This is a genomic window from Pseudomonas sp. GW823-FHT02E01, from assembly GCF_058797535.1.
Map to the genome: position 1 here is coordinate 56,410 of NZ_JBXAJS010000011.1, position 56,255 is coordinate 112,664.

Genomic DNA, 56,255 nt, shown 5'->3' on the forward strand with positions numbered 1-56,255 from the left:
TTTCCAGACGCTGCTGGAACCACTGGCGCTGCTCGGAATCGGTGATGTGCGTGAATTCAGCGCCGATGGTGCGGCAATATGTCTGCTGCAACGCTTCGTGAATTTCGCGTAGGCTCGCTTCCTCTTTGCCGATGAACAGGTCGCCGGCACGGAAGGTCGTATCAAGATCGGCATTGGTCAAGCCGTAATGATTGATCGACAGGTCTGCAGGTGCAGGACGCTGCCACAGCCCCAGCGGGTCAAGCTGGGCTGCCTGGTGGCCACGCATACGGTAGGCCTGGATCAATCGCAGCACTTCAACTTGCTTCTTCTCGTGCTCACTGCTCACGCTGCCGGCGGAAACCGGTTGGGCGCGGCGCTGGTTCTTTGCCAGCAAGACGAAATGATCGCGAATTGTGGAGTGCGAAACATCGGTGGCAGAGTTGCCGTCAGCAGGCAACTTCTGGAAGTAGGTGCGCCACTCTTCTGGCACAGCGTTAGGGTCGTGCAGGTAGAGCTCGTAAAGCTCTTCCACATAGGCAGCGTTACTACCGGATAGGTAGGCGCTGTTCCACATGCGCTGCATCACGCTTTCTTGCATGCTTGGTCACCCTCGGTTAGGGGAACACCATCGATGTCGACACCGAGCAAACTTGCAGAAGTCCGAATGCAGCGACCAAAACAAGCCACTAGGATCACACTGATAGTCCGGGTACCAGCCCGGATGCCCCTGCTTGTCTCATTTCTTCAAAATAAGAGCCGCAGCCTTTTAAGCTGCTGCTCAGGTTAAAACTACGGCGCCGGTTGAAGCCTGCGCCGTAGCATCTACGGGTACAGCGGGTACAGCAGCTGAATCACACGCCGCTTGAGAGCAACATGTTACGGATGTGACCGATGGCCTTAGTCGGGTTCAGGCCTTTCGGACATACGTTGACGCAGTTCATGATCCCGCGGCAGCGGAATACGCTGAACGGGTCATCCAGCGAAGCCAGGCGCTCGGACGTCTTGGTGTCACGGCTGTCTGCCAGGAAGCGGTACGCTTGCAGCAGGGCAGCTGGACCCAGGAACTTGTCCGGGTTCCACCAGAAGGACGGGCAGGAAGTCGAGCAGCAAGCGCACAGGATGCACTCGTACAGACCGTCCAGCTTTTCACGTTCTTCAGGGGACTGCAGGCGCTCGATGGCCGGAGCCGGCGTGTCGTTCTGCAGGTATGGCTTAACCTTTTCGTATTGCTTGTAGAAGATGCTCATATCGACGACCAGGTCACGGATAACCGGCAAACCTGGCAGAGGACGAACGATCAACTTGTTACCTTTTACGACAGCAGACAGCGGCGTGACGCACGCCAGGCCGTTTTTGCCGTTGATGTTCATGCCGTCGGAACCGCAAACACCTTCACGGCAAGAGCGACGATAGGAGAAACCCTCGTCCTGCTCTTTGATCAGGGCCAGCACGTCCAGCACCATCAGGTCTTTACCACCGGTATCAACCTGGAATTCCTGCATGAACGGCGCGGCGTCCTGATCAGGGTTGTAACGATAAACGCTGACTTGCAACATGGCGGCCACCCTTAATAAGTCCGAATCTTAGGTTCAAAAGTCGGAACAGTCTTCGGCGAGAAGTTCACGGCACGCTTGGTCACGCGCTTGTCACCCGGGAAGTAAAGGGTGTGGCACAGCCAGTTTTCGTCGTCACGATCTTCGAAGTCTTCACGGGCGTGAGCACCACGGGACTCTTTACGTACTTCTGCAGCGATGGCGGTGGCTTCGGCCACTTCCAGCAGGTTCTGCAGTTCCAGAGCTTCGATACGTGCAGTGTTGAACGCCTGCGACTTATCGTTGATCTTCACGTTGGCGATGCGCTTGCGCAGGTCAGCCAGCTGGGCAATACCCTTCTGCATGTATTCGCCGGTACGGAATACACCGAAGTAGTTCTGCATGCAGTTTTGCAGCTCGCGACGCAGGGTTGCCACGTCTTCGCCTTCGGTACGCTCGTTCAGGGCGGACAGGCGCGCCAGGGCAGCCTGGATGTCGGCGTCGGTGGCCTCGTCGTATTCGATACCGTCGGTCAGCGCCTTTTCCAGGTGCAGGCCGGCAGCACGGCCGAATACCACCAGGTCGAGCAGCGAGTTGCCGCCCAGACGGTTGGCACCGTGAACCGATACGCAAGCCACTTCACCTACAGCGAACAGACCAGGAATGATCTCGTCCACGCCTTCGGCGTTCTGGGTGATTGCCTGACCATGAATGTTGGTGGCAACGCCGCCCATCATATAGTGGCAGGTCGGAACAACCGGAACCGGAGCAACAACCGGGTCAACGTGCGCAAAAGTCTTCGACAGTTCGCAGATGCCTGGCAGACGGCTGTGCAACACTTCTTCGCCCAGGTGGTCGAGCTTGAGCATCACGTGGTCGCCGTTCGGACCGCAACCGTTGCCGGCGATGATCTCTTTAACCATCGAACGGGCAACAACGTCACGACCGGCAAGGTCTTTGGCGTTCGGAGCATAACGCTCCATGAAACGCTCGCCGTGCTTGTTGATCAGGTATCCACCTTCACCACGGCAACCTTCTGTAACCAGTACACCAGCGCCGGCGATACCGGTCGGGTGGAACTGCCACATTTCGATGTCTTGTACCGGTACGCCAGCACGCAGCGCCATGCCAACGCCGTCACCGGTGTTGATCAGGGCGTTGGTGGTCGAAGCGTAGATACGACCTGCACCGCCGGTGGCCAGTACGGTGGCCTTGGCGCGGATGTAGGTGGTTTCGCCGGTTTCGATGCAGATGGCGATCACGCCGACGAACTCGCCTTCGCCGTTCTTCACCAGATCGACAGCGTAGTACTCGTTCAGGAACACGGTACCGGCTTTCAGGTTGCCCTGATAAAGGGTGTGCAGCAGAGCGTGACCGGTACGGTCGGACGCAGCGCAAGTACGCGCAGCCTGGCCGCCTTTACCGTAGTCCTTGGACTGACCGCCGAATGGACGCTGGTAGATACGACCTTGCTCGGTACGCGAGAATGGCATACCCATGTGGTCCAGCTCGTAAACGGCAGCCGGGCCTTCCTGACACATGTATTCGATAGCGTCCTGGTCACCGATGTAGTCGGAACCCTTGACGGTATCGTACATGTGCCAGCGCCAGTCATCGTTCGGGTCAGCGGACGCGATCGCGCAGGTGATGCCGCCCTGGGCGGATACAGTGTGCGAACGGGTCGGGAAAACCTTGGTGATCACGGCAGTCTTGTGACCGCCCTGTGCCAGTTGCAGCGCTGCGCGCATGCCGGCACCGCCACCACCAATAATGATGGCGTCGAAAGAAATCGTTGGAATGTTAGCCATGACTCAGATACCCCAGAGAATCTGCACGCCCCAGACGAAGTAAGCGAACATCGCAACGCCGCAGACTGCCTGGAAAAGGAAACGTATAGCGGTCGCGGACTTGCCGAACGCCATTGGCGTCAGGTAGTCGGTCGCGATGGTCCACATGCCGACCCAGGCGTGAGCGCCGAGGGCAACAAGGGCCAGGAGGCTGAAAATACGCATTCCGTTATGGGCGAACAGTTCATGCCACTGGGCGTACTCGAGGCCAGGGTTGGCCACGATGTATCCGATCAGGAAGATGAAGTAAGCCGCGAGAACGACCGCAGACACACGTTGCGCCATCCAGTCATAGAGGCCCGAACGCGACAGGTTCGTGACGTTAGTTACCATATCCAAACTCCTGCCAGAACGATTACCACCACGGAAACGGCGATAACGATTTTCGAGCCCAGCTTGCCGCCTTCCAGCGTCTCACCGATGCCCATGTCCATCATCAAATGGCGCACACCGGCTACCAGGTGATAAAGCAGAGCGGACAGGATGCCCCATGTCACTAGCTTGGCTAGCGGACTGGTCAGACACGCTTTCACCTGACCGAAGCCTTCCTCGGAGCTCAGCGACTTGTCCAATGCGTAAAGCATGATGGCAAGGCACACGAAGAGGATGACACCGGAGATTCGGTGAAGGATGGACGTGTAAGCAGTGACTGGGAGTTTGATGGTCCTTAGGTCTAGGTTTACAGGTCGTTGGCTTTTCACGGCTTTTTTTTCACACTGAAGAGCCCCTAACAATCAGGGCAAAGTTGTTGGGGAGTGCACTGGTCAGGTAACCACCACCCAGGGATGCGACCCCCAATGAAAGCAAGCCCAAAAGCCCTTGGCGGTCGGTGGCCGAGTATAGACAGTTAGGCTACTAATGACAACGCAAACACCTAACCCAAACAGCTGATTGCGCAACTGACATAAAAGGCGTAAATGGCAGCCAATTTCGAGAAAAAAGTCCGGTTAAAGCCTTCTGGAGCAAGACTTTAGGCAAATTGACATTCGAATTTATCTCACTATAGTGGTGCGGGCCCTGCGTGGGGGGTCTGTCTGATGATTTCAAGCATAAATAGGAGGCCACATGGCTGACAAAAAAGCGCAGTTGATCATCGAGGGCGCAGCCCCCGTCGAGCTGCCCATTTTAACCGGCACCGTTGGTCCCGATGTTATCGATGTTCGGGGCCTGACGGCCACGGGCCGTTTCACCTTTGACCCTGGCTTCATGTCGACCGCCTCGTGCGAGTCGAAGATCACCTATATCGACGGCGACAACGGCATTCTGCTGCACCGCGGCTACCCGATCGAACAGCTGGCTGAAAAGTCGGACTATCTGGAAACCTGCTATCTGCTGCTCAACGGCGAACTGCCGACCGCAGAACAGAAGGCCCAGTTCGTCAGCACCGTGAAGAACCACACCATGGTTCACGAGCAGCTGAAGACCTTCTTCAACGGCTTCCGTCGCGACGCCCACCCGATGGCCGTCATGTGCGGCGTAGTCGGCGCCCTCTCGGCGTTCTACCACGACTCCCTGGACATCAATAACCCGCAGCATCGCGAAATCTCCGCGATCCGCCTGGTTGCCAAGATGCCGACCCTGGCCGCGATGGTTTACAAGTACTCCATGGGCCAACCCATGATGTACCCGCGCAACGACCTGTCGTACGCGGAAAACTTCCTGCACATGATGTTCAACACCCCGTGCGAGATCAAACCGATCAGCCCGGTACTCGCCAAGGCCATGGACCGGATCTTCATCCTCCATGCCGACCACGAGCAGAACGCCTCGACGTCCACGGTGCGCCTGGCGGGTTCTTCGGGCGCCAACCCGTTCGCCTGTATCGCCGCCGGTATCGCTGCACTGTGGGGCCCTGCCCACGGCGGTGCGAACGAAGCCGTACTGACCATGCTCGATGAAATCGGCGATGTTTCGAACATCGACAAGTTCATCGCCAAGGCCAAGGACAAGAACGATCCGTTCAAACTGATGGGCTTCGGTCACCGCGTTTACAAAAACCGCGACCCGCGCGCCACGGTCATGAAGCAGACCTGCGACGAAGTATTGAAGGAACTGGGCATCCAGAACGATCCGCAACTCGAACTGGCCATGCGCCTGGAAGAGATCGCCCTGACCGACCCGTACTTCATCGAACGCTCGCTGTACCCGAACGTCGACTTCTACTCGGGGATCATCCTCAAGGCGATCGGCATTCCAACCAGCATGTTCACCGTGATCTTCGCCCTGGCGCGGACCGTCGGCTGGATCTCCCACTGGAAAGAGATGCTCTCCAGCCCGTACAAGATCGGCCGTCCGCGCCAGTTGTACACCGGCTACGAGTCGCGTGACATCACCAAGCTGGAAGACCGCAAGTAAGATCTGTCTTGCTGTAGCGTGTTGAGTTGTACCGGGAACGGCCTCTGCTTTTTATATAAAGAGCAGGAGGCCGTTTTTGTTTGTGCGCTTTTTTTGATGGTGTACATATCCGTTTCTGCGGTTACGGCCACTATTGGTTCCGCCCTTACGGCGGGTCACTTGGAAAAGCGCCAAGTAACCAAGCGCTTTTGCCCCTGACATTCGGTGCCTCGCCCAGGCTCGGCATTCCCTCGCTCCGGTCCTGCTCCGTGGGCCCGCCGCCATCGGCCATCCATGGCCGGGGGCGGCTAACCCGGCATCCATGCCGGGTTGCCCACTGCGCAGAACCTGCACTCGGCCTCACGGGGGGCGTACACCGCAACAGCGGTAGGAGCGAGCTTGCTCGCGATGGACGTCAACAATAACGCGTGCTGCCTGATTGATCGTGTTGTCCAGACGTTTTTCGCGAGCAAGCTCGCTCCTACAGGGCCGAGCGTTAGCTCGCCTGCAGCTCTTGATCTTGATCCACCCGCCCCCTCGGGAGGCTGAGCGGAGGTGTTTATCCGGGGATTGGCGCGCAGCGCCGTTCGACGCAGTCGAACTCATTGCATGTAGGTCGAAGCGAAGCCGACCGGAGGGCAATGCCCCCGGATGAATACCGCAGCGAAGGAACCCCGAGCCTAAGCGAGGGGCCGTACTGAAGGAATGGATATGTACACCCTCAAAAAACACTCCAACTGACACAAAGTCTTCGCGAGCAGGCTCGCTCCTACAGTAAAACGGGCAAATCCAAAAAAACGGGTCGATTACCGCCCATAAAAAAATGCCCCGATCTCTCGACCGGGGCATTTCCATTCAACACAACTTAAACAGTCAAACCCAAACGCTTAGTGCGAAACAGCACCACTTGCACCCAGGCCAGTCTGCGAACGAACAAACTGCGGGAAGAACAACGCCCGCTCATTGTCAGCCGCAGTGGACTTGTCGGTAACCGAGAAGAACCAGATCCCGACAAAGGCAATCATCATCGAGAACAGCGCCGGGTACTCATACGGGAAGATAGCTTTCTCGTGATGCAGGATCTGCACCCAGATGGTCGGACCAAGCACCATCAGGCCCACGGCACTGACCAGCCCCATCCAGCCACCGATCATCGCACCGCGAGTGGTCAGCTTTTTCCAGTACATGGAAAGCAACAGCACCGGGAAGTTACAGCTCGCTGCGATGGAGAACGCCAGGCCCACCATGAACGCGATGTTCTGGCTTTCGAACAGAATACCCAGACCGATCGCCAACACCGCCAGCGCGATGGTGGTGATTTTCGAGACGCGAATCTCGTCCTTCTCGTTGGCCTTGCCCTTCTTGATCACGCTGGCATACAGGTCGTGGGACACCGCCGAAGCACCGGCCAGGGTCAGGCCGGCAACCACTGCCAGAATGGTCGCAAACGCTACTGCCGAGATGAAGCCCAGGAAGATACTGCCGCCAACCGCGTTGGCCAGGTGCACCGCCGCCATGTTGTTACCGCCCAGCAAGGCGCCAGCAGCGTCTTTGAAAGCCGGGTTGGTGCTGACCAGCAGGATCGCGCCGAAGCCGATGATGAAGGTCAGGATGTAGAAGTAGCCAATGAAACCGGTTGCGTACAACACGCTCTTGCGAGCTTCCTTTGCGTCACTCACGGTGAAGAAGCGCATCAGGATGTGTGGCAGGCCAGCGGTACCGAACATCAGCGCCAGACCGAGGGAGAACGCCGAGATCGGATCTTTCACCAGGCCGCCAGGGCTCATGATCGCATCAGCTTTCGGGTGGACCTTGATCGCCTCGGAGAACAGCATGTTGAAGTCGAAGTTGACGTGCTTCATCACCATCAGCGCCATGAAGGAAGCGCCGGACAGCAGCAGGACAGCCTTGATGATTTGCACCCAGGTGGTCGCCAGCATGCCGCCGAACAACACGTAAAGGCACATCAGAATACCGACCAGGATCACCGCAACGTGGTAATCGAGACCGAACAGCAGTTGAATCAGCTTGCCGGCACCGACCATTTGCGCGATCAGGTAGAACGCCACCACCACCAGCGAACCGCAAGCGGACAGCGAGCGGATCTGGGTTTGCCCCAGGCGATAGGACGCCACGTCGGCAAAGGTGTATTTGCCCAGGTTACGCAGACGCTCGGCGATCAGGAACAGAATGATCGGCCAGCCCACCAGGAAGCCGATCGAGTAGATCAGGCCGTCGTAGCCAGAGGTGAACACCAGCGCGGAAATACCCAGGAAGGACGCAGCCGACATGTAGTCACCGGCAATCGCCAGGCCGTTCTGGAAACCGGTGATCTTGCCGCCAGCGGCGTAGTAGTCGGCTGCCGAATTATTACGCTTGGAAGCCCAGTAGGTGATGCACAGGGTGGCACCGACGAAGGCGACAAACATCACGATCGCGGACACGTTAAGCGGCTGCTTCTGCACGGCACCGGTCAGGGCGTCAGCCGCCCAGGCGCCAGGTGCGAAAGCTGCGATGCTCAAAAGAGCCATTAGACGGCGGATCATTGCTGAGCCTCCTTGAGAATCGCATTGTTCAGGTCGTCGAACTCGCCGTTGGCGCGTCGTACGTAGATACCGGTCAGGATGAAAGCCGAAATGATCAGCCCGATACCGATCGGTATGCCCCAGGTAATCGAGGACTCAGGGCTGATTTTCGCCCCCAGCACCTGCGGCCCGTAGGCAATCAGAAGGATGAATCCGGAGTAAAGCCCTAGCATGATCGCCGAAAGAATCCAGGCGAATCGTTCCCTCTTGCTAACCAGCTCCTTGAAGCGCGGGCTGTTTTGAATCGAGAGGTAAATGCTGTCGTTCATTGTTTTTATCCTCGCAGCACAGATTTAGTTGGAACGGTATCCACTCTATGCGGCTGCGGGGCAGGTTCCAGACGACCTTAGTCTTAGAACCCCATGACGTATTCGCCAATTGCAGGAGCGAGCTGGCTCGCGATGAATTTGAAGGCGCCGCACTTTTTCAGACAGCACGCGTTAACGTTCACGCCCATCGTGAGCAAGCTCACTCCTACAGAAAAGCAAAGGGCCGCTTGGCATAAGTTTGCCAAGCGACCCTGGAAGATGCTGACCAGACGCGTCAGCTCAAATTATTTGGTCCAGTCAGCCACACGCTCAGGGTGTTTGGCGATCCAATCCTTCGCCGCGGCTTCAGGTTTGGCACCATCCTGAATCGCCAACATCACCTGGCCGATTTCATCCTTGGATTCCCACTGGAAGTTCTTCAGGAACTTGGCCACTTCCGGCGCCTTGGCTTCCAGGCCCTTGCTGCCGATGCTGTTCACGGTTTCAGCCGCGCCGTACACGCCTTTCGGGTCTTCGAGGAAGCGCAGTTTCCACTTGGCGAACATCCAGTGCGGTACCCAGCCGGTGACCGCGATGGATTCGTTTTTCTTCTCGGCACGGGTCAGCTCGGCGATCATGCCGGCGCCGGAACTGGCCTTGAGTTGATAACCGGTCAGGTCGTAGTCCTTGATCGCCTGATCGGTCTTGAGCATCACGCCTGAACCGGCGTCGATGCCGACGATGCGGTTCTTGAAGGTGTCGTCGGTCTTGAGGTCGTCAATGGACTTGGCCTTGACGTACTCCGGCACGATCAGGCCGATTTTCGCGTCCTTGAAGTTCGGGCCGTAGTCGACGACCTGATCCTTGTTCTTCGTCCAGTACTCACCGTGGGTCACCGGCAGCCAGGCCGACAGCATGGCGTCGAGTTTGCCGGTGGCCACGCCCTGCCACATGATCCCGGTAGCGACGGCTTGCAGCTTCACGTCATAACCGAGTTTCTGCCTGATCACTTCAGCCGCCACGTTGGTCGTGGCGACACTGTCCGACCAACCGTCGACATAACCGAGCGTCACGTCCTTGCCGGCGGCGCTCGCCACGGCCGAACTGATCGCCAGCACCAAAGCCGCACCTGCGCCCAAGAGTCGTCGCATCTTCATCGTTACTTCCCCGAAAGTGCTGCGCTCGACGGATGCCGAGTCGCTTAAACGTATTGTTATGGTGCACAGCGCCCCCATCACGCCCACCGCAAACTCGTTCGAACATCAGCGGAGTACTGACACTTGCGATAATCAACCTGACGCTCATGGCGACCTGCTCTGCCAGCGACCTCAAGCCATCGAGAAACGACATCAGAAAGCCATTAATCCTCAGCGCAACTGCCCCCCCTGCCAATCCGCTCGAACTTTGCATGTCAAAATCATGCAGGCCACCAAGCACGCGGTAAATGCAGGTAACATGCGCCGCTTTGCTCCCACACGGCCTGACCATGTCCGCGACATCCCGCTTTCCTTTCGCTGCTTATCTATTCGCTTGCCTGCTGGGGCTGTTTGCCCTCGGTGGCTTCTGGTACGGCCTCGGCAAACCGGTGGCTTTACCGGACGTCGCCAGCGCGACGCACAAGCTGCAATGCGCCTCCTACACGCCGTTCGACAAGGATCAATCGCCGTTCGACCAGCCATTCAAATTGCGTCCGGAGCGCATGGACGCCGACCTCGCGCTGCTGGCGACCCGTTTCGAATGCATCCGCACCTATTCCATGACCGGCCTCGAAGCCCTGCCGGACCTGGCGCGCAAGCATGGCTTGAAGCTGATGATCGGTGCCTGGGTCAACAGCAACCCGGTGGACACCGAGAAAGAAGTCGACCTGCTGATCGCCTCGGCCAATGCCAACCCGGATGTGGTGAGCGCAGTGATCGTCGGCAACGAAACCCTGCTGCGCAAGGAAGTCACTGGCGCACAATTGGCGAAGCTGATCAACAAGGTCAAGAGCCAGGTCAAACAGCCTGTCACCTACGCCGACGTCTGGGAGTTCTGGCTCAAGCATCCGGAAATTGCCCCCGCCGTGGACTTCCTGACCATTCACTTGCTGCCCTACTGGGAAGATGATCCGTCGAACATCGACGCAGCCCTGCAGCATGTGGCCGATGTACGCCAGGTGTTCGGCAACAAATTCGCGCCCAAGGATGTGCTGATCGGCGAAACCGGCTGGCCAAGCGAAGGTCGCCAGCGCGAAACGGCCCTGCCGAGCCGGGTCAACGAAGCCAAGTTCATTCGCGGCTTTGTCGCCATGGCCGAGCAACAGGGTTGGCACTACAACCTGATCGAAGCCTTCGACCAGCCCTGGAAACGCGCCAGTGAAGGTGCGGTCGGTGGATACTGGGGCTTGTTCGACGCCGATCGCCAGGACAAGGGCGTGCTGGCGGGGCCCGTGACAAACGTACCGTACTGGTCGCAGTGGCTGGCGGTGGGCGGCTTGATCTTCATCGGCACCTTGCTGCTCGGCGGTCGGGTCCGCACGACGCGGTCGGCACTGGTGCTGCCCCTGCTCGGTGCCTTGGCTGCGTGTTCGATTGGCGCCTGGGGCGACCTGGCACGGGTGACCACGCGTTTCACCAGTGAATGGCTATGGGTCGGATTGCTGACCGCCCTGAATATGCTGGTGCTGGCTCATGCCGCGCTGACATTGAGCCCTCGCAACGGTTGGCGTGGGCGAGCTTTCAACCTGCTTGAGCGCCGAGCTGGCTGGCTGGTTGCAACGACAGGTTTCGCAGCAGCCGTGATGATGCTGGAACTGGTGCTCGATCCGCGTTATCGCAGCTTCCCGAGTGTCGCGTTCATCGTGCCGGCACTGGTCTATCTGTGCCGCCCGGTGAACGTGCCGCGCCGCGAGATTGCGCTGCTGACCTTCATCATCGGTGCCGGCATTGCACCGCAGCTCTACCGTGAAGGTTTGCAGAACCAGCAGGCCGGGGGTTGGGCGCTGGTGAGTGTGTTGATCGTGGCTGCGTTGTGGCGCTGCTTGCGGGTTCGCAAGGTTTAACTCTTTAGCGACCTGACTGAGCTCATCGCGAGCGGGCTTGCTCGCGAAGACGGACTTTTAAGCGCTGCGAGAAGCCCTGACCAACCGCAACCCCGCAATCACCACCGCAAACACTGCCAGCGTGGTGTTGTACAACGCCAGTGCCGGAAAACCGAACACCAGCGCCAGCACCGCCAGCCACCAGCCTGCCCGCCCCGGCACGACAAAGCCGATGATCGCCGCACCCAGCGCAGCCCAGCCCAACACCCCGAAATGAATCATAAGCCCCAGGTTCGAACGTACCAGGCATTCCCAACGATTCGCTTCATCCACACAAATGCCAACCCACTGCGCATCCTCCATGAAGCCATAGCGCGCGCCATAACTGGCGGCCAGCCATAAAGGCAGCAAAACAAGCAGCAGAATCACGGGCAAGCGGCGAGACATGAAACACTCCAATTGGCGAAAAGCGGCGGCCAGCTTAATCGCCCTTAAGCGTTTCGCAAGCGATAACAACTGTTAACTGGTCTTTCAATCGCTGCAAAGTGTATCGTCCAGCTACTATTACTTCGAAATTAAGCCTGTTTGGTGCCGAGGGTTGGCACTTTGGCGCAAATCTGGTGGTCATAGCCTGCGAAATTCATTCGGCACCTTCCTCTAAGGGATTTAGTCATGCTCCGTTCCTTGCGCTTCGCTGCCCTGTTTGGCGGCCTTATATTGAGTGCGTCCGCACTGGCGGCCGACATTGACGCCGCCAGCTATGGCTACCCCCTGACCAACCCGTTCGAGGCGACCATCGCGACCACACCGCCGGACCTGCGTCCGGAGTTACCCCTGGACGAAGACATCGATCAGACGGTGCGCAGTGTCACCTTGCGTCCGGAACGGGCGTTCGAATTGCCGAACAACTTCTGGGCGGTCAAGACGCTCGACTACCGCATTGCCACACAGGATCACGCCGCACCGCTGATGTTCCTGATCGCCGGCACCGGCGCGCGCTATGACAGCACCCTGAACGAATACCTGAAAAAGCTCTATTACAAAGCCGGCTACCACGTGGTGCAGTTGTCATCGCCCACCAGCTATGACTTCATGAGTGCCGCCTCACGCTTCGCCACGCCGGGTGTTTCCAAGGAAGACGCCGAAGATCTGTACCGGGTGATGCAGGCCGTACGGGCACAGAATCCGAAAGTGCCGGTCACCGATTACTACCTGACCGGGTACAGCCTGGGTGCACTGGATGCCGCTTTCGTCTCTCACCTGGACGAAACCCGCCGCAGCTTCAACTTCAAGAAAGTCCTGCTGCTCAACCCGCCGGTCAACCTCTACACCTCGATCACCAACCTCGACAAGCTGGTCCAGACCGAGGTCAAGGGCATCAACACCAGCACCACATTCTATGAACTGGTACTGGACAAGCTCACCCGCTACTTCCAGCAGAAGGGCTACATCGACCTCAATGACGCCCTGCTCTACGACTTCCAGCAGTCCAAGCAGCACCTGACCAACGAGCAGATGGCCATGTTGATCGGCACCTCGTTCCGCTTTTCGGCGGCCGACATCGCCTTCACTTCGGACCTGGTCAACCGTCGCGGCCTGATCACCCCACCCAAGTTCCCGATCACCGAGGGCACCAGCCTCACGCCATTCCTCAAGCGTGCGCTGCAATGCGACTTCGACTGCTACATCACCGAACAAGTGATCCCGATGTGGCGCGCCCGCACCGACGGCGGCAGCCTGCTGCAACTGATCGACCAGGTGAGCCTGTATGCACTGAAGGACTACCTGCACGAAAGCCCGAAAATCGCGGTCATGCACAACGCCGATGACGTAATCCTCGGTCCTGGCGACCTGGGCTTCCTGCGCAAGACCTTCGGTGATCGCCTGACCGTTTACCCGTATGGCGGCCACTGCGGCAACATTAACTACCGCGTCAACAGCGACGCCATGCTGGAGTTTTTCCGTGGCTAAATATCTCCTGCTTTTCGCAGCGTTACTCTGTGCAGGCGTCGCCAATGCCGACAACAGCAAAGCCAATGCCCCCGTGGTCGTCGACAGCGATGGCTTCAAGGAGCCGCTGAGCAAACTCAAATTCAACCCGGGCCTGGATCAGCGCGAGTTCGAGCGTTCGACGCTCAACGCGCTGGCCGTCTACGATCCGCTGGAAGAGTGGAACCGGCGCGTCTATCACTTCAACTACCGCTTCGACCAATGGGTGTTCCTGCCGGTGGTCAATGGTTACCGCTACGTTACCCCGAGCTTCCTGCGCACCGGTGTCAGCAACTTCTTCAACAACCTCGGCGATGTGCCGAACCTGATGAACAGCCTGCTGCAACTCAAGGGCCAGCGCTCACTGGAAACCACCGGGCGACTGCTGCTCAACACCACCATCGGCATCGCCGGCCTGTGGGACCCGGCCACCGCCATGGGCCTGCCGCGTCAGAGCGAAGACTTCGGCCAGACTTTAGGCTTCTACGGCGTGCCGGGCGGCGCTTATTTCGTCCTGCCGATCCTCGGTCCGTCGAACCTGCGTGACACCGGCGGCCTGCTGGTGGATTACTCGGCCGAGAATGCGATCAACTTCCTCAACGTGGCCGAAGTCAGCTCCAACCATCCGGAAGTCGTGATCCTGCGCGGCATCGACAAGCGCCACCAGACCGGCTTCCGCTATGGTCAGATGAACTCGCCATTCGAGTACGAAAAAGTGCGTTACGTGTACACCGAAGCGCGTAAGTTGCAGGTTGCCGAGTAAACAAGCCCCCCAAAAAACACTGTGGGAGCGAGCTTGCTCGCGATGAGGCCGTTACATTCAACATTGATGTTGACTGTTACACCGCCATCGCGAGCAAGCTCGCTCCCACAGTTGTTATGTACTGCAGATAAATCCTCTATTCGCGCTTCAGCCTTTCAGGACTTTCCAGATCTTGCCGGCAGCCATCACCCCAACCAACACCAACGCCCCCGCCACAATCCCCGCTACCCCATTGAGCAACGTCGGTACGATAAACCCGGCACCACCCGCCCCCGCGCTGACACTTTCGATCCAGTGATGCACCACCGGCACGCCGTGGGTCAGGATGCCGCCGCCGACCAGGAACATCGCCGCGGTGCCGATCACCGACAGGCTTTTCATCATGTACGGAGCCGCACGCAAAATCCCGCCACCGATGCTCTTGGCCATCTGACCAGGCTTCTGGGTCAGCCAGAGCCCCAGATCATCGAGTTTGACGATACCCGCTACCAACCCGTAGACACCGACAGTCATGACGATGGCGATCCCCGACAGCACGACGACTTGCTGGGTCAGCGCCGACTCGGCGACGACGCCGAGGGTGATGGCGATGATTTCGGCCGAGAGAATGAAGTCGGTACGGATCGCGCCCTTGATCTTGTCCTTTTCAAACGCCACCAGATCCACCGCCGGGTCTGCCACAGCTTCGACCAATTCGGCATGTTCAGCCTGATCTTCAGCCTTGCTGTGCAGGAACTTGTGGGCGAGCTTCTCAAACCCTTCAAAGCACAGATAGGCACCGCCGACCATCAACAGCGGTGTGACCAGCCACGGAATGAACGCACTGATCGCCAGCGCCGACGGCACCAGGATCAGTTTATTGATGAACGAACCCTTGGCGACCGCCCAGACCACCGGGATTTCCCGTTCGGCACGCACGCCACTGACTTGCTGAGCATTGAGCGCCAGGTCGTCACCGAGTACGCCGGCCGTTTTCTTGGCGGCCATTTGGGTCATCAAGGACACGTCATCCAGCACGGTCGCGATGTCGTCGATCAGCACCAGCAAACTGCTTCCTGCCATGAATCAGGTTTCCTTCTGCAATGAATGCGCAGCAGCATAGCGCGACATAAGAGCCTACGGTGCATTCTTGAGCGCCGCGCGAGGCCGGTGATACCATGCGCAACCGCCAGAACAGGCAAGGAATCACCCGGTTTATGAGCACTATCCGCGAGCGCAACAAACAACTGATCCTGCGTGCCGCCAGTGAGGAATTCGCCGACAAAGGCTTCGCTGCGACCAAAACCAGCGACATCGCAGCCAAGGCGGGATTGCCAAAGCCCAACGTCTACTACTACTTCAAGTCCAAGGAAAACCTCTACCGCGAGGTTCTGGAAAGCATCATCGAGCCCATCCTGCAGGCCTCGACACCGTTCAATCCGGACGGCGAGCCCGGTGAAGTGCTCAGCGGCTACATTCGCTCGAAAATCCGCATCTCCCGCGACCTGCCTTTCGCCTCCAAAGTGTTCGCCAGCGAAATCATGCACGGCGCCCCCCACCTGAGCAGCGATCTGGTCGAGCAGCTCAATGGCCAGGCCAAACACAACATCGAGTGCATCCAGACCTGGATCGACCGCGGGCAAATCGCCCCCATCGATCCCAACCACCTGATGTTCAGCATCTGGGCCGCGACCCAGACCTACGCCGACTTCGACTGGCAAATCACCGCCATCACCGGCAAGACCAAGCTGGATGACGTGGACTATGAAGCGGCGGCGCAGACGATTATCCGGTTGGTGCTCAAAGGGTGTGAGCCGGACTGATAGCGGCCCTGGATCAATGCCGACTCGGCAGTCCATGAAAACTGCCGGTCGGGATTGCATGTTTGCGCCCTCTAAACCTTCGGCAGCGGATTCAACGCCACGGCTGCCTTGGGTTTTCTGAAGAAGATCCAGTAGACAACCGTGAGGATCAGCAGGAAAGGCACACCGAATACCAAGGTCATTTTGAATGCATCGGTGAAGTAGGTGGTGATCATCACCGCGCCCATCAGCAGCAGCCCCAACAGCGTGGTGTACGGGAACAGGCGCATGCGGAAGGACAGTTTCCGTTCGCCGTTGCGCTCGTGGTAGCGACGGAAGCAGTAGTGGGTCAGGAAGATCATGAACCAGGTGAAGATCGCGCCGAACATCGAGATCGCCATCATCAAGGTGAAGGAGCTTTCCGGGTACAACACGTTGAGCAAGGTCGCCAGGGCAATGCCGGAGCTCGACAGCAACAAGGCATTCAGCGGGATTCCGGTCTTGCTCAACACCCCCATGGACTTGGGTGCATAACCGCCGCGGGACAGGCTGAACATCATGCGGGTGGTGATGTAGAGCTGACTGTTCATCGCCGACAACGCCGCAATCAGGATCACGAAGTTCATCACGCCGGTTGCGCCGGGAATACCAATGGTCTGCATGACGGTGACGAACGGGCTCTGCGCTTGACCGGCCTGGACCCACGGCACAATCGCCAGCATCAGGGCCAGGGTCAGCAGGTAGAACACCACCAGCCGCACGATGGTCGCGCGAAAGGCCTTCTTCACCGCCCGCTCCGGGTCCTGCGCCTCACCGGCGGCCACCGCGATCATTTCCACGCTCAGATAGCTGAAGATCGAGACGATCACCGCAATCCACATGCCTTGCAGACCATTGGGAAAGAAGCCGCCGTGGGCCGTGTAGTTGTGCATGCCGTAATCCGGGTTGCCGGAACCGTACACCACATACACCGCGAGGATGATGAAGCCGACAATCGCACCGATCTTGATGGTCGAGAACCAGTACTCGAAGGTGCCGAAGGTTTTCACGCTGATGGCATTGAGCACGATCAGCATGCTCGAGAACGAAACAATCCAGATCCATTCAGGCACGTTGGCGAACCAGTACTTCATGTACATCGCCACCGCCGTCACTTCCGTGCCCACTGCCAGCACAATCGCCGCCCAATAGGCATAGCGCACCAGGAACCCGGCCAATGGGCTGACATAGAATTCGGCATAGGCACCGAACGAGCCTGAGGTCGAATGGGCCACGGTCATTTCCGCCAGACAGCCCATCAACAGCAGGGTGATGATCGCGCCAATGGCGTAGCTGAGCAGCACGCTGGGCCCGGCATAACCGATGGCGTAGGCACTGCCCATGAACAGCCCGGTGCCAATCGCGCCGCCAATGGCGATCATGCTCATCTGACCCGAGGTGAGCTGGCGCCTGAGGCCCTGCTCACGCTTGGAGATGTTTTCAAAACCGGTGTTATCGGTCATTTATCTGTCCTCTGAATATTGTCTTTCTTGAAGAGAGCAAGTCGTTGGGATTGCCGTTGGGGATCAGCCACGAATCAGAAGATATTCAGCGGATACTCGACGATCACCCGGACTTCATTGTTGTCGGTGGTGTCCGCCCGGGCGACCTGGCCGGTGGAACGCACACTGGCCTGACGCACACGTATCGACAGGTCCCTGGCCTTGCCCTCCTGCACCACGTAGCGCGCTTCAAGGTCGCGCTCCCAGCGCTTGCCATCGCTGCCGTAACGTCCATAGGCACCATTGGGGCCGCCGTCGTAGTGGCTGTCGTCGATATGGTCACCGCTCACATAGCGCGACATGAAACTCAGGCCGGGCAAGCCGAAAGGCGCCATGTCCAGGTCATAACGCAGCTGCCAGGAACGTTCATTGGGCGCGTTGAAGTCGAGGATCTGTACCGAGTTGGCAAGGAATATCGAGGTGCCCGGCTGTTGATCGAAGCCGAGATAATCGAACGGCTCATCGCCATCGACCTGTTGGTAGGCCAGGGTCACGCGGTGCGCACCCACCTTGTAAGCGGCGGCCAGCGACCAGGTGGTGTTGTCGATCTTGCCGGCCAGGCTCTGGCCAGAGTCGTTGGTGCGATAGAGGTTGAAATCCAGGTTCAGCGACTGGTTTTCGCTCAGGGCATAGCTGTAGTTGGCATTGGCGTAGTACTGCCGCCAGATATCAGCGAACTGCGAACCGTACAGGCTGACGCTCAACTGATCGTTCAGGGCATAGCTGCCGCCCAGATAATCGACACTACGGGTTTCCACCCCGGCATACAGCGCCTTGAGGGCGCCATCGTCGTTGGTCGACGCACTGTCATTGCCCGAGGTGAAGTGCCCGGCATCGAGTTGCAGTCCTTTCAACTCGCTGCTGGTCAGCTGGAAACCATTGGCGTAGGTGGTGAACAGGCGCGCCGAGCCGGTGCCGAACACCGGGTTGAGCGGTGTCAGGTTGCCGTATTTGAGTTCGGTCTTCGAGATCCGCGCCTTGAGTGCACCACCCGCTTCGGAATACTCATCCTCGGCGCGTCCATCGGAATCGACCGGCAATAAACCGGTGCCGGTACGGCCCCTGCCGCTGTCGAGCTTGAGTCCCAACTGCGCGTAGGCGTCGACTCCGAAGCCCACAGTGCCCTGGGTATAGCCGGAACGGTAATCGAGCATGAGCCCGTGGGCCCATTCCTCCCGATAGTTCTGACCGCCGGGGTTGTTAAGGTTGTTTCGGTAAAAATAGAAATTGCGATTGGTCAGGGTCAGGCTGCTGTCTTCAACGAATCCATTGTCGGGTGCGGCATAGGCCACTTGGCCGAGACAGCTGGTAATGGCGAGCGGCAAGGCGGGCCAAAGGGACGGTTTCATTCTGCGTGCTCCTTATTATTGTGTTTTCACAGAACTGCTTATCGGAGGCGACCGAAGCCCTGCTGCCGGGAAATTCGCGGCAGCAAGACAAAAGCTTCGGGGGGTATCAGGTGACGCTGTGGCGGATCTGGAATTGCTCTTGCGACCAGGTTTTCTGATCGAGTATTTCGCCGAGGATCTGCACCGCATCCCAGACCTCGGTGAAGCTGGTGTACAGCGGGGTGAAGCCGAACCGCATGATCCGCGGCTCGCGGTAATCGCCGATCACGCCACGGGCGATCAAGGCCTGGATCACCGCATAACCTTGAGGATGTTCGAAGCTGACATGGCTGCCACGTTTGGCGTGTTCGCGTGGAGTGACCAAGGTCAGCTCGTGAGCGGCGCAGCGCTGCTCGACCAACTGGATGAACAGGTCCGTCAGGGCCAAGGACTTGCTGCGCAGGCTGGCCATGTCGGTCTGGGCGAAAACATCCAGACCACACTCGACCATCGCCAATGAAGTGATGGGCTGGGTGCCGCACAAATAGCGGGCGATTCCGCTGCTCGGCTGGTAATGCGACTCCATGGCGAACTGCCGCGAATGACCGAACCAGCCGGACAGCGGTTGCGCCACCAGATCGCACAGCTCAGGGGAAACCCAGACGAAAGCTTGCGAGCCCGGACCGCCATTGAGGTACTTGTAGGTGCAACCGATGGCGTAGTCGGCGCGCGCCTGATGCAGATCGACCGGCACCGCCCCGGCGGAATGCGCCAAGTCCCAGATGGCCAGCGCGCCACATTCATGGGTCAGCGTGGTCAGGGCCTGCATGTCGTGCATGTAGCCGGTCTTGTAGTTGACGTGGGTGAGCATGACCACCGCAGTGTCCTGGTCAATCGCTTGCGGCAGCTCTTGCGGGCTGTCGACCAGACGCAGGGTGTAGCCCTGCTGCAGCATGTCCGCCAGACCTTCGGCGATATACAGGTCAGTCGGGAAGTTGCCGGTCTCGGTGACGATCACCCGCCGCGTCGGCGCCCGCGTGGCCTGCACGCGCAGGGCGGCGCTGAGCACTTTGAACAGGTTGATCGAGGTGGTGTCGGTCACCACCACTTCGCCGTCACCGGCGCCAATCAGCCCTCCCAGTCGATTGCCCAGACGTTCAGGCAGGTCGCGCCAGCCAGCGCTGTTCCAACTGCGGATCAGGCCATTGCCCCATTCCTCGGCGATCACTGCCTGAGCACGCGCCAGTGCTGCGACCGGGCGCGCGCCCAGGGAGTTGCCGTCGAGATAGATCACCCCTTCAGGGAGCGCAAACTGCTGACGCAGAGGGGCCAGAGCGTCCTGCGCATCGAGCGCCAGACAATCGTTTCTTGTAGTCATTGGGTGTCCTGCTTTTTGAAAGAAGTGCCGTCCGGGCAAATCGCGATAGTCGGGTGTGAGTGTCGTGTTTCAGGCGTTGTTTGCGCCTTCACGATGAGGAAATAATGAACGAAGCATTAGAGAATTTTCGTGCAAAGTAAGCGGCCATCTTGTATTTATCTCGAAGAAAATTCGAATCCAACTCCAAATATCGCGGATTTATTCTAGCCATGACTCTCGACTCGACAGACCTGCGGATCCTGCATCTCTTGCAACGGGACGGCCGCATCAGCAATCACGAAATGGCAGAGAAGGTCGCACTGTCGCCGTCGGCCTGTTTGCGCCGTTTACGCTTGCTGGAAAGTGAAGGAATCATCACCGGCTATCGCGCGATGCTGAACGCCGAAAAGTTGGGAGTCGAACTGGAAGCCATCGTCCATGTGTCATTGCGACAGGACGTCGAGGATTGGCACGAGACCTTCATCAAGAAGGTCCAGTTGTGGCCGGAGGTGGTCACCGCCTACGTGATTACCGGGGCGAGCAACTATGTGCTGCGGGTCCAGGCGCGCAACATCAAACACTTCTCCGACTTCATCGTCAACCAACTGAACCGCACGGCGGGGGTGACTGATATCCGCTCGGAAATCGTGTTGCAGAAAATCAAGGAGCAGGAGACGTTGCTTGATTTGGTAGTGCGTAAGTGAGCGCCAGTTAATGGATATCGATGGTCAGGTGATGAATTGTGGCGAGGGCGCTTGCTCCCGCTGGTGCACGAAGCGGTCCTGAAATTCTGGGCGGCGGAATACTCAGGCCCCGCGCATGCGCCGGGCTTCGTTACGCTGCAAGGTCATGCTGGGGGACTCGTCAAACAACTTGCGGTATTCGGCGCAAAAACGTCCGAGATGCGTAAAGCCCCAGCCCATGGCAATCGCGGAAATATTGCGCGCCGAGCCGTGTTCGAGGATTTCCTGGCGCACAGCGTTCAACCGGTACTTTTTCAGGTAGGCCATCGGCGACAGGGCGAAGTACTTCTTGAACGCCTCGAACAGCTTGAAACGCGAGACCCCGGCCGCGACCTCGATGTCCTCCAGGTGCAAGGCTTCGCGAGCATTGTCGTGAATGTATTGCTTGGCCCTGATCAGGTAGTGCGGCAGTTTCACGCCGAGCACGTTGCGCAATTCTTCGGAGTAGTTGTTCGGCTGGGCGAGGATCAAGCCTTTGATCAATGAGCTTTCGATGTCCCGAGTGAAGGCCACCTGTTCGTACAGTTCACTGCTGCGTTCCAGCTCCTCGATGAAATAACGCGCCATGCGCCACCACGAGGCCGACGTGCCGTCCACCGCATCCATCACCGGCTCGAAACACAGCGGCGTATCCAACGGTCGCTGCAGCATGCCTTCCAGCGACTCGCTCATGGCGACACGGGTGATCACCACCTGAACTTTGCGACAGTCCCCGGAGATCGCCAGCATCTGGTTCTCATTCGGGGAAATGATCACCCCTTGATCGCGGTTGGATTTCAACACGCTGCCGTTCTTGCTCAGTTCCTGCTCGCCCACCAAAGGCAAACTCAGGCTGTAACTGCTGAAGTGCTCGGCGTCTTCGATATCGATGGTGACATCGGTACCGTATGAGAGAGTGCCCAGGGTCGTGGCCATCGACTTGAACACATTGGCGCTGTGATGAAAGCGGATCCGCTCGGGCGTCGAAGTCTGGAGGCGGTGCGGCCCGCAGATACCCGACATCCAGTTCCTCGCACCCTCGAGGTCATAGTGATCGATACGAATGTCGCGAAACTGCGGATCAACGTTGCTACTCATCACGGCGCCCCCACGGCAAAGGCTATTGAACCACCGGCAAGGTCCGATCCTTGGCCATACGCATCCGGTAAAAGCCGAAGATGATCAACACCCACACCGGTATGGCGAAGACTGAAGCGCGTATACCTGGAATCATCAGCATGACGCAGACGATCATGGCCATGAAGGCCAGGCACAGGTAGTTGCTGAAGGGAAACCAGAACGACTTAAAGCCCGGAACGATGCCTTGCTGGCTCATGATTTTGCGAAACTTCAGGTGCGTCAGGCTGATCATCGCCCAGTTGATCATCAGCGATGCGACCACCAGTGCAAAGAGCAACTCAAGCGCTTCATGCGGGGCGAGGTAGTTGACCAGCACGGACAGCAGGGTGATCAACGCCGATACGCCCAGCGCCAGCAGAGGCACGCCCTGCTTGTTCAGTTTCATCAGCGCCTTGGGTGCGTCGCCCTGTTCGGCCAGGCCATAGAGCATGCGGCTGTTGCAGTAGACGCCACTGTTATAGACAGAGAGCGCAGCGGTGAGCACCACGAAATTGAGGATGTGCGCTGCTGTGTCGCTGCCGATCAAGGAGAAGATCTGCACGAACGGGCTGCCGCCATAGGCATCGCCCGAAGCGCCGAGTGTCTGTAGCAGTTGGTCCCACGGATACAACGACAGCAGCACGGTGAGCGCGCCGACGTAGAAGATCAGCACGCGATAAACCACCTGGTTGATCGCCTTGGGAATCACCTTTCCCGGCTCGCTGGCTTCAGCGGCGGTGATGCCGACCAGCTCCAGGCCGCCGAAGGAGAACATGATGAACGCCATCGCCATCAGCAGACCGCTGTAGCCGTTTGGGAAGAACCCGCCGTGGTCCCACAGATTGCTGACCGAGGCCTGCGGGCCGCCCGTTCCGCTGAACAGCATGTAGCAGCCCAGGGCGATCATGCCAATGATCGCTACGACCTTGATGATTGCGAACCAGAACTCCATCTCACCGAAGACTTTAACGTTCATCATATTGATCAAATTGACCAGGACGAAGAACACCGCCGCGCTGACCCAGGAGGGGACTTCCGGCCACCAGAACTGCACGTACTTGCCGACGGCCGTCAACTCGGCCATGCCCACCAGCACATACAGCACCCAGTAGTTCCAGCCGGACAGAAAGCCGGCATAGCCGCCCCAGTACTTGTGGGCAAAATGACTGAAGGAGCCGGCCACCGGTTCCTCGACAATCATCTCGCCCAGCTGGCGCATGATCAGAAAGGCGATGAATCCGGCAATCGCATAGCCGAGGATCATCGACGGCCCGGCCGACTTGAGCACGCCGGCAGAGCCGAGAAACAACCCGGTACCTATCGCGCCGCCCAATGCGATCAGCTGAATATGACGATTTTTCAGCCCTCGCTTGAGTTCGCCTTGTCGCAAGATTTCATCCGCCATCTGGTTACCTTCTAATTGTTATGGTCAGGCATGGTTTGAATGCGTCAATTTATTCAATTGCCGCCCGGTTTAAGCGTTCAGACATGACTCTCGGTAAATCAGAGCGTTGAGCGCACTCGCCACAACTCCGGGAACAGCACGGTATCGAGCATCTTGCGCAGATAACCGACACCTTCTGTGCCACCGGTCCCTGGTTGGAAGCCAATGATCCGCTCGACGGTGGTCACATGCCGGAAGCGCCATTGCCGGAACGAATCCTCAAGGTCGATGAGTTTCTCCGCCAACTGATAGAGATCCCAATAACGCGAAGGGTCCGTGTAGACCACGCGCCACGCTGCTTCGACCGACGCGTCATGCGCCGTCGGACGGGTCGGATCACGCTCGAAACGCTGTGGGTCGATGGTCAAGCCAGCGCTGGCCATCAAGCGAATCGCCTCGTCATACAGCGACGGTGTGGCGATCGCCTTTTCAAGCGCCTGCAACAGTTCCGGCCGATGCGCATGGGGGCGCAACAGGGTCGCGCTTTTGTTGCCCAGAATGAATTCGATCTCGCGGTACTGGAACGACTGAAAGCCCGATGACTGCCCCAGAAAGGGCCGTATCGCGTGGTACTCGGTGGGAGTCATGGTGGCCAGCACTGTCCAGGCATGCACCAGCTGATCAAAAATCCGCGAGACCCGCGCCAGCATCTTGAACGCGGGCGGCAACTCTCCCAGTCGAACGTGCTCACGGGCGGCATTGAGCTCGTGCAGCATCAGCTTCATCCACAGCTCCGAGGTCTGATGCTGGATGATGAACAGCATCTCGTTATGGTCCGGAGACAACGGGTGCTGTGCGCTGAGAATGCGCCCCAGATCCAGGTAGTCGCCGTAGCTCATGGAGTCGGAAAAATTCAGCTCGGCGTTATGCCATTCTTCCGTCTGGTTTGCAGGTGAATAGGGGCATTGGCTCATTGAGTCGGATCCTCAAGTTGCGGTTTGTTCAGTGGACGCAAAATTGCCCTGACCGGACTGGCGTCCAGATGGGCAAAACGCAGCGGCAGCGCGATCAATTCATAGTCCCCTTCCGGGACGTCATCGAGCACGATGCCCTCGAGGATAGCCATGCCATGTCGGGCCACGGCATTGTGCGAATCCATGGTTTTGGATTGCTGGGGGTCCAGCGACGGCGTATCGATACCGATCAAGCGCACACCGAGGCTCGCCAGCAGGTCGACGGTTTCTTTGGCGACTGCGGAGAAATCAGGATCCCAGGCGCTCAACGGCGCTTGTCGCCAGGTGCGCAGCAGCACCCGTTCAGGCAGGTCTTGCAAGCGACCTTCAAGCTGTTCGGGGTGCACCAGCCGGCCGCTGTTCAGGCAATGCAGCACACGGCAAGGCCCCATATAGACATCGAGCGACACATCGCCAATGGCCGCGCCATCAGCGCTGTAATGCAGCGGCGCGTCGACATGGGCCCCCGTGTGAGGCGACAGGGTGATACGCCCGACATTCACCGGACACTCTGGTCCGAAGCTCCACACGCGCTCTTCCTGAAAAGGTGTGTCACCCGGCCAGGTAGGTGTAGTGGTGCTCAACGGCGGGCTGATATCCCACCACGACAGTGTTGTTTTCATTGCAAAGCTCTCGGACTGTTCCGAGAGAATGATACGAGTGATACCTGTGAATTTTCTTGCGAAAATCTTCGGTAACGCCCAAATGTTTCGCACAAAATTCTAAAAAAACGGAATTTACCGGATGGAAATCTCAACGAGAAAAGCAGACAGCTAGAAAGCTGTTTTCATCCGTAAGGCGCTTTCGCGAGCAAGCCCGCGAAAGCGGTAAATCAGACGCCGAAGATCAACCAGCCACCCCCGCATCCGCCCTCAGCCCCTGCCCCTCGATCGCGCGGATCGCACATTGTTCGTCAACATCTGACAGATCCCCGCTGATGCCCACCGCCCCCAGCACAGTCCCGTCCTGATCCCGAACCAGCACGCCGCCCGGCACCGGGACGACGCTGCCCTGCCCCAGGCTATTCAGCGCGGCGAAGAACGCCGGGCGTTGTTGGGCGTCCTGTGCCAGCAGGCGTGAGCCCTTGCCCAGGGCGATCGCGCCCCAGGCCTTGCCGATGGCGATCTGCGGGCGCAGCAGGCTGGCGCCGTCTTCCCGTTGCAGCGTTATCAGGTGCCCGCCGGCATCCAGTACTGCAACGGTCAATGGCGCGGCAGAGATCGCCCGCCCCGCGGTGATGGCCTGATCGGCCAGGTTGACTGCGACTTTCAAGGTTAAAGCGCTCATGGTGCCGTCCTCATTTTGTTTTTCGGAAAGTCGGTGGACTGCGCCGTTGTGCCGCAGCCCGATGCAACAAATAGAACACAATGAATTATTTTTTTGTATACAATAATCATCGAAAGGCGCCACATGCGACGAAAAGCCACAGCAGAACCGGCTTCCGACGAATGAAACAAGCGCTTGAGAAAATGGATTGACCTGCGCCGTCCGCCGTGAATACACTCTGCGCAAAGCCACTTGTATACAATTACAAAACGTAAAGAGGCACAAAACCATGAGCAAAATGAGAGCAATCGAAGCCGCCGTTCTGGTGATGCGCCGTGAAGGGGTCGATACCGCTTTTGGCATCCCGGGTGCCGCCATCAACCCGCTGTACTCCGCCCTGCAAAAGGTCGGCGGCATCGATCACGTACTCGCTCGCCACGTTGAAGGCGCCTCGCACATGGCCGAGGGCTACACCCGCACCAAGGCCGGCAACATCGGCGTGTGCATCGGCACTTCCGGCCCTGCCGGTACCGACATGGTCACCGGGCTCTACAGCGCCTCGGCCGACTCGATTCCAATCCTCTGCATCACAGGGCAAGCACCCCGCGCCCGTATGCACAAGGAAGACTTCCAGGCTGTCGATATCACCACCATCGTCAAGCCAGTCACCAAGTGGTCGACCACCGTCATGGAACCGGGCCAGGTGCCTTACGCGTTCCAGAAGGCTTTCTATGAAATGCGCTCAGGCCGTCCAGGCCCGGTGCTGATCGACCTGCCGTTCGACGTGCAGATGGCCGAAATCGAATTCGACATCGACGCCTACCAGCCACTGCCATTGGCCAAGCCGAGCGCTACCCGCGTCCAGGTGGAAAAAGCCCTGGCCATGCTGGATCAGGCCGAGCGCCCGTTGCTGGTGGCCGGTGGCGGTATCATCAACGCCGACGCCGCCGATCTGCTGGTGGAGTTCGCCGAACTGACCGGTATTCCAGTGATCCCGACCCTGATGGGCTGGGGCGCCATCCCGGACGATCACCCGTTGATGGTGGGCATGGTTGGCTTGCAGACGTCGCACCGCTACGGCAACGCCACCATGCTCAAGTCCGACGTGGTTCTGGGCGTAGGCAACCGCTGGGCCAACCGTCACACCGGTTCCGTTGACGTGTACACCGAAGGCCGCAAGTTCATTCACGTTGATATCGAACCGACCCAGATCGGCCGCGTGTTCACCCCGGACCTGGGCATCGTTTCCGACGCTGCTGCCGCGCTGACCGTGTTCATCGAAGTCGCTCGCGAATGGCAAGCCGCCGGCAAGCTGAAGAACCGCAGCGCCTGGTTGCAAGACTGCCAGCAGCGTAAAGCCAGCCTGCAGCGCAAGACTCACTTCGACAACGTGCCGGTCAAGCCGCAACGCGTTTACGAAGAAATGAACCAGGTGTTCGGCAAAGACACCTGCTACGTCAGCACCATCGGTCTGTCGCAGATTGCCGGCGCGCAGTTCCTGCACGTCTACAAGCCGCGTCACTGGATCAACTGCGGTCAGGCAGGCCCTCTGGGCTGGACCATTCCGGCAGCACTGGGCGTGGTCAAGGCTGATCCGAACCGTAAAGTCGTGGCCCTGTCGGGGGACTATGACTTCCAGTTCATGATCGAAGAATTGGCAGTGGGCGCGCAGTTCAAGCTGCCGTACATTCATGTGGTGGTAAACAACTCGTACCTGGGTCTGATCCGTCAGGCGCAGCGCGGTTTCGACATGGATTACTGCGTACAGCTGTCGTTCGACAACCTGAACGCGCCGGAACTCAACGGCTACGGTGTGGACCACGTCGCAGTTGCCGAAGGCCTGGGCTGCAAGGCACTGCGTGTGTTCGAACCGGCTCAGATCCAGCCTGCCCTGCGCAAGGCCCAGGAGCTGATCGAAGAGTTCAAGGTTCCGGTGATCGTCGAGATCATCCTGGAGCGCGTGACCAACATTTCCATGGGTACCGAGATCAACGCCGTCAACGAATTCGAAGACCTGGCGCTGGTCGGCGACGACGCACCGACTGCGATTTCGTTGCTTGATTAACTTGTAGGATCGTTCCCACATCCTGTGGGAGCGAGCTTGCTCGCGATTGCGTACTGCCATTCAGCATCCATGTCGACTGACACACCGCTATCGCGAGCAAGCTCGCTCCCACAGGGATCCGGGAACGCTCACCATACATATTCAGGAGACCACCATGCCGCGTTTCGCAGCCAACCTGTCCATGCTGTTCACCGAACAGGATTTTCTCGCCCGTTTCGAAGCGGCCGCCAAAGCCGGCTTCAGTGGTGTCGAATACCTGTTCCCGTACGACTTCAGCTCCGCCGAAATCAAGGCCCAGCTCGATGCCAACGGTCTGACCCAAGTGCTGTTCAACCTGCCGGCCGGCGACTGGGCCAAGGGCGAGCGCGGTATCGCCTGTCTGCCGGACCGGGTCGAAGAGTTCCGTGCCGGTGTCGACCTGGCCATCGCTTACGCGCAAGTGCTGGGCAACACCCAGGTCAACTGCCTGGCCGGTATTCGTCCGCAGGGCTTTGACGATGCCACCGTGGAGAAAACCTTCGTCGCCAACCTCAAGTACGCGGCCGACAAGCTGCAAGCGGCGGGCATCAAACTGGTGATGGAAGCGATCAACACCCGTGACATTCCAGGTTTCTACCTGAACAACACGGCGCAAGCCCTGTCGATTCGCGAGCAGGTCGGCAGCGCCAACCTGTTCCTGCAATACGACATCTATCACATGCAAATCATGGAAGGCGATCTGGCCCGCACCCTGCAATCGCACCTGGGCGAGATCAACCACGTGCAGCTCGCGGACAACCCGGGGCGCAACGAACCAGGCACCGGTGAAATCAACTACCGCTTCCTGTTCGAACACCTGGACCGCATCGGTTACCAGGGCTGGGTCGGTTGCGAATACAAGCCGCTGACCACCACCGAAGCGGGCCTGGGCTGGCTCAAGACCCATAACGCAATCTGATGTAGATCCCTGTGGGAGCGAGCTTGCTCGCGATAGCGGTGGAACAGTCGACATCGATGCTGAATGTTATGGCCCCATCGCGAGCAAGCTCGCTCCCACAAAGAGCAGTACTCCCCTATTTGCTTGAAGCAGCAATAAAAACAAGAGGATTTTCTCATGGCTAAAATCGGATTTATCGGCACCGGCATCATGGGCCACCCAATGGCGTTGAACCTGCAGAAAGCCGGTCACAGCCTGTTCCTGTCGGCACACCACGACCCTGCGCCTGCCGACCTGGTCGCCGCTGGCGCCGTTGCCCTGGCGAACCCGAAGGAAGTCGCCCAGGAAGCCGAATTCATCATCGTCATGGTGCCGGATACCCCACAGGTCGATGACGTGCTGTTCCGCGCTGATGGCGTTGCCGCCGGTGTTGGCAAAGGCAAAGTGGTGATCGACATGAGCTCGATCTCGCCGACCGCCACCAAGGCTTTCGCAGCAAAGATCAACGAAAAAGGCGCGCAATACCTCGACGCCCCGGTCTCCGGCGGTGAAGTCGGCGCCAAGGCTGCGACCCTGAGCATCATGGTCGGCGGCGATGCCGACGCCTTCGAGCGCGCCCTGCCACTGTTCCAGGCCATGGGCAAGAACATCACCTTGGTCGGCGGCAACGGCGACGGTCAAACCGCCAAGGTGGCCAACCAGATCATCGTGGCCCTGAACATCCAGGCCGTGGCTGAAGCCCTGCTGTTCGCTTCGAAAAACGGTGCCGATCCGGCCAAGGTGCGTGAAGCACTGATGGGCGGTTTCGCGTCCTCCAAGATCCTCGAAGTGCATGGCGAGCGCATGATCAAGGGCACCTTCGATCCAGGCTTCCGCATCAGCCTGCACCAGAAGGACCTGAACCTGGCCCTGCAAGGCGCCAAGGAGCTGAACATCAACCTGCCGAACACCGCCAACACCCAGCAAGTGTTCAGCACCTGCGCGGCCATCGGTGGCAGCAACTGGGACCACTCGGCGCTGATCAAGGGCCTGGAACACATGGCGAACTTCTCGATTCGCGACAAGAAGTAAGCCCCTGCCCCATCCCCATGTGGGAGCGGGCCTGTGGCGAGGGGGCTTGCCCCCGTTGGGCTGCGAAGCAGCCCCAAAATCTCTAGTACACCAAAGATCTTGTGAGTGCTGCGCACTCAAACGGGGGCAAGCCCCCTCGCCACAGGGCCCGCTCCCACACTGGACCGAGTTGCCCTTCAAATAACAAGAATTCCGGGAGCCCGCCATGTCGGTCGATCCGCAACAATTGCTGCGCGAGCTGTTTGCCACAGCCATCGATGCGGCGCATCCGCAACAAGTCCTCGAAGCCCATTTGCCTGCCGACCGCAGCGGCCGCGTGATCGTCATTGGCGCCGGCAAAGCCGCAGCCGCCATGGCCCAGGTGGTCGAGCGCTGCTGGCAGGGTGAAGTGTCCGGCCTGGTGGTGACCCGCTACGGTCACGGCGCACCTTGCGAAAAAATCGAAGTGGTCGAAGCCGCACATCCGGTACCGGACGCTGCAGGTCTGGCGGTGGCCAAGCGTGTGCTGGAACTGGTCAGTGACCTGAACGAATCCGACCGCGTGATCTTCCTGCTCTCCGGCGGTGGCTCTGCCCTGCTGGCACTGCCGGCCGAAGGCATCACCCTGGCCGACAAGCAGTCAATCAACAAAGCCCTGCTCAAGTCCGGCGCCACCATCGGCGAGATGAACTGCGTGCGCAAGCACCTCTCGGCGATCAAGGGTGGGCGTCTGGGCAAAGCCTGCTGGCCTGCCACGGTTTATACCTATGCGATTTCCGATGTGCCGGGCGACCTCGCCACGGTCATCGCCTCCGGCCCTACCGTGGCCGACCCGAGCACGTCGGCCGAAGCGCTGGCGATCCTAAAACGCTACGCTATCGAGGTTCCGGCTTCGGTGCGCACCTGGCTGCAAAGCCCCGAATCGGAAACCGTCAAACCCGGCGACCCAAGTCTGGCACGCAGTCATTTCCAGTTGATCGCCCGCCCGCAGCAATCCCTTGAAGCGGCGGCGGTGAAATGCCGTCAGGCCGGGTTCAGTCCGCTGATCCTCGGCGACCTCGAAGGCGAATCCCGCGAGGTGGCGAAAGTCCACGCCGGCATCGCACGGCAGATCGTCCTGCACGGTCAGCCGCTGGCGGCGCCCTGCGTGATTCTCTCTGGCGGTGAAACCACCGTCACCGTGCGCGGCAATGGCCGTGGCGGGCGCAACGCCGAGTTCCTGCTCAGCCTGACCGACAGCCTCAAGGGCCTGCCCGGCGTCTATGCGCTGGCCGGTGACACCGACGGCATCGACGGTTCCGAAGACAACGCTGGCGCGATCATGACCCCGGACAGCTACGCCCGCGCCGCGGCAAAGGGCCTGAGCGCCAGCGACGAGTTGGATAACAACAACGGTTACGGCTACTTCGAGGCACTGGACGCCCTGATCGTCACCGAGCCGACCCGTACCAACGTCAACGACTTCCGCGCCATTCTGATCCTTGAGAGCACTAAACATGACGCCTGATAAAAAGGTCAAAATCCTCGCCACGCTCGGCCCGGCCATCGACGGCATCGATGCCATCCGTGAACTGGTGCTGGCCGGGGTCAACATCTTCCGCCTGAACTTCAGCCATGGCGATCATGCTGACCACGCCCAGCGTTTCCAGTGGATTCGTGAAGTCGAGCGTCAGCTCAATTATCCATTGGGCATCCTGATGGACCTGCAAGGCCCGAAACTGCGGGTCGGCAAGTTCGCCGAAGGCAAGGTGCAACTGGTCCGCGGCCAGGCCCTGCGCCTGGACCTCGATGCCACGCCGGGCGATGAGCGCCGGGTCAACCTGCCCCACCCGGAAATCATCGCCGCGCTGGAGCCGGGCATGGACCTGCTGCTGGACGATGGCAAATTGCGTCTGCGGGTGGTGACCAAGTACGCCGACGCCATCGACACCACCGTGCTCAATGGCGGCGAACTGTCGGACCGCAAAGGCGTGAACGTGCCACAAGCGGTGCTCGACCTGAGCCCGCTGACCGCCAAGGATCGCCGCGACTTGGCCTTCGGGCTGGAGTTGGGTGTGGACTGGGTGGCGCTGTCGTTCGTGCAACGTCCCGATGACATCCGCGAAGCCCGCACCCTGATCGGCGACAAGGCCTTCCTGATGGCCAAGATCGAGAAGCCCTCGGCCGTCGAGCAACTGCGCGAGATCGCCGAATTGAGCGACGCGATCATGGTCGCCCGGGGTGACTTGGGCGTGGAAGTGCCGGCCGAAAGCGTGCCGCAGATCCAGAAGAACATCATCAGCACCTGCCGCCAGCTCGGCAAACCGGTGGTGGTCGCCACTCAGATGCTGGAGTCGATGCGCTTCTCACCCGCGCCAACCCGCGCCGAAGTCACCGATGTGGCCAACGCCGTGGCCGAAGGTGCGGACGCGGTGATGCTGTCGGCGGAAACCGCATCCGGCGAATACCCGCTCGAAGCCGTGCAGATGATGAGCAAGATCATCCGCCAGGTGGAAAACGGTCCGGACTATCAGACTCAACTGGACGTCAGCCGGCCGAAAGCCGAGGCGACTGTTTCCGATGCGATCAGCTGCGCCATTCGCCGTATCAGCAACGTGTTGCCGGTGGCGGTGCTGGTCAACTACAGCGAGTCCGGTGCGTCGAGCCTGCGTGCGGCGCGGGAGCGGCCGACGGTGCCGATCCTCAACCTGACACCAAACCTGCAGACCGCCCGTCGCCTGAGCGTGGCGTGGGGTGTGCACTCGGTGGTCAACGACCGCCTGCGTCAGGTCGATGAAGTCTGCTCGACGGCACTGGAAATTGCCCAAGCCCAGGGCATGGCGCAGCGTGGCGACACACTGCTGATCACCGCAGGTGTGCCCTTTGGCCAGCCGGGGTCGACTAACTCTCTGCGTATCGAGACATTGATCTAGCGCCTGTACCGGCCTTATCGCGAGCAAGCTCGCTCCCACATTGGTTTTGTGTCGTTCACGGAACCAAGACTGAACAAAGATTCAGTGTGTGAGCGAGCTTGCTCGCGATGCAGGCAACCCGGTCCCACTGACTTTCAGACCTGCCATGCCTGCCAACCATTTCAACACCCACTGCCCCGACTGGGCCGAAGCCTTGCTCAACGGCTTCAGCCAGATCTTTCTCCAGCGCAATCCGCTGTGCGGCCTGCTGTGCGTCCTGGCCATTTTGTTCACGGCGCCCGCCTTGCTCGGCGGCGCCTTGCTCGGTGGTGTCGCCGGGCTGCTCACCGCGCAACGCCGAAACTATGCCAAGGCTGATCGTCAGGCCGGGTTGTTCAGCTACAACGGCGTGCTGCTCGGACTCTTACTGAGCCTGTATTTCCCCTGGTCGGCGATGATGCCGCCACTGATCCTGGCCGCCGGTGGCCTGAGCGCGATGGTCACCCAACAGTGGCTCAAGCGCGTCCGGTTCAGCCAATACCTGCCGGCCTACACCGCGCCCTTCGTTGGGCTGGGCTGGTTGCTGCTGTGCTTCGCCACGCCCTCGACAGAGCCGCACTTGATCGAAGTCAGCACCCTGAACATGCTCGCCGCGCCACTCAAAGGCCTCGGCCAGGTGATGTTCCTCAGTCATCCGCTGGCCGGTGCGATGATTGCCGCCGGTTTGCTGATCGCTGATCGCCGCGCATTCTGCTGGGCATTGTTGGCCTCAGTCGCGGGCATGGGCTGGAGCCTGCTGAACCACGATTTCTATACCGCACTGCTCGGCCTCGGTGGCTATAACGCCGTGCTGGCCGCCCTCGCCTTCAGCTCCCAGCGTCGCCAACCGTGGCTGCCGCTGGTTGGCATCGGCCTGGTGCTGTTGCTGACGCCGCTGTTTGCCGCCATCGGTCTGCCCACGCTGACCGCGCCGTTCATTCTTGCCGGCTGGCTGATTCGCAGCGTCGTGCAAATGCTCGGCAAAGCCACGGTCGAAAGCACGCCTTGCGCTACCGGGGAGAATCAACCTAGGCTGCGCTGATTTGCGGCCAAGGCGATGTGCATGATCAGCAACGACACGTGGCGAAATCGCCTGTACGTGATTATTTTCCAGACCGACACCGTCGCCGGTCGACGCTTCGACTCCACCCTGCTGCTGATCATCTTCGCCAGCCTGGTAGTAGTGATTCTGGACAGCATCGATGACGTTCACCAGCACTACGCCAGCCTGCTGGCGTACATCGAGTGGGGCTTCACGGTGATCTTCCTCGGCGAGTACATCCTGCGCCTGTACTGCTCGCCCAAGCCCCTGCGCTACGCCTTCAGTTTCTATGGGCTGGTGGACCTGCTGGCCATCGTGCCCGGCATCCTCGCGCTGTACTACAGCGATGCCCAGTACCTGCTGATCATCCGGGTGATCCGGATGCTGCGGATCTTCCGCGTGCTCAAGCTCGGCCCGTACCTCAAGCAAGCTCATTACCTGCTCGATGCCCTGCGTGGCAGCAAGCAGAAGATCCTTGTGTTCCTGCTCAGCGTCTGCACCCTGGTGACGGTGTTCGGCACCCTGATGTATGTGGTCGAGGGCCCGCAACATGGCTTCACCAGCATTCCCAAGGGCATTTACTGGGCTATCGTGACGTTGACCACCGTCGGTTACGGCGACATCGTGCCCAAGACCGCACTGGGCCAGGTCATCTCGTCGATGGTGATGATCACCGGTTACTCGATCATCGCCGTGCCCACCGGGATCTTCACCGCCGAACTGGCCACGGCGATGCGTGGCGGCCAGTTGCAGCACGACTGCCCGGTGTGTGCGAAAAACAGCCACGAACAGGAAGCGTCGTTCTGTTCCCGTTGCGGTAATGCGCTGTTCAGGAAACGGGAATAAGCAAAGAGCTTTTTAATCTTTAAAGGACTATACGAGCCCAGTTATAGTCGCTGGCAAATTGCCCCACTTTTAATAGAACAAGGAATGCGCAGTGAAAAAACTCTTTGGCGCCTCGCTTATCGCCGCTGGCCTGGCCCTGGGCAACATCGCCCAGGCTGCACCGACCCTGCTCAACGTTTCCTACGACGTGATGCGCGATTTCTACAAGGACTACAACACTGCGTTCCAGAAACACTGGCAAGCCGAGCATAACGAAAACATCACCCTGCAAATGTCCTTCGGCGGCTCCAGCAAACAGGCGCGTTCGGTCATCGACGGCTTGCCGGCCGACGTCATCACCATGAACATGGCCACCGACATCAACGCCCTGGCGGACAACGGCAAACTGGTCCCGGACAACTGGGTCACGCGCCTGCCGAACAACAGCGCGCCGTTCACCTCGGCCACCGTGTTCATCGTGCGCAAGGGCAACCCGAAAGCCCTGAAAGACTGGCCGGACCTGCTCAAGGACGGCGTTCAGGTCATCGTGCCAAACCCGAAAACCTCCGGTAACGGTCGCTATACCTACCTCTCGGCCTGGGGCTACGTGCTGAAAAACGGCGGCGACGAGAACAAGGCCAAAGACTTCGTCGGCAAACTGTTCAAGCAAGCGCCGGTACTCGACACCGGTGGCCGTGCCGCCACCACCACCTTCATGACCAACCAGATCGGCGACGTGCTGGTGACCTTTGAAAACGAAGCGGAAATGATCGCCCGCGAGTTCGGTCGTGATCAGTTCGAAGTCATCTACCCAAGCGTTTCCGCCGAAGCCGAACCACCGGTGTCGGTGGTCGACAAGACCGTCGACAAAAAAGGCACCCGTGCAGCGGCCGAGGAATACCTGAAGTACTTGTGGTCGCCGGAAGGTCAGGAAATTGCCGCGGCAAACTACCTGCGCCCGCGTGACCCAGCCGTGCTGGCCAAGTACACCGACCGTTTCCCGAAAGTAGACTTCCTGTCGGTCGAGAAGACCTTCGGCGACTGGCGCACCGTGCAGAAGACCCACTTCAATGATGGCGGGGTTTTCGACCAGATCTACAGCGGCAAGTAATCGACTGAAACACTGCAACTTCTATGGGAGCGAGCTTGCTCGCGATGACAATTGAACAGTCAGCATCGTCGTTGACTGCCATTACGCTATCGCGAGCAAGCTCGCTCCCACAGGTTCTGCGACCTCCCGCTACATCGGCGGCGTCACGCCATCCTTGCCCGCCGAAATGGATTGGGCGGTGAGCGTGCCGTCAGCGCCCTGCGTCACAAAGGTCACGATCTTCACGAACAAGATGTAAGTGAATGTATCATTCACCCTCGATGTTCTGACGCAAGACACACACGTTCGTCAGTCATTCCGCAATGGAATGATTGCTATCACTCCAATCCCACTTCCGCCGTTTCAGTCAGCCCATTAGCCTGCGCGCATTCCTTTCCGTACAGCGAGACCCGTTATGAACCCAGCGACCCAGGTGCCCCACGGCACCGCGACAATGACCCGAGGCATGGTGCTGCTGTTCGCCTTCTGCTGCGGCGCCATTGTCGCCAATATCTACTACGCCCAGCCGATCATCGGCCTGATCGCGCCGGACATTGGCCTGACCAACACCATGGCCAGCCTGATCGTTTCCTTGACTCAGATCGGCTATGCGCTGGGACTGTTTTTCCTGGTGCCGCTGGGGGATCTGTTGGAGAACCGCCGGTTGATGATCATCACCACGCTGGTGGCAATTGTCAGCCTGCTAGGTGCGGCGTTTACCGATCAGCCGAACGTGTTTTTGCTGATTTCGCTGTTGGTGGTGTTCAGTTCGGTTTCGGTGCAAATCCTCATTCCGTTGGCCGCGCACCTGGCACCGGAAGAAACCCGTGGTCGTGTGGTGGGCGGGATCATGGGTGGGTTGTTGCTCGGCATTCTGCTGGCCCGACCGGTGTCCAGCGTGGTAGCCGACCACTTCGGCTGGCGGGCGATGTTTGTGATTGCCGCGGTGTTGATGGCGGCCATCAGCATCGTGCTGGCCGTGACCATTCCCAAGCGTGAGCCTGATCACAGCGCCTCCTATGGCCAGTTGCTGGGCTCTCTGTGGACGCTTTTGCGCAAGCAACCGGTCCTGCGCCAGCGTGCGTTTTACCAAGGCTGCATGTTTGCCACCTTCAGCCTGTTCTGGACCGCCGTGCCGCTGGAACTGGCGCGCAATCACGGTTTGTCGCAAAGCGAGATCGCGATCTTCGCCCTGGTCGGGGCCATCGGCGCCATTGCTGCCCCGATCGCCGGTCGCCTGGCCGATGCCGGACACACCCGCATCGCATCGTTGCTGGCCCTGCTGTTTGCCAGCCTGAGTTTCATGCCGGCGTTTATCCATCCGGTCTACAGCGTTATCGGCCTGGCGGTGACCGGCGTGGTGCTCGACTTCTGCGTGCAGATGAACATGGTCCTCGGCCAGCGTGCGGTCTACGCCCTCGACGGCAAAAGCCGCAGCCGCCTGAATGCGCTGTACATGACCAGCATCTTCATCGGCGGCGCCTTCGGCTCTTCGGTGGCCAGCGCGGTGTACGAACACGGCGGCTGGTTGTGGATCGTGATCGTCGGCAGCGCGTTTCCGCTGTTGGCGTTGTTGCGGTTCCTGAGTGTTTCGCAGAAGGCTTCGCTGGCGACGGCGTAAGCCTCAAAACCCGGTCGGATCGCCGCCCGGAGCAGGCTCGCTCCCACAGTGGATCGGCCGTTCAACAAGGCCGGCGAGGAGCAATCGGTCATCGTCAGCGGCCGGATCCGCGTCAATGCCGCCGAAGGCCTGCGAGAAGCCGTGCTGGCCCACCAAGGGCTGGCCATGGCCTCGCAATGGATGTTCGCGCCTGAACTGGCTGACGGTTCGGTTCGGGAAGTGATGAAGGACTGGGCACTGCCGGACCTGGATTTGTGGGCGGTTTTCCCTACGGGGAGAATGGCCAGTGCCAAGGCTCGGGCGTTCGTCGAGTATGTGCAGGGGTTGTTGGCCAGGAAGGCCTGACAGGTAGCCGGGAGTTACTCGTCAATGCAGACCAGCAACCGTTCGACCGTTTGCTCAAGCGGCCCTGAGTTGTCGAGCACGTGCACGGCCGGGTCCTCCGCCAGCAATTGCTCGCTGAATCTGGCATTGCGTGCCAACCGCTGGTCGATCTCGATCGGCGATTCCCGCCCGCGTTCCAGCAAGCGCTGGCGCAGTACTGCCTGATCCACAGTCAACAACAGCACCAACGCGTTCGGATAGCGCAGGCGCGTGTTCTGCAAATGCCCGCGAGAGCCATTGATCAGCACGTCCTGCCCGGCGGCCAGCCAATCGTCGATTTCCCGCGGGATGCCATAGGACAACCCGTTGGCGTGCCAGCTCAGGGCAAACGCGCCCTGGGCCTCCATTTCGGCGAACTGCTGTTCACTGACGCCCAGCGCCGCTTCGCCCACGGCTTCCGCCGAGCGCGTGATGACCCGCCGCACGACGCGGCAGCCTCGTTCGGCCAACCGTGTACGCGCGGCATCCAGCAGGCTGTCCTTGCCCGAACCTGAAGGCCCGATGAGATAGATCAACCTGCCCGCCATCAAACCACCCTCTTCATTTTTCGACCTGTTTACCGGCCCCACGACAGACCGTCCTGATTGCGCTTGCGCCAGATCAGCCCACAGGCCCCGCGTATGATCCATCACCGACACAGGTTGCACCAGCGGGTTTTCCAACGGGTCACGGTTACGCTGAGGGTGTCCTCGCAGCGCAGGTCAATCCGGCGTTGGAGGCTGTGGGTGCTTGGCTTGCCTGCGATGGCGGAGTGTTTTTTACCGGTGTACATATCCGTTTCTGCGGTCACGGCCATTTAGGGTTCCGCCCTTATGTATGGACTCATTCAGGGCGCCATCGCGAGCAAACTCGCTCCCACAGAATTGAGCAGTGACCCACCAATCACATTCCAGCAGGCACAAAAAAGGCGACCCGAAGGTCGCCTTTTTGCGTTACTGCCCGAATTTTCGCCCCAAGCCACCCGGTACACCCTGGATGTCAGTATCTTCCCACGGCCCTTGCGGACTAATCGACCGACTCCAACCATTATCCCAGCGGTAATAGGTACGTTGGCGATAAAAGGTATTGGGCTGGTCATCAAGTACATACACCCCAAGCTTCGGATCCCAATGGCTATTGCCCCCCGGTGGTGGCGCGAAGCTGGCAGAAGTGCGTGGCAACGGCTTGGAGGGTTTGGCCGGGATGGTCGGCTTGCTCGGTACAGGCGACGTCGATGGCGTGGGGCTGGGCTGCGACGGCGGGAACGGTGGTGGTGCCTGATGTTCCGTTGGTTGCTGGACCGCACAAGCGCTTAACCCCAAAACAGCGCTGAGCAGGGCAATACGAGCAATGGCGGTCATGGTGGCGTTTCCTGTTATTTATCCGGGCTGTCGATGGTCAGTGTCTGCGGCGCGGTGGTGCTGCTGGCCAGGGGCTGGCTGCGACCAATCCATTCGCCGGCGGTCGGTTTGCCGGCACGGGAAATGCGCGCAACCAGTTGGACTTCAGGGAAGTTCGACAGTTTCAATTGCGGCATCATTGCGTCGGCATCGCCCAGTTCGACGGTTACCGGCAGGTCGGCCACGGTCATGCGCTTGACCGCCAGCGGGGCTGGAGGACCGGAGATCGCACGGGCGAAGATGAACACGCTGTCGCCAGGCTGGACCTTGGATTTGAGGTCCGCGGCCAGATCGACACTGACCTTGAGCAACGCCGAGGCCTTGGCCGCCGGTGCTTGTGCAACCTTGCCGCCACTGGCCACCAGCTTCTCCGTGGCCCGGGTAATTCCGCCTTGCAGCGCCTCGCGGGACTTGTCCTCCGGCGGCAGCTGCGCCAACAGGCGATTCCAGTAATCGATGGCGTCCTGATAACGCTCGCTTTCAAACGCGGCAATGCCAAGCAAGCCAAGGCTGGTGACTTCTTTCGGATCGGTCTTGAGCGCTTCGTCGGTCAGGGCCTGGACCTTGTCCGACCACTTCTTGCCATCGGCGAAGTACTGGGCCTGGGCCCATTGACCGAGCAACTCGGGCTGGCGACCGGCCAGGCTCACGGTGCGTTCGAACATCTTCGCCGCGTCCGCCGGACGATCCTGAGCCATGTAGGTGCGACCGAGGAAATACATGCCTTCAGCGGAATCCGGTTGAGCGGCGACCGCACGTTCCAGGCGCCGCGTCATCTCTTCCATCGACTGGGGTGCCTGGGAGAATTCGCGGGTCAGTTCGACCTTGTCGCTGGCACCGAAATGCAGATACAGGCCCAGGCCCAGCACCGGCACCAGAATGGCCGCCAGCAACGGCAAGGGTTTGCCCAGACGCGACACCCGTGGCGCTTCAGCGCCTTCGGTGTCCGCCAGCAACTCACGGGCAGCTTCGGCGCGACCGGCGTCCATTTGCGCGGCATCGAGCACGCCCTCTTCCTGCTGAGTCTGCAACTCAGCCACGCGCTCCTGATACAGCGCGACGTTCAGGGCGGTACGATCCTCTTCGCGCTGGGCGCGACGGCTGCGCAGCACCGGGATCAACAGAAAACTCAGGGCAACCAGAAGCAGCAGACCTGCAGCGAGCCAGAAATCAATCATTCTTGGTTTTATCCAACAGGTGGTCGAGGCGCGAGCGCTCCTCGGCAGAAAGCGAGTCCGGGGTGCCGGCACGTTGCACGCGACGACGGCGGACGATCACCGCGATGATCACGACACCGCCCAGCAGCAGGCCGGCGGGGCCGAACCAGAGCAAGGCGGTCTTGGCGTTCAGCGCAGGCTTGTAGCGGACGAAATCACCGTAGCGATCGACCATGAAGTCGATGATCTGCTGGTTGTCCTTGCCCTCGCCGAGCATGCGGAAAATCTCTTTGCGCAGGTCGGCGGCAATCGGTGCGTTGGAATCGGCGATGTCCTGATTCTGGCACTTGGGGCAACGCAGCTCCTTGGTCAACTCGCGGAAACGCTCGCGGTCTTCTTCCTTGGCGAACTCGTAGGTGTCGATGGCCGCGTGGGCCACGCCCACCAGGCTCAAGCCCAGGACAACGGCAGCGATCCAGCGCTTCATGGCTTGGCCTCGTCGACCAGCGCCTGGTACTTGCCCGCCAGTTTTTCACGCCAGACCTGCTCGTCGATCACGCCGACGAACTTGTCACGGATGATCCCCTTGGCGTCGATGAAGAAGGTTTCCGGTGCGCCATACACGCCGAGGTTCAGGCCCAACGAGCCTTCGTCGTCACGAATGTCCAGCGCATACGGGTTGTGGAAGTCCTTCAGCCACTTCAAGGCATCAACGTTGACGTCCTTGTAGTTGATGCCGTAGATCACCACACCCTGCTGGGCCAGTTTGTTCAACACCGGGTGCTCGACCCGGCAGGAAATGCACCAGGTGCCCCAGACGTTGACCAGCGCCGGTTTGCCCAGAATGTCAGCGCGGGTCAGTGTCTTGTCGCCCTGCACCGACGGCAGGGAAAACTCCGGGAACGGCTTGTTGATCATGGCCGAAGGCAGCTCGGCCGGATCCAGGTACAACCCACGGTAAAGGAATACCGCGACCACCAGAAAAATCGCCAGTGGCAGCAACATCAACCAACGCTTCATGCAGTGGCTCCCGACATGCCCAGTGCTTCGCGCACGCGGCTTTTGACCTTGACCCGATAACGCCGATCCAGCGCCGCCAGCAACCCGCCTGCACCTGTCAGCAAGCCGCCGAACCAGATCCAGCGCACGAACGGCTTGACGTGCACACGCACAGCCCAGGCGCCGTTACCCAGTGGTTCACCGAGGGCGACATAGAGGTCGCGGGTGAAACCGGCGTCGATACCCGCTTCAGTCATCACCGAGTTCTGCACGGTATAGAGGCGTTTTTCCGGGTGCAGCACGCTGATTTCCTTGCCGTTGCGGATCACCCGCACGGTGCCCTTGTCGGAGGTGAAGTTCGGGCCTTCGAAGTGTTTGGCGCCTTCGAAGACGAACTGATAGCCGCCCAGGGCCATGGATTCACCGGGCGCCAGGCGCAGGTCGCGCTCGGCACTGTTCTGGCTCGACAGCACGACACCCAGCGCACACACGGCGATGCCCAGGTGCGCGACCTGCATGCCCCAGTAGCTGCGGGTCAGGGTTGGCAGGCCTTTGATCAGGCCCTTGTGGCGAGTCTTGTCGAAGATGTCACGCACGCCGGCCAGCAACACCCAGGCAGCGAGCATGAAGGTCGCGAGCACGGCCCAGTTGAAATCGCCGTAGGCGATGCCGGCCACTACGGCCAGCGCGGCACTGCCGAGCAGGACCGGGGTGAGCATGCTTACCAGCCATTTCACCGGCGTGTCTTTCCAGCGCACGATCACGCCGACCGCCATCACCACCATCAGCAATGCCATCAACGGAATGAACAGCGCGTTGAAGTATGGCGGGCCGACGGACAGCTTGGCGCCGGTCATGGCGTCCAGAATCAGCGGATACAAGGTGCCGAGCAGAATCATCGACGCGGCCACCACCAGCACCAGGTTGTTACCCAGCAGCAGGGTTTCCCGGGACCAGAGGTTGAAGCCCACCTGGCTCTTGACCACCGGCGCGCGCAGGGCGAACAGCGTCAGCGAACCACCGACCACGAACAGCAGGAAAATCAGGATGAACACCCCGCGCTCCGGGTCGGACGCAAAGGCGTGCACCGAGGTCAGCACGCCGGAACGCACGAGGAAGGTACCCAGCAGGCTCAAGGAGAATGCGGCGATGGCCAGCAACACGGTCCAGCTTTTGAACACGCCACGTTTTTCCGTGACCGCCAACGAGTGAATCAGTGCGGTGCCCACCAGCCATGGCATGAACGAGGCGTTTTCCACCGGATCCCAGAACCACCAGCCACCCCAGCCGAGTTCGTAATAGGCCCACCACGAACCAAGGGTGATACCAATACCGAGGAACGCCCAGGCCACGATGGTCCACGGACGCGACCAGCGCGCCCAGGCGGCGTCCAGGCGACCGCCCATCAGCGCGGCGATGGCGAAGGCGAAGGCCACCGAGAAGCCGACGTAGCCCATGTACAGCATCGGCGGGTGAACGATCAGGCCGATGTCTTGCAGCAGCGGGTTGAGGTCGGCACCGTCGGTGGGCATTTGCGGCAGGATGCGCTTGAACGGGTTGGAGGTCATGATCAGGAACAGCAGGAAACCGGTGCTGATCATGCCCATCACCGCCAGCACGCGGGCCAGCATGACCTGCGGCAACTGCCGGGAAAACACCGACACCGCGAAGGTCCAGCCGCCGAGAATCAAGGCCCACAACAGCAGGGAACCTTCGTGGGCACCCCACACGGCGCTGAACTTGTAGTACCACGGCAAGGCACTGTTGGAGTTGTTGGCCACATAGGCCACGGAGAAATCGTCGACCATGAAAGCGTAGGTCAGGCAACCGAAGGCGAACAGCAAGAACGCGAACTGCCCCCACGCGGCCGGCTGGGCCAGGCTCATCCAGAAGCGGTCACCGCGCCAGGCACCGACCAATGGCACCACGGCCTGAACCAGCGCGAAACATAGCGCCAGGATCATGGCCAGGTGGCCCAATTCGGGAATGAAGATTCCAGCTGTCATCAGTTAGCCCTCTTTCGCGGGAGTGGGTGCCGACTGGCCGCTGTCTTTCAACGCCTTGGTCACTTCCGGCGGCATGTACTTTTCATCGTGCTTGGCCAGCACTTCATCGGCCACCACCACACCATCGGCATTGAGCTTGCCCAAGGCGACGATGCCCTGCCCTTCGCGGAACAGGTCCGGCAGGATGCCGCGATAAGTGATGGTCACGGACTTGTTGAAGTCGGTGACGACAAACTTCACGTCCAGCGAGTCGCCGGAGCGCTGCAAGGAACCGGCCTCGACCATGCCGCCGGCACGGATACGCGTGTCCTGCGGGGCTTCGCCGTTGGCGATCTGGGTCGGTGTGTAAAACAGGTTGATGTTCTGCTGCAGGGCACTCAGGGCCAGGCCAACGGCAGCGCCGACCCCGACCAGGATCGCGAGAATGATGATAAGACGCTTTTTACGCAGCGGATTCACTTGCCGTTCTCCCGGCGCAGACGGCGCGCCTCTTGTTGCAGATACCGCTTGCGGGCCAGGATCGGCGCCGCCACGTTGAGGGCCAATACCGCCAGGCAGATGCCATAGGCTGACCAGACATACAGGCCATGATGACCCATGGCGATGAAGTCGCCGAATGAAGCAAAACTCATCGAGCGACCTCCAGGCTGTTTTCGACTTCGGTTTTGACCCAACTGGCCCGGGCTTCGCGCTTGAGCACTTCAAGACGCATGCGCAGCAGCAGGACCGCGCCGAAGAAACAGTAGAAACCCAGCGCCGTCAGCAGCAGTGGCAGCCACATCTCGGCTGGCATCGCCGGTTTTTCGGTGAGGGTGAAGGTCGCGCCCTGGTGCAGGGTGTTCCACCACTCCACCGAGTACTTGATGATCGGGATGTTGATCACACCAACGATCGCCAGCACCGCACAGGCCTTGGCCGCGCTGTCACGATTGCTGATGGCGTTGCCCAATGCAATGAGACCGAAGTACAGGAACAGCAGGATAAGCATGGACGTAAGGCGTGCATCCCAGACCCACCACGAACCCCAGGTCGGCTTGCCCCAGATCGCCCCGGTGACCAGCGCCACGGCGGTCATCCAGGCGCCGATGGGTGCCGCGCATTGCAGGGCGACGTCGGCCAGTTTCATCTTCCACACAAGGCCGACGATGCCGCACACGGCCAGCATCACGTAGATGGACTGCGCCAGCATGGCGGCCGGAACGTGGATATAGATGATGCGGAAGCTGTTGCCCTGCTGGTAGTCCGGCGGCGCGAAGGCCAGGCCCCAGACCACGCCAACGCTGATCAGCAGCAACGCCGCGACGCTCAGCCAGGGCAGCATTCTGCCGCTGATACCGTAAAACCATTTGGGCGAGCCGAGTTTGTGAAACCACGTCCAGTTCATACTGTTTCCATCACGGTTGCTCTTTACTGTGAAGAGCCTGGGCCTTTACTGATCAAATTTTGACCAGACCTCATTATTCGCCGACGCTGATCTTCAAGCCAGCGGCTATTGCAAAAGGTGTCAGGGTTATCGCCAAGGCGGTCAGGCTGCCAAGCCATAGGAGATAACCGGTCGCCGGCATTCCCTGCAAGGCCGCCTGCAAGGCGCCACTGCCAAGGATCAATACCGGGATGTACAACGGCAGAATCAGCAGTGCCAGCAACAGGCCGCCGCGCTTCAAACCTACTGTCAGCGCCGCACCCACCGCACCGAGCAGGCTCAGTACCGGTGTACCGAGCAGCAACGAAAGCAGCAACACCGGCAGACAGGCGGCAGGCAAACCGAGCATCAGCGCCAGCAAGGGTGCGAGCAAAACCAGTGCCAGACCGGAAAAAGCCCAGTGTGCCAGCACTTTGGCCAAAACCAGAAGAGGCAGAGGGTGCGGCGAAAGGACCCACTGCTCAAGGGATCCGTCTTCGAAATCACTGCGGAAAAGCCCGTCCAGCGAGAGCAGAACCGATAAAAGTGCCGCGACCCAGACCAACCCCGGAGACAAGGTTTGCAACAATTGAGACTCGGGGCCGACCGCCAACGGGAACAGGGAAACGACGATGGCGAAGAACACCAGCGGATTGGCCAGTTCAGCCGGACGGCGAAACAGCAGACGAGCCTCGCGGGCGACCAGCAGGCCGAAAACACTCATACGGCCCAGCTCCCCAGATCGATGTCGCGATAACCGGCCGGCATCCGGCTCAGCGTGTGGTGGGTGGTCAACACCACCATGCCGCCGCGTTCGCAGTGGCCGGCCAGGTGTTCTTCCAGTTGCGCCACGCCCTGCTTGTCGAGGGCGGTAAAGGGTTCATCGAGGATCCACAGCGGCGGACTGTCCAGATACAGCCGTGCCAGGGCAACGCGCCGCTGTTGTCCGGCGGATAACGTATGACAGGGAACATCCTCGAATCCGCGCAGCCCGACCGCGGCCAGCGCCTGCCAGATCGCCGCATGGGTCGCCGGATGATGCAAGGCGCACAGCCAGCTCAGGTTCTCTTCCGGCGTCAGCAAATCCTTGATCCCGGCCGCATGGCCGATCCACAGCAGGTTGCGCGCCAGCTCACCGCGTTGTTCATTCAGCGGCTGGCCGTTGAGCAGCACTTGACCGGCGGTCGGCTGCATCAGCCCCGAGAGCAGGCGCAACAGGCTGGTCTTGCCGCTGCCGTTGGGGCCGCTGATTTGCATCATTTCGCCACTGGCCAGTCTCAAATCGAGATTTTCGAAGAGCAGCCGAAGGTCTCGCTCACAGGCAAGGGCAACGGTTTGCAGGACAGGACTGGTCAAGGGATCACGGGCCTTATACGGTTCAAGTCGGCTCTGGCGCGGCCGTTAAAGAGATGCAGCATAGATGCAATGGCGTCTTGTTCTAGAGAGCTGCGTCAAACAATTGCAAAGTTTTCGCCATTATTGGATACAACGGCGCGGCATTATACATGCCATACCTTACTCTAAAGAGTGCATTTTCCTCAGGTTGTGACCGCGTATGACAGGCGAAATGAACATCCTCCCTCTACCGCAAACCCTCCCGGCGACTTCGCGCCCGCAGGTGGTCAGCGGTGAGTTGCTCAAGTTGCTGACGCCGGTGGAGGGGCTGATCAGCGTCGGTCAAACCGCCCAGGCCGAAGTATTGTCGCTCAAGCAGGCGGACCAGACTTTCCAGATGCTGCTCAAGGTCACCCTCGACAGCGGCCGCCAGACCACGGTCCAGACCACCAGCAATCAACCGCTGGCCCTGGGCACCACGCTGGTCGTCACCCAGCCCTCGGCCGGCAGCCTGGCCGTGACGGTGCAACAGGCCATTGCTTCCAACGTCGCCACCCTCATCCGCCTCGACACCGCGCAACTGCCCGTTGGCACCCTGCTGCAGGGCAAAGTGCTGACCTCGCAAGTGCTGCCCCAGGTGCCCGGCCAGCCCATGGTGTTTCGCTCGATGGTGGGCCTGCTCAACACCGCACTGAGCGGCAGCACACTGAGTATCGACAGCCCGCAACCCTTGCGCATCGGCACCTTGTTGAGCGCACAGGTGCAGGACGCCCAGACCGTGAAGTTCGTGCCCCTGAGCAGCCGACAGGAACAACTGGCGGTGACCCAGCAACTGGTCGACCAGCAAAGCCGCCAGGGCTCGCTGGATAGCTTGCTCATGCGCCTGCAGAACCTTCCGCCCTCGGACCAGACATCCGTTGAATTGCGCAGCGCTGCTGCCCGTTTGCTCGCCGGCTTGCCGGATGTTCAACAGTTGAGCACCCCCAAGGGCCTGGCCCAGGCCCTGGCCAGCAGCGGCATGTTTCTCGAAAGCAAAATGCTGACCGGGCAAAACCCGACGCTCGCGCCGGACATGAAAGGCGATTTGCTCAAACTGGTTGCGCAGTTGAGTCAGGGCTTGCCGGCCAACACCAGCCTCGGCGCGATCATCGCCGCCAATACCCTGGCCCAGGCCATGCCGAATTTTGTCCGCAATGCCCTGGGCATGCTCGGTCAGGTCAGTGCCAAGCCGTCGCCGACCGGTTTCCCGCTGCCCGAACGTCTGTTAAAAGGTGCCGACGGTGAAAACGACCTCGAACACCTGCTTCGCCTGGCCGCCGCCGCGGTTTCACGCCTGCAAAGCCATCAACTGTCGAGCCTGGAACAGACCGGCGTAACCGCCGACGGACGGCTGATGAGCACCTGGCAGCTGGAAATCCCGATGCGCACAATGCAGGACATCGTGCCCTTGCAGGTCAAGTTCCAGCGCGAAGACGCCCCCGAAAAACAACAGCCAAAGGAACGTCGCGAAGAACACGACCCCAAGCAACAGCTGTGGCGTGTGGAGCTGGCCTTCTCCATGGAGCCTTTGGGGCCGCTGCAAATCCAGGCGCAACTGGTCAAGGGCAGCCTCTGCGGCCAGCTCTGGGCCGAGCGGCCATACACCGCCAGCCTGATCGAAAGCAATTTGGCCGGGCTGCGTGATCGCCTGCTGTCCGCCGGCCTGAACGTCGGCGACCTGGACTGCCACCTCGGCACACCGCCCCAAGGCCCGCAAACCCGCCTCGAACAACGCTGGGTCGACGAAACCGCATGAAAAACCCCAACGCCCCACGCCAGGCCATCGCCCTCAAATACGACGGCACCCACGCCCCCACCCTCACCGCCAAGGGCGACGAAGAGCTGGCGGAAGAAATCCTGCGCATTGCCCCCGACTGCGAAGTGCCGATCTACGAAAACGCCGAACTGGTGAGACTGCTGGCGCGCATGGAACTGGGGGACAGCATTCCGCAGGAACTCTATCTGACGATTGCCGAGATCATTGCGTTTGCGTGGAGTTTGAAGGGGAAGTTTCCGGCGGGGCAGGATTTGGATGCGCTGCTGGTGGAGAAGGATGTTACCGAGCGCGGGGATGATTATTGAGTTTGCGAGTACGCCATCGCGAGCAGGCTCGCTCCCACAGGTGAACTCATGTTCCATGTCCGACATAGAACCATTGTAGGAGCGAGCTTGCTCACGATGGAGGCATGAGCGCCGCGTTTCTCCAGGAAGCCCGCGTCATCGTTGACGTCCATCGCGAGCAAGCTCGCTCCCACAGATGATCTGCGGTGAACACATATTCTGTGTCCGACATGGAACCACTGTAGGAGCGAGCCTGCTCGCGATGGCGGTGTAAGCGCCGCGTTTCTTCAGGAGGCCCGCGTCATCGTTGACGACCATCGCGAGCAAGCTCGCTCCTACAGATTGCTAGCTGTTCTTGTGCAACTTGCTCATCAACTCCGCCTCAGCCTGGGTCAAGCCGCAGGACTGGGTCAGTTCGTTGACACTGGCGCCCATCCCGACCAGTCGCGCCGCCTGGGCGAACGACAGGCTTGAGGGGTCGCGTTGTTCCAGCTGGGCGAGTTTGTCCGGCAGGGGCGCAACGATCGCCCGCAGTTCATGCAGGTCCTCGCCCATGCGCACATTGCCGTTCTGGTAATCCTCGACGCGCCTGGCCAGGTCCTTGATGCGCTGATCGCGCAGCGCATCACCCTGGGCCTGTTGCGCGGCGATCTGCTTTTGACCGCGAATGTACGCCAGGAACATTGCCAGCGTGCCTGCCCAAAACAGGAACAGGACAATGACCGCAACCTCGAGAATCAATCAGATACTCTCCAGTTCCGACCATTCTTCTTCGCTCATCATCTTGTCGAGCTCGACCAGGATGAGCAATTCGTTGTTCTTGTTGCATACGCCTTGAATGAACTTGGCGGACTCTTCGTTACCCACGTTCGGCGCGGTTTCGATTTCCGACTGACGCAGGTAAACCACTTCGGCCACGCTGTCGACCATGATCCCGACCACCTGCTTGTCGGCTTCGATGATGACGATACGGGTGTTGTCACTGATCTCGGCATTCATCAGGCCGAAGCGCTGGCGGGTGTCGATCACGGTCACGACGTTGCCGCGCAGGTTGATGATGCCCAGCACGTAGCTCGGGGCACCCGGGACCGGGGCGATTTCGGTGTAACGCAGGACTTCCTGGACGCGCATCACGTTGATGCCGTAGGTCTCGTTGTCCAGCTTGAAGGTGACCCATTGCAGGATCGGATCTTCGGAACCTTTTGCCGCCGTTGCCTTGTCATTCATACCCTGACCCCTCAAGAAACCGCCCTGGCGGTGTGTGTTCTGTGCAACATCATCAGAGTGACGTCGCCTGTTTTGTTTATTTGACTGATGTCGGTTTGTGGCCCGGCTTGTCGCCGGACATGTGCCGGGCTCCGCCGCTGGCGATCAACTCGGCCAGTGAGGCGACATCGAGCAAGGCGCACATGTGTTCAATTACCGTGCCGGCGAGCCATGGCCGCTGACCTCGGTGACTTCTCCATTTGATTTCATTCGGGTTCAGGCGCAACGAGCGGCTGACCTGATGCACTGCCAGCCCCCACTCGTAGCCTTGCACCGAAATCACGTATTGCAGACCTTGCTTGAAATCGTCGCGGTATCGGTCGGGCATGACCCAACGCGCGGTATCGAGCACCTTGAGATTGCCGGCCTGGCTCGGCAGGATGCCCAGGAACCATTCGGGCTGGCCGAACAATGGGGTCAACTCGTGGCCGGCCAGGGAGTAAATCGACCCCAGGCACACCAGCGGCACCGCCAGGGTCAAGCCGGCGACATCGAACAGCAGGCATTCGAAGGGTTCGGCAGCCCAGGACGGACGACCGTCGGTTTCCACCGGTGGCGGCGTATTGCTTGGCGGCAGATGAACTTCGACGACTGGCGGCACCAGTGCCTGAGGCACTTCGACAACAGCTGGCTCCGGTGCTGGTTGCACTTCGATGGCCTGCGGCACCAACGCCTGGAGCAACGGTGCGATGGTCGATACCGGCGCCAGCATGGGTGCCGGTGCTTCGACCACGGCTACTGGAGCCTTCGCTACCGGCGTGACCACAGGAGCGGGAGCAACTACAGTTTTTTGCGCATCGTGGGCCTGTTCTTCGAGCACTGCCGCCTGGAATTCGTCCAGCGCCGCTTCAACCTCGACCACCCGGGGAGGCGCTTCGATTTGTGGCGCAAATTCCTCGGTGATGTCCTGCAGCAAGCTGTCCAGATAAGACTGAAGCGCCAGTTGCGGGCGCGAGGTGGTCTTAAACGGCCGGTTCATGGCTGCCCCCCTGCAGGAGCGAGCTTGCTCGCGAAAAACTGTCGGGAAACGCGATCATCCAGACAGCGCGCGTAATCGTTGTCGTCCATCGCGAGCAAGCTCGCTCCTACAGGGATTGGTTTCATCTCATGCCACCTGCGGCACAAGTTGCGCCGCCAGCAAATGCTTGAGCAACGCACGGTAAGCGAGAACGCCACGGCTCTTGCCGTCGAATTGTGAAGGCGTCAGACCGGCGCGGCTGGCATCGCGCAGGCGCGTGTCCACCGGGATATAGCCTTGCCAGATTTCGTCGGGGAATTTGTCGCGCAGCACGCGCAACGTTCCGAGGGACGCCTGGGTGCGGCGGTCAAACAGGGTTGGCACGATGGTGAAGGGCAGCGCCTGTTTGCGAGAGCGATTGATCATCGCCAGGGTGTTGACCATTCGCTCAAGGCCTTTGACCGCCAGATGCTCGGTCTGCACCGGGATCACCAGTTGCTGGCTCGCCGCCAAGGCATTGACCATCAGCACGCCGAGCAATGGCGGGCTGTCGATCACGGCGTAATCGAAGTCCTGCCACAGTTGCGCCAGGCTCTTGGCAATCACCAGGCCCAAACCGCTCTGCCCCGGCGACTGGCGCTCAAGGGTGGCCAGTGCGGTGCTGGAGGGCAACAGGGAGATGCGTTCGTCACTGGTCGACAGCAGCAGTTGACCCGGCAGGCCTTGGGGCACGTTGCCTTTGTGCAGGAACAAATCGTAGCTGCTGTGCTCCAGGGCGTCGGGATCGTAGCCGAAGTAGCTGGTCATGGAGCCGTGGGGGTCGAGATCGACCACGACCACACGCTTGCCCGCCTCCGCCAGTAAACCGGCTAAAGCGATGGAGGAAGTGGTTTTACCGACACCACCCTTTTGATTGGCGACTGCCCAGACTCTCATTCGGATTGTTCCTCCCGGCCGAACGGATCGACCGAGAAATAGCTCAACGTGTTAATGCGGGTGACGGAGAATTGACGGCGTTCTCTCGTACCGGCGACTTGACCGGGGTCGGTGCAGTTTGTGTGCCAGCACGCTTCAATGCGGCATCCGGTTGCGCATGGGCGGTTCCGGTGCCGGTCAGGCTGCGGCGAACATCGAGGTTGCGCGACACCACCAGCACCACGCGACGGTTGCGGGCGCGGCCTTCGGCGGTGGCGTTGTTGGCCACCGGCTGAAACTCGCCGTAGCCCACCGAAGCCAGGCGACCGGGGTTCACCCCTTGCATCGCCAGCATGCGCACGATGCTCGCCGAGCGTGCCGAGGACAGCTCCCAGTTGGTCGGGTACTGCGCGGTACGGATCGGCTGATCGTCAGTGAAACCTTCGACATGGATCGGGTTGTCGAACGGCTTCAGGATCGCCGCGACCTTGTCGATGATGTTGAACGCGATGTCGCTGGGCATGGCGTCGCCGCTGCCGAACAACAGGCTGGAATTAAGCTCGATCTCAACCCACAACTCGTTGCCGCGTACGGTCATCTGGTTGGAGCTGATCAGGTCACCGAACGCCGCACTGATGTCGTCGGCGATGCTCTTGAGCGGATCGCTGGCGCCAGCGACGCCGGCATCGACCTGGTCACTGTCCTTAACCAGCGGCTTGGCCGGGGTCACTGTCTTCGGCCGCTCGTCACCGATGGGGATCGGCTTGAGCGAACGGTCGGAGTCGGTAAAGACCCCGATCAATGCCTCGGAAATGACCTTGTACTTGCCTTCGTTGATCGACGAGATGGAGTACATCACCACGAAAAAGGCGAACAGCAAGGTGATGAAGTCGGCATAGGAAACCAGCCAACGTTCATGGTTTACATGCTCTTCATGCTGGCGACGACGTGCCATGGTCCATGTCTCCCATCAATCCATGAAGCCCTGAAGCTTCAACTCAATGGAGCGTGGGTTTTCACCTTCGGCGATCGACAGGAGCCCCTCCAGCAACATTTCGCGATAACGCGACTGACGTAACGCGATGGATTTGAGTTTGGCCGCAATCGGCAGTAGCACCAGGTTGGCACTGGCCACGCCGTAGATAGTGGCGACGAAAGCCACGGCAATACCGCTGCCCAGTTGCGATGGATCAGCGAGGTTGCCCATGACATGAATCAGGCCCATGACCGCACCGATGATGCCGATGGTCGGCGCGTAACCGCCCATGCTTTCGAAGACTTTGGCCGCTTCGATGTCGCGGCTTTCCTGGGTGTAGAAGTCCACTTCCAGAATGCTGCGGATCGCTTCCGGCTCGGCGCCGTCAACCAGCAGTTGCAGGCCTTTGCGTGCGTAGTTGTCCGGCTCGGCGTCGGCGATGCCTTCAAGGCCCAGCAGGCCTTCCTTGCGGGCGGTCAGGCTCCAGTTCACCACGCGGTCGATGCCACCGGCCAGATCGACACGGGGCGGGAACAGGATCCAGGCGAGGATCTGCATGGCACGCTTGAAGGCACTCATCGGCGATTGCAGTAGCGCGGCGCCAATGGTGCCGCCGAGCACGATCAGCGCTGCCGGGCCGTTGGCCAGGGCGCCGAGGTGACCGCCTTCAAGGTAGTTGCCGCCGATGATCGCGACAAAGGCCATGATGATGCCAATCAGGCTTAGGACATCCATCAGATACAGGCCTCGACCAGGTGCTTGCCAATGTCGTCCAGGCTGTACACCGCGTCTGCGAGCTCGGCTTTGACGATGGCCATCGGCATGCCGTAGATCACGCAACTGGCTTCGTCCTGCGCCCAGATCGAACTGCCGCCCTGCTTGAGCAAGCGCGCGCCTTCGCGGCCGTCCGCGCCCATGCCGGTCAGGACTACCGCCAGAACTTTGTCACCGTAGGTCTTGGCTGCCGAACCGAAGGTGATGTCCACGCACGGCTTGTAGTTGAGACGTTCGTCGCCCGGGAGGATTTTCACCGCGCCGCGGCCGTCGATCATCATCTGTTTGCCACCCGGTGCCAGTAGCGCCAGGCCCGGACGCAGGATATCGCCATCCTCGGCTTCCTTGACGCTGATGCGGCAGAGCTTGTCCAGGCGCTCGGCGAAGGCCTTGGTGAAGGCCGCCGGCATGTGTTGAACCAGCACGATCGGGGCCGGGAAGTTGGCCGGCAATTGAGTCAACACTCGCTGCAGGGCGACCGGGCCGCCGGTGGACGTACCGATGGCCACCAGTTTGAAGGCTTTGCGTTTCGGCGCGGGCGACGACGCAGTGGCCGCATGCGTACGCGCAGGGATCGGTGCCGGACGCGCGGGCGCGCTGCTGCCGTAACTGCCGACGCTCGAAGGCGCAGTTGTTGGAGCAGGTGCGGCCACAGGGGCCGGAGCGCTGTAAGTGCTGACGCGACGATTGCTGCGCGAGATGCTCAGGATCTTCTCGCACAACAGTTGTTTGACCTTCTCGGGGTTGCGCGAGATGTCTTCGAAATTCTTCGGCAGGAAGTCCACCGCGCCGGCATCCAGCGCATCGAGGGTGACCCGGGCGCCTTCGTGGGTCAGCGAAGAGAACATCAGGACCGGGGTCGGGCAGCGTTGCATGATGTGCCGCACGGCGGTGATGCCGTCCATCATCGGCATCTCGTAGTCCATGGTGATCACATCCGGCTTGAGGGCCAGCGCCTGATCGATCGCCTCTTTGCCGTTGGTCGCCGTGCCGACGACCTGGATATTGGAATCCGCTGAAAGAATTTCCGAGACGCGGCGGCGGAAAAACCCCGAATCGTCCACCACCAGGACTTTGACTGCCATAAACACTCCATTAGATGGAGCGAGGCCAGGCGCCTCGCTCCACCAGAATCAAATACGCCGTGTGGCGTAACGCTTGAGCATGCTCGGAACATCGAGAATCAGCGCGATGCGGCCGTCACCGGTGATGGTGGCGCCTGACATGCCCGGGGTTCCCTGGAGCATTTTGCCCAATGGCTTGATGACTACTTCTTCCTGGCCCACCAGTTGATCGACGACAAAGCCGATCCGCTGCGTGCCCACCGAAAGGATCACCACATGGCCCTCGCGCTGCTCTTCGTGAGCGGCGGAGCTGACCAGCCAGCGTTTGAGGTAGAACAATGGCAGCGCCTTGTCCCGCACGATCACCACTTCCTGGCCGTCCACGACGTTGGTGGTCGACAGGTCGAGGTGGAAGATCTCGTTGACGTTCACCAGCGGGAACGCGAACGCCTGGTTACCGAGCATGACCATCAGCGTCGGCATGATCGCCAGGGTCAGCGGCACCTTGATGACGATCTTCGAACCCTGGCCCTTGGCCGAGTAGATGTTGATCGAGCCGTTGAGCTGGGAAATCTTGGTTTTCACCACGTCCATGCCCACGCCACGACCCGATACGTCGGAAATCTCGGTCTTGGTCGAGAAACCCGGGGCGAAGATCAGGTTGTAGCATTCGGTGTCGCTCAGGCGATCGGCGGCGTCCTTGTCCATCACACCGCGTTTTACCGCGATGGAACGCAGCACGTTCGGGTCCATGCCCTTGCCGTCGTCGGAGATCGACAGCAGGATGTGATCGCCTTCCTGCTCCGCCGCCAGAATCACCTTGCCGCCACGGGCCTTGCCCGAGGCTTCGCGTTCTTCCGGTGACTCGATGCCGTGGTCAACCGCGTTGCGCACCAAGTGGACCAGCGGGTCGGCCAGGGCCTCGACGAGGTTCTTGTCGAGGTCGGTTTCTTCGCCGACCAGCTCCAGGTTGATCTCTTTCTTGAGCTGGCGGGCCAGGTCGCGAACCAGGCGCGGGAAGCGCCCGAAGACTTTCTTGATCGGTTGCATCCGGGTCTTCATGACCGCGGTTTGCAAGTCGGCGGTGACCACGTCGAGGTTCGACACGGCCTTGGACATGGCTTCGTCGCCGCTGTTGAGGCCCAGGCGGACCAGGCGGTTACGCACCAGCACCAACTCGCCGACCATGTTCATGATCTCGTCCAGACGCGCGGTATCGACACGTACGGTGGTTTCGGCTTCGCTCGCCGGCTTTTCCGCCGGTGGCGCGGCCGGGGCACGGGACGATGCCGGTGCAGCAGTTGCCGGGGCCGGTGCTTCGGCTTTTGGCTCGGGGGCCCTGGCCACCGGTTTCGGCGCGGCTGCCTTGGCGGCAGGTGCCGCCACCGAGGCGTTGGCGCCGGTTGCCTTTCCAACCGTCGCGCCCACTTCAGTGAACTTGCCTTTGCCGTGCAATTCGTCGAGCAGCGCTTCGAACTCGTGATCGGAAATCAGATCGCTGCCGGCCGCCACCGCGCTTGGTGCCGCGGGTGCAGGCACAGAAGCAATGGCCGACTCCAGCGCCTCGACAGCAAAATTACCCTTGCCGTGCAGCTGGTCGAGCAGTGCTTCGAATTCGTCGTCAGTAATATCGGAACTGTCGCCAGCCGCTTTCGGGGCTTCTGGCGCAGCCGGTGCCTGGACCACCGCGTCAACGGCGAACTGGCCTTTACCGTGCAGTTGATCGAGCAACGACTCGAACTCGGCATCGGTGATTTCGTCGCTGCCAGCGGCATTGCCGGCAGGCGCTGGAACAGCCGCCGGGGCCTCGGCCTGGGCCTTGACGGCGTTCAGCGAGTCCAGCAGTTGTTCGAATTCATTGTCGGTGATATCGCCCGACTCGCTTTCAGCCACAGGCGCTTCGACCACGGCGACGACAGGTGCGGCAGCCGCCTCGTCAGCCGATTGCGGCTCGGCCAGACGGGCCAGTGCCGCGAGCAGTTCCGGTGTCGCGGCCGTGATCGGGCTGCGTTCGCGGACTTCGCTGAACATGCTGTTCACCGCGTCCAGCGCTTCGAGAACCACGTCCATCAGTTCCGAGTCGACGCGACGCTCACCCTTGCGCAGGATGTCGAACACGTTCTCGGCGATGTGGCAGCACTCCACCAGCTCGTTGAGCTGGAGGAAGCCGGCGCCCCCTTTTACAGTGTGA

General features: G+C 60.2%; 55 protein-coding genes and 2 pseudogenes (2 of these 57 only partly in view). 18 read left to right on the forward strand and 39 right to left on the reverse strand.

The features are described 5' to 3' along the window. The 5 genes from AC1RDQ_RS23740 to sdhC form a co-directional block, all read right to left on the reverse strand. Positions 1-580, reverse strand: partial view of a 2-oxoglutarate dehydrogenase E1 component gene (locus AC1RDQ_RS23740; RefSeq protein ID WP_090453893.1) — the 5' portion only. Its footprint begins 2,252 nt before the window's first position; only the first 580 of its 2,832 coding nucleotides appear in the window; the start codon lies at positions 578-580; its stop codon lies off the left edge, out of view. 253 nt (positions 581-833) lie between these two features. Further along, the gene (locus tag AC1RDQ_RS23745) at positions 834-1,538 is read right to left on the reverse strand and encodes a succinate dehydrogenase iron-sulfur subunit (protein ID WP_008063297.1); all 705 of its coding nucleotides are present in this window, start codon (positions 1,536-1,538) and stop codon (positions 834-836) included. Between the two features lie 11 nt (positions 1,539-1,549). Further along, positions 1,550-3,322 (reverse strand): succinate dehydrogenase flavoprotein subunit, encoded by a 1,773-nt coding sequence (gene sdhA / locus AC1RDQ_RS23750; protein WP_057715828.1) that lies wholly within the window; start codon positions 3,320-3,322, stop codon positions 1,550-1,552. A 3-nt stretch (positions 3,323-3,325) separates the two neighbouring features. Further along, the gene (sdhD, locus tag AC1RDQ_RS23755; protein WP_008049683.1) at positions 3,326-3,694 is read right to left on the reverse strand and encodes a succinate dehydrogenase, hydrophobic membrane anchor protein; all 369 of its coding nucleotides are present in this window, start codon (positions 3,692-3,694) and stop codon (positions 3,326-3,328) included. Continuing rightward, a complete protein-coding gene (gene sdhC, locus AC1RDQ_RS23760) occupies positions 3,688-4,062 on the reverse strand; it encodes a succinate dehydrogenase, cytochrome b556 subunit (protein WP_057715829.1) in 375 nt (124 codons plus the stop codon). Before sdhC ends, sdhD begins: the two co-directional genes overlap by 7 nt. 364 nt (positions 4,063-4,426) lie before the next feature. Between sdhC and gltA the strand changes: the two genes are divergently transcribed. Further along, positions 4,427-5,716, forward strand: coding sequence for a citrate synthase (gene gltA, locus AC1RDQ_RS23765; RefSeq protein WP_007977501.1), 1,290 nt, complete (start codon positions 4,427-4,429; stop codon positions 5,714-5,716). Positions 5,717-6,582: 866 nt separating this feature from the next. Here gltA and AC1RDQ_RS23770 read toward each other — a convergent pair. From AC1RDQ_RS23770 to AC1RDQ_RS23780, 3 genes are all read right to left on the reverse strand, one after another. Then, a complete protein-coding gene (locus AC1RDQ_RS23770) occupies positions 6,583-8,241 on the reverse strand; it encodes a cation acetate symporter (RefSeq protein ID WP_057715831.1) in 1,659 nt (552 codons plus the stop codon). Then, positions 8,238-8,549 (reverse strand): DUF485 domain-containing protein, encoded by a 312-nt coding sequence (locus AC1RDQ_RS23775; RefSeq protein WP_057715832.1) that lies wholly within the window; start codon positions 8,547-8,549, stop codon positions 8,238-8,240. The genes AC1RDQ_RS23770 and AC1RDQ_RS23775 overlap by 4 nt, the downstream gene beginning before the upstream one ends. Positions 8,550-8,833: 284 nt before the next feature. Next, positions 8,834-9,685 carry a glycine betaine ABC transporter substrate-binding protein gene (locus AC1RDQ_RS23780; protein WP_057715833.1) on the reverse strand — a complete coding sequence of 284 codons (852 nt, stop codon included), beginning with the start codon at positions 9,683-9,685 and terminating at the stop codon, positions 8,834-8,836. 287 nt (positions 9,686-9,972) lie between these two features. Between AC1RDQ_RS23780 and AC1RDQ_RS23785 the strand changes: the two genes are divergently transcribed. Continuing rightward, complete coding sequence (locus tag AC1RDQ_RS23785; RefSeq protein ID WP_492588297.1) at positions 9,973-11,568, forward strand: glycoside hydrolase family 17 protein; 1,596 nt, start codon at positions 9,973-9,975, stop codon at positions 11,566-11,568. Between the two features lie 57 nt (positions 11,569-11,625). Here AC1RDQ_RS23785 and AC1RDQ_RS23790 read toward each other — a convergent pair whose 3' ends face one another. Further along, positions 11,626-11,994, reverse strand: coding sequence for a hypothetical protein (locus AC1RDQ_RS23790; protein WP_057715835.1), 369 nt, complete (start codon positions 11,992-11,994; stop codon positions 11,626-11,628). A 225-nt stretch (positions 11,995-12,219) separates the two neighbouring features. Here AC1RDQ_RS23790 and AC1RDQ_RS23795 point away from each other — a divergent pair, with 225 nt between their 5' ends. Both AC1RDQ_RS23795 and AC1RDQ_RS23800 read left to right on the forward strand, forming a co-directional pair. After that, entirely contained in the window at positions 12,220-13,518 is a 1,299-nt protein-coding gene (locus tag AC1RDQ_RS23795) for a serine/threonine protein kinase (RefSeq protein WP_057715836.1), read from the forward strand. Continuing rightward, the gene (locus AC1RDQ_RS23800; RefSeq protein ID WP_057715837.1) at positions 13,511-14,299 is read left to right on the forward strand and encodes an MlaA family lipoprotein; all 789 of its coding nucleotides are present in this window, start codon (positions 13,511-13,513) and stop codon (positions 14,297-14,299) included. Before AC1RDQ_RS23795 ends, AC1RDQ_RS23800 begins: the two co-directional genes overlap by 8 nt. A 147-nt stretch (positions 14,300-14,446) precedes the next feature. Here the strand turns inward: AC1RDQ_RS23800 and AC1RDQ_RS23805 are convergent, their stop codons facing one another. After that, positions 14,447-15,361 (reverse strand): DUF808 domain-containing protein, encoded by a 915-nt coding sequence (locus AC1RDQ_RS23805; RefSeq protein WP_349735934.1) that lies wholly within the window; start codon positions 15,359-15,361, stop codon positions 14,447-14,449. 134 nt (positions 15,362-15,495) lie between these two features. Here AC1RDQ_RS23805 and AC1RDQ_RS23810 point away from each other — a divergent pair, with 134 nt between their 5' ends. Further along, positions 15,496-16,101, forward strand: a complete 606-nt coding sequence (locus AC1RDQ_RS23810) for a TetR/AcrR family transcriptional regulator (RefSeq protein ID WP_057715839.1) — start codon at positions 15,496-15,498, stop codon at positions 16,099-16,101. 71 nt (positions 16,102-16,172) lie between these two features. Here AC1RDQ_RS23810 and AC1RDQ_RS23815 read toward each other — a convergent pair whose 3' ends face one another. From AC1RDQ_RS23815 to kynU, 3 genes are all read right to left on the reverse strand, one after another. Continuing rightward, on the reverse strand, positions 16,173-17,582 hold the full coding sequence (locus AC1RDQ_RS23815; protein WP_057715840.1) for an amino acid permease: 1,410 nt from the start codon (positions 17,580-17,582) through the stop codon (positions 16,173-16,175). Positions 17,583-17,656: 74 nt separating this feature from the next. Beyond that, positions 17,657-18,970 (reverse strand): OprD family porin, encoded by a 1,314-nt coding sequence (locus AC1RDQ_RS23820; protein ID WP_492588299.1) that lies wholly within the window; start codon positions 18,968-18,970, stop codon positions 17,657-17,659. Between the two features lie 106 nt (positions 18,971-19,076). Further along, positions 19,077-20,327 carry a kynureninase gene (gene kynU / locus AC1RDQ_RS23825; protein ID WP_492588300.1) on the reverse strand — a complete coding sequence of 417 codons (1,251 nt, stop codon included), beginning with the start codon at positions 20,325-20,327 and terminating at the stop codon, positions 19,077-19,079. Between the two features lie 209 nt (positions 20,328-20,536). On the opposite strand from kynU, the gene AC1RDQ_RS23830 reads away from it, so the two are divergent. Continuing rightward, on the forward strand, positions 20,537-21,010 hold the full coding sequence (locus AC1RDQ_RS23830; protein WP_057398413.1) for an Lrp/AsnC family transcriptional regulator: 474 nt from the start codon (positions 20,537-20,539) through the stop codon (positions 21,008-21,010). 102 nt (positions 21,011-21,112) lie between these two features. On the opposite strand, the gene AC1RDQ_RS23835 is transcribed toward AC1RDQ_RS23830, so the two are convergent. From AC1RDQ_RS23835 to AC1RDQ_RS23855, 5 genes are all read right to left on the reverse strand, one after another. Beyond that, entirely contained in the window at positions 21,113-22,126 is a 1,014-nt protein-coding gene (locus AC1RDQ_RS23835; RefSeq protein WP_492588301.1) for an AraC family transcriptional regulator, read from the reverse strand. A gap of 22 nt (positions 22,127-22,148) precedes the next feature. Beyond that, positions 22,149-23,552, reverse strand: a complete 1,404-nt coding sequence (locus AC1RDQ_RS23840) for an amino acid permease (RefSeq protein ID WP_492588303.1) — start codon at positions 23,550-23,552, stop codon at positions 22,149-22,151. Positions 23,553-23,650: 98 nt separating this feature from the next. Beyond that, positions 23,651-24,505: a tryptophan 2,3-dioxygenase gene (gene kynA, locus AC1RDQ_RS23845; protein WP_492588305.1), complete on the reverse strand. Its 855-nt coding sequence runs from the start codon at positions 24,503-24,505 to the stop codon at positions 23,651-23,653. Next, the gene (kynB, locus tag AC1RDQ_RS23850) at positions 24,502-25,167 is read right to left on the reverse strand and encodes an arylformamidase (RefSeq protein ID WP_407515218.1); all 666 of its coding nucleotides are present in this window, start codon (positions 25,165-25,167) and stop codon (positions 24,502-24,504) included. Before kynB ends, kynA begins: the two co-directional genes overlap by 4 nt. 223 nt (positions 25,168-25,390) lie before the next feature. Beyond that, complete coding sequence (locus AC1RDQ_RS23855; protein WP_019648137.1) at positions 25,391-25,831, reverse strand: GlcG/HbpS family heme-binding protein; 441 nt, start codon at positions 25,829-25,831, stop codon at positions 25,391-25,393. A 268-nt stretch (positions 25,832-26,099) separates the two neighbouring features. On the opposite strand from AC1RDQ_RS23855, the gene gcl reads away from it, so the two are divergent. From gcl to AC1RDQ_RS23895, 8 genes are all read left to right on the forward strand, one after another. Further along, positions 26,100-27,875, forward strand: a complete 1,776-nt coding sequence (gcl, locus tag AC1RDQ_RS23860) for a glyoxylate carboligase (RefSeq protein WP_057715848.1) — start codon at positions 26,100-26,102, stop codon at positions 27,873-27,875. 154 nt (positions 27,876-28,029) lie between these two features. Further along, positions 28,030-28,812: a hydroxypyruvate isomerase gene (hyi, locus tag AC1RDQ_RS23865; protein WP_090453874.1), complete on the forward strand. Its 783-nt coding sequence runs from the start codon at positions 28,030-28,032 to the stop codon at positions 28,810-28,812. Positions 28,813-28,968: 156 nt separating this feature from the next. Then, positions 28,969-29,862 carry a 2-hydroxy-3-oxopropionate reductase gene (locus tag AC1RDQ_RS23870; RefSeq protein WP_057715850.1) on the forward strand — a complete coding sequence of 298 codons (894 nt, stop codon included), beginning with the start codon at positions 28,969-28,971 and terminating at the stop codon, positions 29,860-29,862. Positions 29,863-30,067: 205 nt separating this feature from the next. Continuing rightward, positions 30,068-31,348, forward strand: coding sequence for a glycerate kinase type-2 family protein (locus AC1RDQ_RS23875; RefSeq protein ID WP_007971416.1), 1,281 nt, complete (start codon positions 30,068-30,070; stop codon positions 31,346-31,348). Beyond that, positions 31,338-32,753, forward strand: a complete 1,416-nt coding sequence (gene pyk / locus AC1RDQ_RS23880; protein WP_090453871.1) for a pyruvate kinase — start codon at positions 31,338-31,340, stop codon at positions 32,751-32,753. Before AC1RDQ_RS23875 ends, pyk begins: the two co-directional genes overlap by 11 nt. Before the next feature lie 145 nt (positions 32,754-32,898). Beyond that, entirely contained in the window at positions 32,899-33,813 is a 915-nt protein-coding gene (locus tag AC1RDQ_RS23885; RefSeq protein ID WP_492588306.1) for an urea transporter, read from the forward strand. A 21-nt stretch (positions 33,814-33,834) separates the two neighbouring features. After that, complete coding sequence (locus AC1RDQ_RS23890; RefSeq protein ID WP_492588307.1) at positions 33,835-34,659, forward strand: ion transporter; 825 nt, start codon at positions 33,835-33,837, stop codon at positions 34,657-34,659. A gap of 91 nt (positions 34,660-34,750) precedes the next feature. Continuing rightward, complete coding sequence (locus tag AC1RDQ_RS23895) at positions 34,751-35,749, forward strand: sulfate ABC transporter substrate-binding protein (protein ID WP_102669706.1); 999 nt, start codon at positions 34,751-34,753, stop codon at positions 35,747-35,749. A gap of 129 nt (positions 35,750-35,878) precedes the next feature. On the opposite strand, the pseudogene AC1RDQ_RS23900 reads toward AC1RDQ_RS23895, so the two are convergent. Beyond that, a pseudogene (locus tag AC1RDQ_RS23900) lies at positions 35,879-35,974 on the reverse strand (hypothetical protein); the annotation flags it as partial. A gap of 169 nt (positions 35,975-36,143) precedes the next feature. Between AC1RDQ_RS23900 and AC1RDQ_RS23905 the strand changes: the two are divergent. After that, complete coding sequence (locus tag AC1RDQ_RS23905) at positions 36,144-37,349, forward strand: MFS transporter (protein WP_492588308.1); 1,206 nt, start codon at positions 36,144-36,146, stop codon at positions 37,347-37,349. A gap of 60 nt (positions 37,350-37,409) precedes the next feature. After that, positions 37,410-37,694: pseudogene (locus AC1RDQ_RS23910) on the forward strand (LysR substrate-binding domain-containing protein); the annotation flags it as partial. 14 nt (positions 37,695-37,708) lie between these two features. Here the strand turns inward: AC1RDQ_RS23910 and phnN are convergent. The 12 genes from phnN to ccmA all read right to left on the reverse strand — a co-directional run bounded on the left by phnN (position 37,709) and on the right by ccmA (position 46,032). Then, positions 37,709-38,260 (reverse strand): phosphonate metabolism protein/1,5-bisphosphokinase (PRPP-forming) PhnN, encoded by a 552-nt coding sequence (gene phnN, locus AC1RDQ_RS23915; RefSeq protein WP_492588309.1) that lies wholly within the window; start codon positions 38,258-38,260, stop codon positions 37,709-37,711. A 101-nt stretch (positions 38,261-38,361) separates the two neighbouring features. Further along, entirely contained in the window at positions 38,362-38,529 is a 168-nt protein-coding gene (locus AC1RDQ_RS23920; RefSeq protein ID WP_492588310.1) for a hypothetical protein, read from the reverse strand. A gap of 136 nt (positions 38,530-38,665) precedes the next feature. Beyond that, complete coding sequence (locus AC1RDQ_RS23925; RefSeq protein WP_079246789.1) at positions 38,666-39,073, reverse strand: hypothetical protein; 408 nt, start codon at positions 39,071-39,073, stop codon at positions 38,666-38,668. 14 nt (positions 39,074-39,087) lie between these two features. After that, the gene (gene ccmI / locus AC1RDQ_RS23930) at positions 39,088-40,290 is read right to left on the reverse strand and encodes a c-type cytochrome biogenesis protein CcmI (protein WP_340315072.1); all 1,203 of its coding nucleotides are present in this window, start codon (positions 40,288-40,290) and stop codon (positions 39,088-39,090) included. Continuing rightward, positions 40,283-40,756, reverse strand: coding sequence for a cytochrome c-type biogenesis protein (locus tag AC1RDQ_RS23935; protein ID WP_492588311.1), 474 nt, complete (start codon positions 40,754-40,756; stop codon positions 40,283-40,285). Before AC1RDQ_RS23935 ends, ccmI begins: the two co-directional genes overlap by 8 nt. Further along, positions 40,753-41,289: a DsbE family thiol:disulfide interchange protein gene (locus AC1RDQ_RS23940; protein ID WP_218497129.1), complete on the reverse strand. Its 537-nt coding sequence runs from the start codon at positions 41,287-41,289 to the stop codon at positions 40,753-40,755. Before AC1RDQ_RS23940 ends, AC1RDQ_RS23935 begins: the two co-directional genes overlap by 4 nt. Then, complete coding sequence (locus tag AC1RDQ_RS23945) at positions 41,286-43,274, reverse strand: heme lyase CcmF/NrfE family subunit (protein WP_349735926.1); 1,989 nt, start codon at positions 43,272-43,274, stop codon at positions 41,286-41,288. The genes AC1RDQ_RS23940 and AC1RDQ_RS23945 overlap by 4 nt, the downstream gene beginning before the upstream one ends. 3 nt (positions 43,275-43,277) lie before the next feature. After that, positions 43,278-43,733 (reverse strand): cytochrome c maturation protein CcmE, encoded by a 456-nt coding sequence (ccmE, locus tag AC1RDQ_RS23950; protein ID WP_008052305.1) that lies wholly within the window; start codon positions 43,731-43,733, stop codon positions 43,278-43,280. Further along, on the reverse strand, positions 43,730-43,906 hold the full coding sequence (gene ccmD / locus AC1RDQ_RS23955; RefSeq protein ID WP_007980758.1) for a heme exporter protein CcmD: 177 nt from the start codon (positions 43,904-43,906) through the stop codon (positions 43,730-43,732). Before ccmD ends, ccmE begins: the two co-directional genes overlap by 4 nt. Then, positions 43,903-44,658 (reverse strand): heme ABC transporter permease, encoded by a 756-nt coding sequence (locus AC1RDQ_RS23960; protein WP_057715864.1) that lies wholly within the window; start codon positions 44,656-44,658, stop codon positions 43,903-43,905. Before AC1RDQ_RS23960 ends, ccmD begins: the two co-directional genes overlap by 4 nt. A 73-nt stretch (positions 44,659-44,731) precedes the next feature. Continuing rightward, complete coding sequence (gene ccmB / locus AC1RDQ_RS23965; RefSeq protein ID WP_007983326.1) at positions 44,732-45,400, reverse strand: heme exporter protein CcmB; 669 nt, start codon at positions 45,398-45,400, stop codon at positions 44,732-44,734. Continuing rightward, complete coding sequence (gene ccmA, locus AC1RDQ_RS23970) at positions 45,397-46,032, reverse strand: cytochrome c biogenesis heme-transporting ATPase CcmA (RefSeq protein WP_429521398.1); 636 nt, start codon at positions 46,030-46,032, stop codon at positions 45,397-45,399. Before ccmA ends, ccmB begins: the two co-directional genes overlap by 4 nt. Positions 46,033-46,231: 199 nt before the next feature. Between ccmA and fliK the strand changes: the two genes are divergently transcribed. Together fliK and AC1RDQ_RS23980 are read left to right on the forward strand one after the other, a co-directional pair. Beyond that, positions 46,232-47,806: a flagellar hook-length control protein FliK gene (fliK, locus tag AC1RDQ_RS23975; RefSeq protein ID WP_492588312.1), complete on the forward strand. Its 1,575-nt coding sequence runs from the start codon at positions 46,232-46,234 to the stop codon at positions 47,804-47,806. After that, positions 47,803-48,132, forward strand: coding sequence for an EscU/YscU/HrcU family type III secretion system export apparatus switch protein (locus tag AC1RDQ_RS23980; RefSeq protein WP_492588313.1), 330 nt, complete (start codon positions 47,803-47,805; stop codon positions 48,130-48,132). Before fliK ends, AC1RDQ_RS23980 begins: the two co-directional genes overlap by 4 nt. A gap of 324 nt (positions 48,133-48,456) precedes the next feature. Here AC1RDQ_RS23980 and AC1RDQ_RS23985 read toward each other — a convergent pair whose 3' ends face one another. From AC1RDQ_RS23985 to AC1RDQ_RS24020, 8 genes are all read right to left on the reverse strand, one after another. Further along, positions 48,457-48,852, reverse strand: a complete 396-nt coding sequence (locus tag AC1RDQ_RS23985; RefSeq protein ID WP_218497117.1) for a DUF2802 domain-containing protein — start codon at positions 48,850-48,852, stop codon at positions 48,457-48,459. Further along, positions 48,853-49,338, reverse strand: coding sequence for a chemotaxis protein CheW (locus AC1RDQ_RS23990; protein WP_007980742.1), 486 nt, complete (start codon positions 49,336-49,338; stop codon positions 48,853-48,855). Positions 49,339-49,414: 76 nt separating this feature from the next. Further along, the gene (locus AC1RDQ_RS23995; protein ID WP_057715869.1) at positions 49,415-50,356 is read right to left on the reverse strand and encodes a CheW domain-containing protein; all 942 of its coding nucleotides are present in this window, start codon (positions 50,354-50,356) and stop codon (positions 49,415-49,417) included. Positions 50,357-50,482: 126 nt separating this feature from the next. Continuing rightward, entirely contained in the window at positions 50,483-51,271 is a 789-nt protein-coding gene (locus AC1RDQ_RS24000; RefSeq protein ID WP_008000390.1) for a ParA family protein, read from the reverse strand. A gap of 43 nt (positions 51,272-51,314) precedes the next feature. Then, positions 51,315-52,205 carry a flagellar motor protein MotD gene (motD, locus tag AC1RDQ_RS24005; RefSeq protein WP_151213369.1) on the reverse strand — a complete coding sequence of 297 codons (891 nt, stop codon included), beginning with the start codon at positions 52,203-52,205 and terminating at the stop codon, positions 51,315-51,317. A 15-nt stretch (positions 52,206-52,220) separates the two neighbouring features. Next, positions 52,221-52,961 carry a flagellar motor protein gene (locus AC1RDQ_RS24010; RefSeq protein ID WP_057715870.1) on the reverse strand — a complete coding sequence of 247 codons (741 nt, stop codon included), beginning with the start codon at positions 52,959-52,961 and terminating at the stop codon, positions 52,221-52,223. Then, complete coding sequence (locus AC1RDQ_RS24015; protein ID WP_492588314.1) at positions 52,961-54,085, reverse strand: protein-glutamate methylesterase/protein-glutamine glutaminase; 1,125 nt, start codon at positions 54,083-54,085, stop codon at positions 52,961-52,963. The genes AC1RDQ_RS24010 and AC1RDQ_RS24015 overlap by 1 nt, the downstream gene beginning before the upstream one ends. Before the next feature lie 48 nt (positions 54,086-54,133). Further along, positions 54,134-56,255: the 3' portion of a chemotaxis protein CheA gene (locus AC1RDQ_RS24020; RefSeq protein ID WP_218497103.1), read on the reverse strand. 143 nt of this gene lie beyond the right edge of the window; only the last 2,122 of its 2,265 coding nucleotides appear in the window; its start codon lies beyond the right edge, outside the window — the gene reads right to left on this strand; the stop codon is at positions 54,134-54,136.

Bases quoted from the DNA above. Each gene is read 5' to 3' on its own strand.
- AC1RDQ_RS23995 (WP_057715869.1), bottom strand. From the start codon at position 50,356: ATGAACCGGCCGTTTAAGACCACCTCGCGCCCGCAACTGGCGCTTCAG.
- sdhD (WP_008049683.1), bottom strand. From the start codon at position 3,694: ATGGTAACTAACGTCACGAACCTGTCGCGTTCGGGCCTCTATGACTGG.
- AC1RDQ_RS23855 (WP_019648137.1), bottom strand. From the start codon at position 25,831: ATGAGCGCTTTAACCTTGAAAGTCGCAGTCAACCTGGCCGATCAGGCC.
- gcl (WP_057715848.1), top strand. From the start codon at position 26,100: ATGAGCAAAATGAGAGCAATCGAAGCCGCCGTTCTGGTGATGCGCCGT.
- AC1RDQ_RS23990 (WP_007980742.1), bottom strand. From the start codon at position 49,338: ATGAATGACAAGGCAACGGCGGCAAAAGGTTCCGAAGATCCGATCCTG.
- ccmB (WP_007983326.1), bottom strand. From the start codon at position 45,400: ATGAGTGTTTTCGGCCTGCTGGTCGCCCGCGAGGCTCGTCTGCTGTTT.
- kynU (WP_492588300.1), bottom strand. From the start codon at position 20,327: ATGACTACAAGAAACGATTGTCTGGCGCTCGATGCGCAGGACGCTCTG.
- hyi (WP_090453874.1), top strand. From the start codon at position 28,030: ATGCCGCGTTTCGCAGCCAACCTGTCCATGCTGTTCACCGAACAGGAT.
- kynA (WP_492588305.1), bottom strand. From the start codon at position 24,505: ATGAGCCAATGCCCCTATTCACCTGCAAACCAGACGGAAGAATGGCAT.
- AC1RDQ_RS23775 (WP_057715832.1), bottom strand. From the start codon at position 8,549: ATGAACGACAGCATTTACCTCTCGATTCAAAACAGCCCGCGCTTCAAG.
- kynB (WP_407515218.1), bottom strand. From the start codon at position 25,167: ATGAAAACAACACTGTCGTGGTGGGATATCAGCCCGCCGTTGAGCACC.
- AC1RDQ_RS23790 (WP_057715835.1), bottom strand. From the start codon at position 11,994: ATGTCTCGCCGCTTGCCCGTGATTCTGCTGCTTGTTTTGCTGCCTTTA.
- AC1RDQ_RS23840 (WP_492588303.1), bottom strand. From the start codon at position 23,552: ATGGCGGATGAAATCTTGCGACAAGGCGAACTCAAGCGAGGGCTGAAA.
- AC1RDQ_RS23960 (WP_057715864.1), bottom strand. From the start codon at position 44,658: ATGAACTGGACGTGGTTTCACAAACTCGGCTCGCCCAAATGGTTTTAC.
- pyk (WP_090453871.1), top strand. From the start codon at position 31,338: ATGACGCCTGATAAAAAGGTCAAAATCCTCGCCACGCTCGGCCCGGCC.
- AC1RDQ_RS23830 (WP_057398413.1), top strand. From the start codon at position 20,537: ATGACTCTCGACTCGACAGACCTGCGGATCCTGCATCTCTTGCAACGG.
- AC1RDQ_RS23770 (WP_057715831.1), bottom strand. From the start codon at position 8,241: ATGATCCGCCGTCTAATGGCTCTTTTGAGCATCGCAGCTTTCGCACCT.
- ccmD (WP_007980758.1), bottom strand. From the start codon at position 43,906: ATGAGTTTTGCTTCATTCGGCGACTTCATCGCCATGGGTCATCATGGC.
- AC1RDQ_RS23935 (WP_492588311.1), bottom strand. From the start codon at position 40,756: ATGAAGCGCTGGATCGCTGCCGTTGTCCTGGGCTTGAGCCTGGTGGGC.
- AC1RDQ_RS24010 (WP_057715870.1), bottom strand. From the start codon at position 52,961: ATGGATGTCCTAAGCCTGATTGGCATCATCATGGCCTTTGTCGCGATC.
- AC1RDQ_RS23785 (WP_492588297.1), top strand. From the start codon at position 9,973: ATGCAGGTAACATGCGCCGCTTTGCTCCCACACGGCCTGACCATGTCC.
- AC1RDQ_RS23805 (WP_349735934.1), bottom strand. From the start codon at position 15,361: ATGGCAGGAAGCAGTTTGCTGGTGCTGATCGACGACATCGCGACCGTG.
- AC1RDQ_RS23920 (WP_492588310.1), bottom strand. From the start codon at position 38,529: ATGGCCGTGACCGCAGAAACGGATATGTACACCGGTAAAAAACACTCC.
- AC1RDQ_RS23980 (WP_492588313.1), top strand. From the start codon at position 47,803: ATGAAAAACCCCAACGCCCCACGCCAGGCCATCGCCCTCAAATACGAC.
- AC1RDQ_RS24015 (WP_492588314.1), bottom strand. From the start codon at position 54,085: ATGGCAGTCAAAGTCCTGGTGGTGGACGATTCGGGGTTTTTCCGCCGC.
- ccmI (WP_340315072.1), bottom strand. From the start codon at position 40,290: ATGATTGATTTCTGGCTCGCTGCAGGTCTGCTGCTTCTGGTTGCCCTG.
- AC1RDQ_RS23820 (WP_492588299.1), bottom strand. From the start codon at position 18,970: ATGAAACCGTCCCTTTGGCCCGCCTTGCCGCTCGCCATTACCAGCTGT.
- AC1RDQ_RS23835 (WP_492588301.1), bottom strand. From the start codon at position 22,126: ATGAGTAGCAACGTTGATCCGCAGTTTCGCGACATTCGTATCGATCAC.
- sdhA (WP_057715828.1), bottom strand. From the start codon at position 3,322: ATGGCTAACATTCCAACGATTTCTTTCGACGCCATCATTATTGGTGGT.
- AC1RDQ_RS23890 (WP_492588307.1), top strand. From the start codon at position 33,835: ATGATCAGCAACGACACGTGGCGAAATCGCCTGTACGTGATTATTTTC.
- AC1RDQ_RS23870 (WP_057715850.1), top strand. From the start codon at position 28,969: ATGGCTAAAATCGGATTTATCGGCACCGGCATCATGGGCCACCCAATG.
- gltA (WP_007977501.1), top strand. From the start codon at position 4,427: ATGGCTGACAAAAAAGCGCAGTTGATCATCGAGGGCGCAGCCCCCGTC.
- AC1RDQ_RS23885 (WP_492588306.1), top strand. From the start codon at position 32,899: ATGCCTGCCAACCATTTCAACACCCACTGCCCCGACTGGGCCGAAGCC.
- AC1RDQ_RS23815 (WP_057715840.1), bottom strand. From the start codon at position 17,582: ATGACCGATAACACCGGTTTTGAAAACATCTCCAAGCGTGAGCAGGGC.
- AC1RDQ_RS23780 (WP_057715833.1), bottom strand. From the start codon at position 9,685: ATGAAGATGCGACGACTCTTGGGCGCAGGTGCGGCTTTGGTGCTGGCG.
- AC1RDQ_RS23905 (WP_492588308.1), top strand. From the start codon at position 36,144: ATGAACCCAGCGACCCAGGTGCCCCACGGCACCGCGACAATGACCCGA.
- fliK (WP_492588312.1), top strand. From the start codon at position 46,232: ATGACAGGCGAAATGAACATCCTCCCTCTACCGCAAACCCTCCCGGCG.
- AC1RDQ_RS23925 (WP_079246789.1), bottom strand. From the start codon at position 39,073: ATGACCGCCATTGCTCGTATTGCCCTGCTCAGCGCTGTTTTGGGGTTA.
- motD (WP_151213369.1), bottom strand. From the start codon at position 52,205: ATGGCACGTCGTCGCCAGCATGAAGAGCATGTAAACCATGAACGTTGG.
- AC1RDQ_RS23810 (WP_057715839.1), top strand. From the start codon at position 15,496: ATGAGCACTATCCGCGAGCGCAACAAACAACTGATCCTGCGTGCCGCC.
- AC1RDQ_RS23795 (WP_057715836.1), top strand. From the start codon at position 12,220: ATGCTCCGTTCCTTGCGCTTCGCTGCCCTGTTTGGCGGCCTTATATTG.
- AC1RDQ_RS23745 (WP_008063297.1), bottom strand. From the start codon at position 1,538: ATGTTGCAAGTCAGCGTTTATCGTTACAACCCTGATCAGGACGCCGCG.
- AC1RDQ_RS24000 (WP_008000390.1), bottom strand. From the start codon at position 51,271: ATGAGAGTCTGGGCAGTCGCCAATCAAAAGGGTGGTGTCGGTAAAACC.
- AC1RDQ_RS23875 (WP_007971416.1), top strand. From the start codon at position 30,068: ATGTCGGTCGATCCGCAACAATTGCTGCGCGAGCTGTTTGCCACAGCC.
- phnN (WP_492588309.1), bottom strand. From the start codon at position 38,260: ATGGCGGGCAGGTTGATCTATCTCATCGGGCCTTCAGGTTCGGGCAAG.
- AC1RDQ_RS23945 (WP_349735926.1), bottom strand. From the start codon at position 43,274: ATGACAGCTGGAATCTTCATTCCCGAATTGGGCCACCTGGCCATGATC.
- AC1RDQ_RS23940 (WP_218497129.1), bottom strand. From the start codon at position 41,289: ATGAAGCGTTGGTTGATGTTGCTGCCACTGGCGATTTTTCTGGTGGTC.